39 protein-coding genes (1 of these 39 cut by a window edge) are annotated in these 57,671 nt (G+C 43.3%); 33 read left to right on the forward strand and 6 right to left on the reverse strand.

Features of this window, described 5'->3' with window-relative positions; all coding sequences use genetic code 11:
• Positions 1 to 9: 9 nt before the first annotated feature.
• From ACSX1A_RS09860 to ACSX1A_RS09950, 19 genes are all read left to right on the forward strand, one after another.
• A complete protein-coding gene (locus ACSX1A_RS09860) occupies positions 10 to 4,380 on the forward strand; it encodes a CusA/CzcA family heavy metal efflux RND transporter (RefSeq protein ID WP_439883462.1) in 4,371 nt (1,456 codons plus the stop codon).
• A 4-nt stretch (positions 4,381 to 4,384) separates the two neighbouring features.
• On the forward strand, positions 4,385 to 4,858 hold the full coding sequence (locus tag ACSX1A_RS09865; RefSeq protein WP_439883463.1) for a hypothetical protein: 474 nt from the start codon (positions 4,385 to 4,387) through the stop codon (positions 4,856 to 4,858).
• Between the two features lie 18 nt (positions 4,859 to 4,876).
• On the forward strand, positions 4,877 to 5,530 hold the full coding sequence (locus ACSX1A_RS09870) for an efflux RND transporter periplasmic adaptor subunit (RefSeq protein ID WP_439883464.1): 654 nt from the start codon (positions 4,877 to 4,879) through the stop codon (positions 5,528 to 5,530).
• Between the two features lie 18 nt (positions 5,531 to 5,548).
• Entirely contained in the window at positions 5,549 to 6,682 is a 1,134-nt protein-coding gene (locus ACSX1A_RS09875; protein ID WP_439883465.1) for a VIT1/CCC1 transporter family protein, read from the forward strand.
• A 126-nt stretch (positions 6,683 to 6,808) separates the two neighbouring features.
• Positions 6,809 to 7,516 carry a pseudouridine synthase gene (locus tag ACSX1A_RS09880; RefSeq protein ID WP_439883466.1) on the forward strand — a complete coding sequence of 236 codons (708 nt, stop codon included), beginning with the start codon at positions 6,809 to 6,811 and terminating at the stop codon, positions 7,514 to 7,516.
• Positions 7,517 to 7,759: 243 nt separating this feature from the next.
• The gene (locus ACSX1A_RS09885) at positions 7,760 to 8,980 is read left to right on the forward strand and encodes a serine hydrolase domain-containing protein (protein WP_439883467.1); all 1,221 of its coding nucleotides are present in this window, start codon (positions 7,760 to 7,762) and stop codon (positions 8,978 to 8,980) included.
• 296 nt (positions 8,981 to 9,276) lie between these two features.
• Positions 9,277 to 9,819 carry a serine acetyltransferase gene (locus ACSX1A_RS09890; protein ID WP_439883468.1) on the forward strand — a complete coding sequence of 181 codons (543 nt, stop codon included), beginning with the start codon at positions 9,277 to 9,279 and terminating at the stop codon, positions 9,817 to 9,819.
• A 318-nt stretch (positions 9,820 to 10,137) separates the two neighbouring features.
• Positions 10,138 to 11,328: a nicotinate phosphoribosyltransferase gene (pncB, locus tag ACSX1A_RS09895; protein ID WP_439883469.1), complete on the forward strand. Its 1,191-nt coding sequence runs from the start codon at positions 10,138 to 10,140 to the stop codon at positions 11,326 to 11,328.
• A gap of 4 nt (positions 11,329 to 11,332) precedes the next feature.
• The gene (pncA, locus tag ACSX1A_RS09900) at positions 11,333 to 11,938 is read left to right on the forward strand and encodes a bifunctional nicotinamidase/pyrazinamidase (RefSeq protein ID WP_439883470.1); all 606 of its coding nucleotides are present in this window, start codon (positions 11,333 to 11,335) and stop codon (positions 11,936 to 11,938) included.
• 397 nt (positions 11,939 to 12,335) lie between these two features.
• Positions 12,336 to 13,124: a polysaccharide biosynthesis/export family protein gene (locus ACSX1A_RS09905; protein WP_439883471.1), complete on the forward strand. Its 789-nt coding sequence runs from the start codon at positions 12,336 to 12,338 to the stop codon at positions 13,122 to 13,124.
• A 15-nt stretch (positions 13,125 to 13,139) separates the two neighbouring features.
• The gene (locus tag ACSX1A_RS09910) at positions 13,140 to 15,455 is read left to right on the forward strand and encodes a GumC family protein (RefSeq protein ID WP_439883472.1); all 2,316 of its coding nucleotides are present in this window, start codon (positions 13,140 to 13,142) and stop codon (positions 15,453 to 15,455) included.
• A 230-nt stretch (positions 15,456 to 15,685) separates the two neighbouring features.
• Positions 15,686 to 16,195, forward strand: a complete 510-nt coding sequence (locus tag ACSX1A_RS09915) for a UpxY family transcription antiterminator (RefSeq protein WP_439883473.1) — start codon at positions 15,686 to 15,688, stop codon at positions 16,193 to 16,195.
• A gap of 192 nt (positions 16,196 to 16,387) precedes the next feature.
• Positions 16,388 to 17,491, forward strand: coding sequence for a glycosyltransferase (locus ACSX1A_RS09920; RefSeq protein ID WP_439883474.1), 1,104 nt, complete (start codon positions 16,388 to 16,390; stop codon positions 17,489 to 17,491).
• A 47-nt stretch (positions 17,492 to 17,538) separates the two neighbouring features.
• Positions 17,539 to 18,861 (forward strand): hypothetical protein, encoded by a 1,323-nt coding sequence (locus ACSX1A_RS09925; RefSeq protein ID WP_439883475.1) that lies wholly within the window; start codon positions 17,539 to 17,541, stop codon positions 18,859 to 18,861.
• A 132-nt stretch (positions 18,862 to 18,993) separates the two neighbouring features.
• Positions 18,994 to 19,866 (forward strand): glycosyltransferase family 2 protein, encoded by an 873-nt coding sequence (locus tag ACSX1A_RS09930; protein WP_439883476.1) that lies wholly within the window; start codon positions 18,994 to 18,996, stop codon positions 19,864 to 19,866.
• A 118-nt stretch (positions 19,867 to 19,984) separates the two neighbouring features.
• Positions 19,985 to 21,025: a DUF354 domain-containing protein gene (locus ACSX1A_RS09935; protein WP_439883477.1), complete on the forward strand. Its 1,041-nt coding sequence runs from the start codon at positions 19,985 to 19,987 to the stop codon at positions 21,023 to 21,025.
• 65 nt (positions 21,026 to 21,090) lie between these two features.
• Positions 21,091 to 22,551, forward strand: a complete 1,461-nt coding sequence (locus ACSX1A_RS09940; RefSeq protein ID WP_439883478.1) for a lipopolysaccharide biosynthesis protein — start codon at positions 21,091 to 21,093, stop codon at positions 22,549 to 22,551.
• 78 nt (positions 22,552 to 22,629) lie between these two features.
• The gene (locus ACSX1A_RS09945) at positions 22,630 to 23,601 is read left to right on the forward strand and encodes a glycosyltransferase family 2 protein (RefSeq protein WP_439883479.1); all 972 of its coding nucleotides are present in this window, start codon (positions 22,630 to 22,632) and stop codon (positions 23,599 to 23,601) included.
• 609 nt (positions 23,602 to 24,210) lie between these two features.
• Positions 24,211 to 31,908, forward strand: coding sequence for a malectin domain-containing carbohydrate-binding protein (locus tag ACSX1A_RS09950; protein WP_439883480.1), 7,698 nt, complete (start codon positions 24,211 to 24,213; stop codon positions 31,906 to 31,908).
• A gap of 184 nt (positions 31,909 to 32,092) precedes the next feature.
• Here the strand turns inward: ACSX1A_RS09950 and ACSX1A_RS09955 are convergent, their stop codons facing one another.
• From ACSX1A_RS09955 to ACSX1A_RS09965, 3 genes are all read right to left on the reverse strand, one after another.
• Complete coding sequence (locus tag ACSX1A_RS09955) at positions 32,093 to 33,733, reverse strand: hypothetical protein (protein ID WP_439883481.1); 1,641 nt, start codon at positions 33,731 to 33,733, stop codon at positions 32,093 to 32,095.
• A gap of 21 nt (positions 33,734 to 33,754) precedes the next feature.
• Positions 33,755 to 35,122: an exopolysaccharide biosynthesis polyprenyl glycosylphosphotransferase gene (locus tag ACSX1A_RS09960; RefSeq protein ID WP_439883482.1), complete on the reverse strand. Its 1,368-nt coding sequence runs from the start codon at positions 35,120 to 35,122 to the stop codon at positions 33,755 to 33,757.
• Between the two features lie 1,067 nt (positions 35,123 to 36,189).
• A complete protein-coding gene (locus tag ACSX1A_RS09965) occupies positions 36,190 to 37,893 on the reverse strand; it encodes a heparin lyase I family protein (RefSeq protein WP_439883483.1) in 1,704 nt (567 codons plus the stop codon).
• 835 nt (positions 37,894 to 38,728) lie between these two features.
• Here ACSX1A_RS09965 and ACSX1A_RS09970 point away from each other — a divergent pair.
• The 9 genes from ACSX1A_RS09970 (at position 38,729) to ACSX1A_RS10010 (ending at position 49,012) form a co-directional block, all read left to right on the forward strand.
• Complete coding sequence (locus tag ACSX1A_RS09970; protein WP_439883484.1) at positions 38,729 to 39,580, forward strand: ABC transporter permease; 852 nt, start codon at positions 38,729 to 38,731, stop codon at positions 39,578 to 39,580.
• A gap of 33 nt (positions 39,581 to 39,613) precedes the next feature.
• Positions 39,614 to 40,894: an ABC transporter ATP-binding protein gene (locus ACSX1A_RS09975; RefSeq protein ID WP_439883485.1), complete on the forward strand. Its 1,281-nt coding sequence runs from the start codon at positions 39,614 to 39,616 to the stop codon at positions 40,892 to 40,894.
• 22 nt (positions 40,895 to 40,916) lie between these two features.
• Complete coding sequence (locus ACSX1A_RS09980) at positions 40,917 to 42,179, forward strand: glycosyltransferase family 2 protein (RefSeq protein WP_439883486.1); 1,263 nt, start codon at positions 40,917 to 40,919, stop codon at positions 42,177 to 42,179.
• A gap of 29 nt (positions 42,180 to 42,208) precedes the next feature.
• Complete coding sequence (locus tag ACSX1A_RS09985) at positions 42,209 to 43,822, forward strand: glycosyltransferase (RefSeq protein WP_439883487.1); 1,614 nt, start codon at positions 42,209 to 42,211, stop codon at positions 43,820 to 43,822.
• The gene (locus tag ACSX1A_RS09990; protein WP_439883488.1) at positions 43,819 to 44,841 is read left to right on the forward strand and encodes a polysaccharide deacetylase family protein; all 1,023 of its coding nucleotides are present in this window, start codon (positions 43,819 to 43,821) and stop codon (positions 44,839 to 44,841) included. The genes ACSX1A_RS09985 and ACSX1A_RS09990 overlap by 4 nt, the downstream gene beginning before the upstream one ends.
• A 4-nt stretch (positions 44,842 to 44,845) precedes the next feature.
• Positions 44,846 to 45,772: a glycosyltransferase family 2 protein gene (locus ACSX1A_RS09995; RefSeq protein WP_439883489.1), complete on the forward strand. Its 927-nt coding sequence runs from the start codon at positions 44,846 to 44,848 to the stop codon at positions 45,770 to 45,772.
• 2 nt (positions 45,773 to 45,774) lie between these two features.
• Positions 45,775 to 46,800: a glycosyltransferase family 2 protein gene (locus ACSX1A_RS10000; protein ID WP_439883490.1), complete on the forward strand. Its 1,026-nt coding sequence runs from the start codon at positions 45,775 to 45,777 to the stop codon at positions 46,798 to 46,800.
• Positions 46,801 to 47,018: 218 nt separating this feature from the next.
• A complete protein-coding gene (locus ACSX1A_RS10005; RefSeq protein WP_439883547.1) occupies positions 47,019 to 47,924 on the forward strand; it encodes a glycosyltransferase family 2 protein in 906 nt (301 codons plus the stop codon).
• Positions 47,921 to 49,012 (forward strand): glycosyltransferase, encoded by a 1,092-nt coding sequence (locus tag ACSX1A_RS10010; protein WP_439883491.1) that lies wholly within the window; start codon positions 47,921 to 47,923, stop codon positions 49,010 to 49,012. The genes ACSX1A_RS10005 and ACSX1A_RS10010 overlap by 4 nt, the downstream gene beginning before the upstream one ends.
• A 120-nt stretch (positions 49,013 to 49,132) precedes the next feature.
• On the opposite strand, the gene ACSX1A_RS10015 is transcribed toward ACSX1A_RS10010, so the two are convergent.
• Positions 49,133 to 50,269, reverse strand: a complete 1,137-nt coding sequence (locus ACSX1A_RS10015; protein ID WP_439883492.1) for a DmpA family aminopeptidase — start codon at positions 50,267 to 50,269, stop codon at positions 49,133 to 49,135.
• Positions 50,270 to 50,619: 350 nt separating this feature from the next.
• Here ACSX1A_RS10015 and ACSX1A_RS10020 point away from each other — a divergent pair, with 350 nt between their 5' ends.
• On the forward strand, positions 50,620 to 51,093 hold the full coding sequence (locus tag ACSX1A_RS10020; RefSeq protein ID WP_439883493.1) for a hypothetical protein: 474 nt from the start codon (positions 50,620 to 50,622) through the stop codon (positions 51,091 to 51,093).
• 230 nt (positions 51,094 to 51,323) lie between these two features.
• Here the strand turns inward: ACSX1A_RS10020 and ACSX1A_RS10025 are convergent, their stop codons facing one another.
• Positions 51,324 to 52,013, reverse strand: a complete 690-nt coding sequence (locus ACSX1A_RS10025; protein ID WP_439883494.1) for a hypothetical protein — start codon at positions 52,011 to 52,013, stop codon at positions 51,324 to 51,326.
• A 308-nt stretch (positions 52,014 to 52,321) separates the two neighbouring features.
• Between ACSX1A_RS10025 and ACSX1A_RS10030 the strand changes: the two genes are divergently transcribed.
• The 4 genes from ACSX1A_RS10030 (at position 52,322) to ACSX1A_RS10045 (ending at position 56,363) form a co-directional block, all read left to right on the forward strand.
• Positions 52,322 to 53,317 carry a hypothetical protein gene (locus ACSX1A_RS10030; RefSeq protein ID WP_439883495.1) on the forward strand — a complete coding sequence of 332 codons (996 nt, stop codon included), beginning with the start codon at positions 52,322 to 52,324 and terminating at the stop codon, positions 53,315 to 53,317.
• Between the two features lie 75 nt (positions 53,318 to 53,392).
• Positions 53,393 to 54,346, forward strand: coding sequence for a hypothetical protein (locus ACSX1A_RS10035; RefSeq protein ID WP_439883496.1), 954 nt, complete (start codon positions 53,393 to 53,395; stop codon positions 54,344 to 54,346).
• Positions 54,347 to 54,373: 27 nt separating this feature from the next.
• Positions 54,374 to 55,048 (forward strand): response regulator transcription factor, encoded by a 675-nt coding sequence (locus tag ACSX1A_RS10040; protein ID WP_439883497.1) that lies wholly within the window; start codon positions 54,374 to 54,376, stop codon positions 55,046 to 55,048.
• A 1-nt stretch (position 55,049) separates the two neighbouring features.
• A complete protein-coding gene (locus ACSX1A_RS10045; protein WP_439883498.1) occupies positions 55,050 to 56,363 on the forward strand; it encodes a sensor histidine kinase in 1,314 nt (437 codons plus the stop codon).
• Between the two features lie 28 nt (positions 56,364 to 56,391).
• Here ACSX1A_RS10045 and ACSX1A_RS10050 read toward each other — a convergent pair whose 3' ends face one another.
• A protein-coding gene (locus ACSX1A_RS10050) for an ATP-binding protein (protein WP_439883499.1) crosses the window boundary here: on the reverse strand, positions 56,392 to 57,671 show its 3' portion. 841 nt of this gene lie beyond the right edge of the window; only the last 1,280 of its 2,121 coding nucleotides appear in the window; the start codon falls outside the window, past its right edge; the stop codon is at positions 56,392 to 56,394.

The raw sequence follows: 57,671 nt of genomic DNA on the forward strand, positions 1-57,671 counted from the left end.
AGGATTGCCATGCTTGACAAGATCATTTCCTTTTCCATTCATAACAAACTCATCATCGGTATTCTGGTACTGGCACTCATAGCGGCAGGAGCTTACAACGTTACTCAACTACCTATAGATGCAGTTCCGGATATCACCAATAATCAGGTGCAGGTCATTACTGTGGCGCCATCGCTGGGTGCGCCGGATGTAGAGCGCCTGATAACGTTTCCGGTAGAGCAAGCCACACGCAACATTCCGGGAATGAAAGAAATTAGAAGCTTTTCCCGCTTTGGCCTTTCGCTGGTGACGATCGTGTTCGAAGATGGGGTGGATGTTTACTGGGCCCGGCAACAGGTAACGGAGCGGCTGCAAGGTGTACAATCCCAGATTCCACAGGGTGTGAGCACACCAGAGTTAGGCCCAGTTACTACCGGCCTGGGAGAAATTTACCAGTATGTGGTACGGCCAAAAAAAGGCTATGAATCCAAATACAACGCAATGGAGTTGCGCACCATTCAGGACTGGATTGTACAGCGGCAGTTGTTGGGTGTTCAAGGCGTAGCCGATGTGAGCAGCTTTGGAGGTTACCTGAAGCAGTATGAAATAGCGGTGGATCCCTCCAGGTTAAAGTCTTATGGCATCACCATTTCAGATGTCTTTACTGCGCTGGAAAACAACAACCAAAATACGGGGGGTGCCTATATTCACAAAGGACCGGCAGTACTTTTTATTCGTAGCGAGGGCCTGTTGGGTAGCCTCGACGACATCCGGGGAATTGCTATCAGAAATACAGAAAATGGCGCTCCTCTGTACCTGCGTGATGTAGCCGAGGTAGGCTTTGGAAATGCTACTCGCTATGGCGCCATGACCTATAATAACCAGGGGGAAGTGGCCGGTGCGGTGGTGATGATGTTGAAAGGAGCCAATAGCAACGAAGTTATTAAAAATGTAAAAGAGCGAATTGCCCAAATTCAGAAGACGCTGCCCGAAGGAGTCGTGATCGAACCGTTCCTTGACCGAACTAAAATGGTGAACAATGCCATTGATACTGTCAAGAAGAACCTGGCAGAAGGTGCACTGATCGTAGTGTTTGTACTGGTGTTGTTTCTCGGCAATTTACGTGCAGGGCTGTTGGTCGCCTCGGTTATCCCTTTGTCTATGCTCTTTGCCATTATCATGATGAACAGCTTTGGCGTGAGCGGTAACCTGATGAGTCTGGGAGCTCTGGATTTCGGTCTGATTGTAGATGGAGCAGTAATTATTGTTGAGTCAGTGCTCCATACTTTTCAAGTGAATAAACACTTTGGCAACACTGCCCGATTGCATCAATCCGAAATGGACAAGACTGTGAAGCACTCGGCGAGCCGCATGATGAACAGTGCCATTTTCGGACAGGTCATTATCCTCATTGTCTACCTGCCGATCTTGACGCTACAGGGCATCGAAGGTAAAATGTTTAAGCCAATGGCCATGACAGTATCTTTTGCCCTGCTCGGTGCCGTTATACTTTCGCTTACCTATGTGCCTATGATGAGCGCGCTGTTTTTAAGCAAGAAGGTTAGTCATAAAACAAACTTCTCTAATAAGTTGATGGCCCAACTGGAACGGTTTTATGAAAAACGCCTGCGTCGCGTCATAAAATACCCTAAAATGGCTGTGGCCAGTGCCGGGCTGCTGTTTGCGAGTGCTGTGCTTGTGCTGCTGTCACTTGGAGGAGAATTTATACCGGCGCTGGAAGAAGGTGACTTTGCCGTGGATACCCGCGTGCTGACGGGTAGCAACCTGAATACCAGCATCGAATCCACACAAAAGGCATCGGGAATACTTTTAAACAGGTTCCCGGAAGTTGAGAAGGTGGTAACAAAGATCGGTTCCGGCGAAATACCGACTGATCCGATGCCCATTGAAGCCAGTGACATGATGGTAATTCTGAAACCGAAGGCAGAATGGACCTCCGCTTCTACTTTTGATGAGTTAGCTGAGAAAATGGGCGAAGCCCTGCAGGATGTACCGGGAATTACGGCTGGTTTTCAGTACCCGGTGCAGATGCGATTCAATGAACTTATGACTGGTGCACGGCAGGATGTGGTTTGCAAAATATTTGGGGAAGATCTGGATACGCTGGCACATTATGCTACCCTTTTAGGCAATATAGTAAACACCGTGGAAGGTGCCACGGCCCTGTATGTGGAGACTGTGACGGGTATGCCGCAGATCGTTATCAAGTATAACCATGCCGCCATTGCTCAGCACGGCACCAATATTGCCGACATCAATCGTACGGTAAATGCAGCTTTTGCGGGTGTCAGCAGCGGATTGATATTTGAGGGTGAGCGACGTTTTGAACTAGTGGTACGCCTGCAGGGTGAGCTACGCCAGAACTTGGCTGACGTTCAGAATCTACTCATTCCTACCCCATCCGGACAGCAGGTGCCATTGTATTTGTTGGCTGATGTAAAACTGGAGGAAGGACCCTATCAGATACAACGTGAGGACGCCAAGCGCCGCATCATCGTAGGTTTTAATGTCCGGGGTCGTGATGTGCAGAGTATTGTGGATGAACTGCAGCAGAAGGTAGCAAATCAGATGCAGTTGCCCCCGGGCTACTACATTGTGTACGGCGGTGCTTTCGAAAACCTGGAGGCTGCCCGCAAGCGCCTTTCACTGGCGGTGCCGGTATCGCTGGCGCTCATTTTCCTGCTGCTTTACTTTGCCTTCCGGTCTATACGGTATGGCTTGCTCATTTATTCTGCTATTCCACTTTCTGCAATTGGTGGTGTATTTGCGCTGGCGTTGCGCGATATGCCTTTCAGTATATCGGCTGGTGTCGGTTTTATCGCCCTTTTTGGAGTTGCCGTGCTTAACGGCATTGTGATGATAGCTGAATTTAACCGCCTCCGGGCAGACGGCGGCAGAGACCTGCATGAGATTGTTCTGGAGGGCACTAAAACGCGTCTTCGGCCTATTCTGATGACAGCTTCAGTTGCTTCCATGGGATTTCTGCCAATGGCTTTAAGTACAGGAGCCGGTGCTGAGGTACAGCGTCCGTTGGCTACGGTAGTAATCGGCGGGTTACTGGTAGCAACGTTACTAACATTGTTTGTACTGCCTTCGCTCTACATTCTCTTTGAAAATAGCCCTCATCCTGAAAAACACACAAGAAAGTCAGCTACAACAGCTGTGGGTATACTTTGCCTCCTGCTATTACCACACCTGGGGCTGGCACAACAGCCTGTTTCTCTACAAAGAGCTCTAGCCACAGCGCTCGAACAAAACCCTCAGCTGCAGAACGACCGCTTGCAGGCAGCAGCCCTGCAAAAGCTGAGAGGTACAGCCTGGGACTTACCCCAAACCGTGGTGACAACGGAGTACGGACAGTTTAACAGTGCTTACAACGATACCCGCTTTTCGGTATCACAAGGCCTGAAGTTACCGATGGCCTATTCCAGACAGAAGCAACTACTGGAGCAGGAATGGAAGAAGGGTATACTACAGGCTGAACTGACCGCTTATGAGCTGCAACGGCAGGTGACGCAGGTATATTTTGAGATGCTCTATGCAAACGCCAAAAAACAGCTGCTGCTCCGCACCGATAGCCTTTACATTAACTTTGAGCGTAACGCAGAGCTTCGATTTGCAAAAGGAGCCAGCAACATACTGGAGAAAAACACGGCCCAGACTCAAAGGGGAAAGGTGCGCCAACAGCTGCAGCAGTTACAGCAGGAGATCATCCTTCTTCAGCAACAGTTTAAGCTTCTGCTGCACACCGACACCCTATATGTGCCGGCCACCCACCCGCTTAAAATGGAGCTTGAAACGTTGTATGATAGCTCCGTCATTGCCAGGCACCCTTACCTGCAGGTACTGCAGCAGCAACTGGAAGTAGATCAATCCCGGACAGCAGCAGAGAAAGCACGCCTCCTCCCCGACCTGCTCATAAGCTACTCCAACCAAAGCATACAAGGGGTGCAAAGCGTTGATGGCATCGAACGAACCTACACTACCGGAGATCGCTTCTCCGCTGTGCAGGTAGGCATTGGCGTGCCTCTTTTCTTTGGAGCGCAGAAAGCCCGCATTCAGGCAACCCAGCTGCAGGAACAGATTGCGGTTAATAGTTATGAAGCCGGTAAACTAGCGTTGCAAACCCAGCTGCAAAAGGCTGCAGAACAGTTCCGGATAGCACAAGACATGGTAAACTACTATGAACAAACCGCTTTGCCCAATGCCGACTCAATACTTGAAACAGCCGAACTGCAGTTCCGAAACGGCGAGATAGATTACCTTGAGTGGGTACTGCTCACGGGGCAGGCAATCTCCCTTAAAACAGAATACATCGAGGCTGTCCGAAACTATAACCAAAGTATTTTAGAGATCACCACCTTAACCGGAATTCGATAATACCATGAAAAAAACACTGTATATAATAAGCATTTTTGCTACGCTAATTCTCATAAGCTGTAGTACAGATCAACCTGTAGAGTCAGTGGTAGAGCAAACTACAGAGACAAACCTGGTAAAACTCACACCAGCACAGATGCAGAATGCAAACATAGAAACAGGAAAGCCGGAGCGCCGGAATATTTCCGCTACCCTGCAGGTAAACGGTGTGATGGAGGCGCCGCCGCAGAATATCGTTTCGGTAAGTGTGCCACTGGGGGGCTACCTTAAAAGAATCGAACTGATGCCGGGCATGCATCTGAAGAAAGGGCAGCTGATGGCTGAACTGGAAGATCAAGCCTTTATTGAACTGCAGCAGGATTACCTGACAGCTAAAGCGCGCTTAGCATACCTGGAGGATGAATTTGCTCGTCAACGCGACCTGAATCAGAGCAAAGCCACCAGCGATAAAGTATACCAACAAACTCTTTCAGAATAAAAAAGGCAGCGGGTACTGTTGCAGGCTCTAGCCGAAAAGCTGCGCCTGGTGAACGTGAATCCTAACAGCCTCACCGAAGACAAACTCACCCGCACCCTGCGCCTCTACTCCCCCATTGATGGCTACGTGACCAAAATAAACGTTAACGTCGGAAAATACGTGGTACCAACTGATGTGCTTTTTGAACTGGTGGACCCCGACGATCTGCACCTAATGTTAACTGTTTTTGAGAAGGACCTGGACAAGCTGGATATCGGCCAGAAAGTGGTTGCCTATCGTGCCAACCAGCCAGAGAAAAAGTATGTAGCAAAGGTAGTTTACATTGGCAAGGACGTAAACGATGACAGGGCTGTAGAAGTGCACAGTCACCTGCAGGGAGAGGCGCCAGCCCTGGTACCTGGTATGTTCATGAACGCTGAAGTGGAAGTACAAAGCAGGAATGCCTATACTTTACCCGAGGATGCTTTTGTGCATTTTGGTAACAAAGAGTATGTATTTGTGGTACAAAAAAACGGCATTTTTGAAATGATAGAAGCAGAAACAGGTAATTCGGAGCATGGATATACGGCACTGCTGCCAAGTTCCGGATTAGCACCCGAAAAACAGACTTTTGCCACCAAAGGTGCCTATACTTTGCTGATGAAGCTTAAAAATAAAACGCAGGAAGACTAAACCTTAACATATTTGATAATGGCTGCAACGCATTTGAACAAGGATACCAAGTATACTGATAGCTTACAAACAGAAGTTGACGCTGCTTTTTTATATAATCGCGTTGCAGATGCAGAAAGTGTTCCTGCCATTGCTGACATGTTCCGTGAACTTGGCGGCATAGAGCATGAACATGCTGCAAAAATGATCGAAAGGTTTAGCCGCGAGGGGAAAAAAGTAGAACTGCCTACTCCCTCATGGCGTGCCCGCGTGCTAGATAAGATCGGCAAAGTACTGGGTTATGGTTATGTGATTGGTGTCCTGATGGATACGGAGAAAAGTATAGGGGCTGCCCAGGTCAGGTTGAAGGAACAAGGGCAGATCCCTGTTTCAGGCGATGAGGCAAACCATGTAAAAATATTGCAGAACCTGATCAACAACAAGAGCAAAGTTGCCGGAGAACATATCTCCCGGATAGAGGGAAAACACAGGAGCATTGGCGGAAATGCTTTACGGGCCGCAGTGCTTGGTGCCAACGACGGGTTAGTATCAAACATGAGCCTGGTGATGGGTGTGGCCGGCGCTACTGATGGCCAAAGCGGGGTGCTGCTGGCGGGTATGGCAGGCTTATTAGCTGGAGCGCTGTCAATGGCGCTGGGCGAATGGATCTCGGTAAAAAGCTCACAGGAGCTGTACGAACGGCAAATGGCACTGGAAATGATTGAGATCGAGACTAACCCCGAAGGCGAAATGCGGGAACTTGCACTTATTTACATGGCCAAGGGCATACCTCAATCGCAGGCGCACGAAATGGCTGTATCTGCCATTGAGGATACAGATCGTGCCCATGATATTCTGGTGAAGGAAGAACTTGGCATTAACCCGGATGAACTGAAAGGATCACCCTGGGAAGCAGCAATTGCGTCTTTTCTGCTATTTGCTTTAGGAGCCATACTTCCGGTTATTCCATTTTTCTATACTTCCGGCTATGCAGCAATCATACAAAGCCTCGCATTTAGCACTGTCGGGCTTTTTGTAATTGGCGCAGCCATTACGCTCTTTACGGGTAAAAGTGTCTGGTACTCCGGTTTTAGACAGGTACTCTTCGGCCTTGCTGCAGCAGCTATCACGTACATTATTGGTAAGATAATTGGTGTATCTATTGCAGGATAGATTTTTTAATGAATCACTTTAACAGTGACAAGGATTGTATAAGTATAGCACCAATACAAGGAAGTGTTTGCTAACTTACACCTTCAAGAATTACGCCTTACCTCTTACCCTGCAGTTTAGTTAGTGATGAAAGCCTTTACTTCCTCTCTCAAATATTTTATTGTTCAGACACTAAACCTGTCAAACAAGGATGCTATTTGTTACATTCTGTCGCGTAGGGTATTGGTTAATGGTAAACAGGCAACATTGAGTCAGGAGCTTTTACCGGAAGATGAGGTACTGGTGGATAACATAGTGGTTAAGGAATCAATAAAGAATATATACATAGCTTATCATAAACCACAGGGCGTAGAATCTACTATGAACGCTCAAATAGAGAACAACCTGGTAGAAGCATTGGGCGTTTCAGATCGTGTTTTCCCTGTAGGAAGACTTGATAAAGCATCAGAAGGACTTATGCTGCTCACCAATGATGGAAAAGTATCCTTTGAGATACTACACGCAGAAAAGCACCAGGAAAAGGAATATAAGGTTACCGTGGATAAGCCATTAACACCGCAAGCAATCGAATGCCTTGCAGCAGGTGTTGTCATTATGGGTAAAAAAACGCGGCCCGCAAAAGTAAGCCAGGTAGATGAAACAACTTTTAACATTATCCTGACCCAGGGACTTAACCGACAAATCAGGAGAATGTGCTATAAACTGGGATACCAGGTGGAGAAACTTGTGCGTACCCGTATTATTACCCTTGACATCGGAAATTTAGCACTCGGCGAATGGCGTTTTCTAAGTCAGTCAGAAATCAATGACTTATTGCAAAAGATAGCTACCTAATTTATTGCCTGGTATGGGACTTGCTTCTCTTTATCTCACCAAAACCCGTTGCAATAGTAGTCACAAAAGTGTGGCTGCTACGGGAGGAGCGAGTTCAGAACAGACTTAACAAAGCATTTGTAAATTCAAGACCTAAGGAATTTTTTAAGATTTAAGCCGTTATACTGGAGATGTTAATTTATATTTAACCAGGTTTTTGTGTTGGCAGTTCGAAGTATGACCTTTTTTAGATTACAGTTTCTTTTGACCAGATGTTTCATCGCATTCCTGGTAGGCTTATCCCTCTTTTCTTGTCAGGAAACAAAAAAAGATAAGCCTCAGTTAGTTTCTCATCCCAAAAAACAAGAGACTACCCGGCAGAAGGTGGTAGTACCGGCATCATTTACCAAAAAGACTGCTACTAAACTGGGAACCCAACTTGATTCTATTTTCACTTACTTTAATAAGCGGAAAGGATTTAATGGCACCGTGCTGGTTACAAAGTATGACCGGGTGATATATAAAGGGGCCTTTGGATATGCTGATTTTCAGCACAAAGACACCTTAAATACGCAAACAGCTTTTCAGCTTGCCTCCGTATCCAAACAATTCACGGCTATGGCAATCATGATATTGAAAGAGCAGGGCAAGCTCAGCTATGATGATAGTGTGCAGCAATATATCCCTGACTTTCCTTACCAGGGCATCACCATACGTGCCTTGCTTACCCATAGGTCTGGTCTAGCTAATTATACTTATTTCAGCGATGAACTTTGGCCAGACAGAAGTGTCCCCATTACCAACGGAGATGTTCTGCAACTGATGGCAGTGCATCACCCCAGAGAATATTTTCCGCCTAATACCAGATTTGATTACAGCAACACGGGTTACATGTTGTTAGCTTCCATTGTAGAAAAAGCTTCAGGTGTTCCTTTTGCCACTTTTATGCAAAAGCAGATCTTTGAGCCCCTGCACATGAATAATACCTTTACTTATAACGACAGCTTAAATACGCAGCAAGAGAATGTAGCTATAGGGCATGTTGGCGGCAGAAGGAAGAAACTACCGGATTACCTGGATACTGTGCTTGGTGACAAAGGCGTCTACTCCACCGTGGAAGACCTATACAAGTGGGACCAGGCGCTTTACACAGAGAAGCTGGTTAAGCAGGAGACGCTTCAGGAAGCTTTCACCGGCTCCCGCTTACGTAAGCACAAAGACGAAGATTATGGATTTGGATGGCGTATCCGGCCGCTTGATAACGGTGACACAGTCGTATACCATGCTGGCTGGTGGCATGGCTATAACTCCTATTTGCTACGGAACCCCAAGGATCACAGCGCTCTAATTGTGCTGACAAACGTATCTAACGGAAGTCTGAGATATATGAAGGAGCTTCAACATTTTCTGTATCCCGCTCAACCCGTTCAGGATAACGGCAATTCAGATACTTCAAAAGTTACGCATACTGCATTAAATCAATAACCCAGGTTTAACGCCTTCCTTTATAGTTAAAAACCTGGTAAGTATAACTCATCCCCCTCCCTGGTGGGGCAAGGGTTGCGGTGCACACCTATACAACAGATGTGCACCGCAACCGACAAACTGGTTATTTAATCAAAAGCCTTTTGCCCTGAAAAGCTTGTTTCCTCAAGTGATGATGGCATAAAAGCATCAGGAGTGATCAATTGCACTTTTAAACTGATTTTCCGGGAGGTTTACCCGAAACGTAATGACCAAATTAGTCGTAAAGTCAGACTTAAGCTAACAACAAGTATAGTATGTCATATATATTTCAGGATTGGAATGCAAATAAGAACAACTTGAAAGGCAGAATTGTCATGGTGTTGTTCCGCCTTGCCCGTCCGGCCTCTATCAATAAGTTTTTCAGGATCATCTGGCTCCCTTACCTTGCATTTTATAAACTCTTAGTAGAATGGTTCATGGGCATAGAGTTGCCCCATTGGACGACAGTTGGCAAAGGATTCTACCTCGGCCACGGCCATGCCCTGGTAGTAAATGGGTGCACCATAATTGGCGAAAATTGCTTTTTCAGGCACTCCACCACGCTTGGTAATATCCGGTACGATGATGGTTCCTACTCGGGCTCACCTGTAATTGGCAATAATGTTGAACTAGGGTCAAATGTCTGTATCATCGGTGAAGTGAGGGTTGGCAATAATGTACGTATCGGAGCAGGCTCCGTAGTGGTGAAAGATATACCCGATAATGCTGTAGCTGTCGGCAATCCAGCGAGAGTGATAAGGATGATAACACCCGTGGAACAGGAGACATCCATAAAAAAGACTCCGGTTGAAGCTTAGACAAAAGTATAAAAGGGGATTCCTCCCCCGGCAGAATTAAAACTGAACCATCGCTCCAGACATGCAGCAACTACTTCATGCTCAGTAAGCTTGTATCATGTACTAATGGATTAGTGTATACAGTCCTCCTACTACCTGTAAACTAAAAAACTGGGTAACTCCTATAGCAGTATATTTAATCCGGTAATTATAAATACCTATGTTGGAAGCATTTTATGTTTCTAAAGGGTAAATTGCCTTACTTTTAAAGTAAATAGTTGATTTGTTGCCTCTCATAACATCCATTCTAGTCCCGGTAGTAGAATACCAGTGCCACTTATGTCCGTAGATCACACTATTCCACATTTACCATCCTTGCTGGATAATGACTTTTACAAGATCACGATGCAGCATGCTGTTGTAAAGCTGTTCCCGAGAACCAAGGCCAGGTACCAGTTCATAAACCGTGGCAAACACGCTTTCCCTGCTGGATTCGGAGTGGCATTACGACAAGCTGTTGACGCGATGACCAGTCTGCGTTTGACTAAAGAGGAAAAGAATTTCTTGTCTGTTACATGTCCTTACCTCGACCCAACTTACCTTGATTTCCTGCAGGGATACTGTTATGACCCTGATGAGGTAACTATTTCACAGAAAGGAGACCAACTGCACGTTTCAATAGAAGGTTACTGGTACCGTACTATACTTTGGGAAGTGCCGCTAATGGCCTTGATATCTGAACTATATTACCCGATGAGCCAGCTACAACGGATATCTGACGAAAAAGTAAGAAGTGTTGCCCGTAACAAGATCGGGAAATACAAAGAACTGGGAGTAGTTATAGCTGAATTTGGCACCCGCCGAAGGCATTCCCTGAAAGTACATGAGTTGATCGTGGATACGCTAAAGCAGTACGGGAGCGGTAGTTTTGCAGGAACAAGTAATGTTTACCTGGCGCATAAAAAACAGGTCAAGCCTATTGGTACGCATGCGCACGAATGGTTCATGTTTCATGCTGCCCGTTATGGTTTTAAAATGGCTAATACCTTAGGCTTACAGCATTGGGTACAGGTTTTCCGTGGCGATCTGGGGATAGCTTTATCAGACACGTATACCACAGAGGTTTTCATGAATCAGTTTGATAAGATGTTTACAAAGCTGTTTGATGGCGTAAGGCATGACAGTGGTGATCCTATTGTGTTTGCGCAAAATATTATACATCATTACGAACGAATGGGCGTAAATCCTCAGTCTAAAACCATTGTATTCTCTGATGCCCTCAATTATGAAAAAGTAGCCCGCATCGCTGCTTTCTGCAAAGGCAAAATCGGCGTTTCTTTTGGTATCGGCACTAATTTCACAAATGATGTAGGGCTCGAACCACTGAACATGGTAATTAAGATGACAGAGACACAGCCGGAAGGGTTAGAGTGGATGCCAGTGGTGAAATTATCAGACGAACCCGGAAAGCACACAGGTGATGAGGCCACGATACAGTTAGCTAAAACAATATTAAACATCCATAACTGATAGCATGAAGGCACTGCTGCTTATCGATATTCAAAATGACTTTTTACCGGGTGGTAAACTTGCTGTACCTGAAGGGGACCAGATCATTCCTATAGTAAATCAAATGCAGGATAAATTTGATCTTGTAGTAGCTACCCAGGACTGGCACCCGGCCAACCACCAAAGTTTTGCATCCAACCACATTGGCAAACAGGCTTTCGAGGTAACCGAGTTACTGGGTATGGAACAGGTGCTCTGGCCTGACCACTGCGTTCAGGGTACATCGGGCGCTGAGTTATCCGAAGATCTTAATAGGCACAGCATTGAGGCAATATTCAGGAAAGGAATGGATCCTGCTATCGACAGCTACAGCGGTTTTTTTGACAATGGGCGTTTACGCTCCACGGCTCTGGCTGACTTCCTGCTCGGCAAACAAGTGAAGGAGGTGTATCTGGCAGGGCTGGCAGGTGACTATTGCGTGTATTTCTCTGCTAAAGACGCCCTCCTGGAAGGGTTTCAGACATTTGTTATCGAAGATGCTACACGCTCAATAGACGTACTGGGCTTTGAAAGAGCAAAAAAGGATTTACAGCATATGGGGGGCGTTATTGTACACAGCAACATGTTGTAGATAGGGTTCATTATCTATCTGTAGGTCTTCTCTGAATTTATTAAAAACGCTACCTAACCTGAGGTGGCGTTTTTTGTTTCCGGTACAATTGCATGTGCCTGGTGAATTGTCACGTATTACCCAGCCATTTTTTTAAGCATCCCCTGTGCTGTAAACACTTTTCAAATTATTCATTTAGAGTCCTCGTCAGCAACTTTACCTTAAAAATCAGACTGGTTTCTTACGTAATTTTTCGCTTTACCCTTCAATTTACTATTGTAAAACTTACAAACAGCGCTAACGTAAGATGATATTGTAATTATCTGGTTTACAATAAAACTATTGTAATTAATTCTCACAATGGTTTCGGATGTCCAGGTACATATATAAGAAACAAAACGCCCTAACTTCTTATTTTATGAGATTAAATCTACTGCTTAAAATACCTTTCTTCATCTTTCTCACACTGTTCATCTCCTCCTGTACAAAGTCAACTGATGTGATTTACTTCGGTAAGACGAATAAAAGTGAATTTGGCAGTAGAACGGAAAGCCTGGAGCCGGTTATTCAGAAAAATGACCTGCTAAGTATTTCAGTTAGTAGTCTGAATCCGGAAGCATCGGAAATATTCAACGTAAACAGCACGAACACTATCCGGAGTGCCAACGCCTCAAATTCCGTATCACCGGTAACCGGTTATCTGGTAAGCCAGGAGGGATATATCCAATTCCCGATGCTTGGTAAGATTAAAGCTGTTGGCTTAACCAAAAAGACGCTCAAAGAAAGAATAGAAAACGAGTTGATAGCAAGAAAACTCTTAATAGAGCCGATTGTAGATATCCGTTATCTCAATTACAAGGTTTCGGTACTAGGTGAGGTTGCCCATCCTTCGGTACTTACTGTACCTAACGAAAAGCTGACCTTATTAGAAGCACTCGGTCTGGCAGGTGACTTAACTATTTATGCCAGCCGTAACAACGTACTTTTAATAAGAGAGGAAGAAGGCACAAAAAAACTAGTAAGAATAGATCTGACTACAGATGAACTGTTTACCTCCCCGTATTACTATTTGAAATCGAATGACATTATTTATGTGGAACCAAACAAAACAAAAATTGCCTCAACCGGACTTGTGCGGCAGTGGTTGCCACTTGTAATCAGTTCTTTAACATTGGTCGTAGTTAGTATAGATCGTTTGACCAGGTAGATTTAGAAAAAGTGTATGGCTAACTCTGAGGACAATTTATTTACTTCTTTAATTTACAGGTATTTCCCGTACTGGCCATTATTTGTTCTTTTGTTCGCTTTTTCGTGCGGTGCAGCCTGGGGTTACCTGCACTATTTTGCTGTACCATCTTACGATATTGCTGCTTCGCTTCTGATAAAAGATGAACAAAGAGGAGTAAATGACCCTAAGCTCACAGAGTCTATTGATGCTTTTACATCTAATAAAACCGTTGAGAACGAGATTAATATTATACACTCACACGCCTTGATGCAGGTCGTTGTAGATGAGCTTAATCTCTATGCACCCATTTATGAAGAAGACCGGTTTAAATCTATTCCCGCTTATACTTCTTCTCCTATTACAATTAAGCTTAAGTACCCGGAAAAGGCGCAGGAATTTGGTCAGGTTTACTTTTCTTATGACAGCACCCAAAATCAGGTTAAAATTGATAACCTGAAGTATGGGCTCAATAAGTGGGTGAAAACTCCTTACGGAATAATGTGGTTCTCTAAGAACGAAAAACAGCTTAAAACTACAGCTAACCCGCTTTACTTCTCCATCATACACCCTAAAACCGTTACCAATCAACTTCTTGACAAGATCGTTATCCAGGCCTCGAGTAAACTCTCTACTGTTGTAGACATCTTTTTATCTGACCCAATACCGCAGCGAGGAGAGGATATTTTAAATTCGCTGATAAAAACTTATACCAAAGTAGCAGTTGCTGAAAGAAACAAACTTGCCACCAACACCCTCGCTTTTGTAGAGAACAGGATCAAGCTTGTTGAGGATGAATTGAAAGAACTGGAAAACCAGGTTGTAGCATACAAGGCAAAAAATGGCGCCGTTAACCTGAGTGAGCAAGGCAAGCAGTTTCTACAAAATGTGGGAACAAATGACAGAGGCATATCCGAGATCAATACTCAGTTGGCTGTTCTGGATAAGATAGAGAGCTATGTTGTGTCCAAAAATAATTCTGCGGGCATTGTTCCTTCCACACTAGGTGTAAACGACCCTGTGCTATTGCAGCTGTTACAAAAGTTATATGATTCGGAAATACAATACCAGAAATTGAAGGATAATACTGCTGAGAACAACCCGATGCTGGTTTCCATTAAAAGTGAAATAGAAAGCATTAGACCTGGCATACTGGAGAACATCGCGAATCAGCGGGCCAACTTAATTGCTAGCCGAACAAACCTGATGGCAACAAGCAATCAATACAACGCAGCACTACAAGCTATTCCTCAAAAAGAAAGAGAACTGTTGGAAATAAGCAGGCAACAGTTGATCAAAAACAATGCTTACAGCTTTCTGCTTGAAAAAAGAGAAGAAACCGTTTTATCTTATGCCCCAAGTGCAGGCGATGTCAGGGTAGTAGACATGGCTGTCTCTTCTGTTCTGCCTACCAGTCCCAAACCTTTGTACATATACCTGGTAGCTTTAGTAGCATCTTGTGTTATAGGTTTTATTATAGTTGTAGGCAAAGAGCTGCTCAACAGCAAAATATTATTCAGATCAGAAATTGAAAGCCATACGCGTGCTCCTATTGTAGCAGAACTATCCTATGTAAAACAACCAAAAAAAGGTTCTGTTTTTAAAGTACCCACCGAGGCATCTGTTGTAGAGCAATTCAGGCAACTAAGAGCCACCATGGGTTTATACGGACGCACTTTTACTAAAAAGAAAATAATGGTTACGTCAAGCTTACCCGGCGAAGGGAAAAGCTATGTAAGTACCAACTTAGCGCTGAGCCTTGCATCTTCCGGCAAAAAGGTGGCATTGCTCGACTTTGACCTCAGAAACCCCAACACAACAGCTCAGTTTGAGCTGTTTAAAGAGGTTGGCATCATAGATTATTTAAGTTCAGACATCGGAGCGGATCAGATCATCAGGCCAACACAGTTTCCCAATCTATCCATAGCGCCAGCAGGCGTTGAGGTCGGGGATCATACCGAGCTTTTATTAAATGGCAAGCTCGAACAGTTCTTTGCCTACCTCGAAAAAGAGTTTGATTATGTAATTATCGATACACCTCCCTTGGAGCTTGTTTCAGATGGATATTTGCTAACCGAATATTGTGATATTACACTCCTGGTAATGAGGCATGCTTATACCCCAAAGAATTTACTCCAGAGGTTAACTCAAAGCAACAAATTAGACTCTTTAAATAATGTTGCCATTGTTTTTAATGGTATTAAACCACGAGGTTTTGTGAAGGGCCAGTATGGTTATGGGTATGGCTACGGCTATGAAAACAAGTATGGAAACAAAAGTTATAGAACCGGGAACGTAGCGTCGAAGGCCTGATGATTGTATTTGACTACGTAACCTGAATTATTAATTAAGCTGAAACCAAATCTGGCAGATCTGTAAATCGCCGCTTCTTCAGAGGTTAATACTTAAAATGAATCAGTTAAGGTAAATATCACCAAACTGATTTAAAATAAAATAAATTGTTATCCGGGTTATACAATGTGACTGAGGGAAGCGAAGCTTTAGGCCGGATACAAAATACCACAGCAAAGGTGAGCATAATTATGAATGAGAAATGGTACGCAATTTATACAAAACCTCGGTGGGAGAAAAAGGTCGCAGAAGCGCTTTCTACCATTCAGGTAACTAACTATTGTCCGTTAAATAAAGTAGTAAGGCAGTGGAGCGACAGGAAGAAAACGGTGTATGTCCCTTTATTTACCTCCTATGTATTTGTAAACATAACAGACCGGCAACTAGGTGATTTAAAAAAAGTGAATGGGGTTATCAGCTTTGTTAGTTGGTTAGGTAAACCAGCTGTTATCAAGGATGATGAGATCGACAAGATCAAGCGATTTCTGGGGAAGTATGAGCAGGTAAAGATCGAAAAGAATGAGGTGCAAATTGACGATAAGGTTAAAATAACGCAGGGAACCCTTTTAGATAAAGAAGGTACTGTGTTAGCTTTCAAAAATAATCTGATCAAGGTGGCGCTGCCATCGCTTGGCTATACCTTGATCGCAGAAGTAGACAGGTCTAGTTTAGAGAAAGTTCCCCAGAGAACCGGATCCTAGCCTTGAGCGTGGTAACACAGCATGTGCAAAAGCAAACTCCTGCATTTAGTGTTTGCTGGCTCCTGCATGCCACTTCCCTCTTACCTGATTTCCTGCAAACCTTTTCCAGAACAGCTATCCGGAGTATAACCGATTACCCCAGCAGCATGGTAAATGCTGGTTTTAACTTCATAATAAGCAGACCTATACACAATGAAAATAGCTTTCTTTTATAGAAGATTGAACCAGGGGGGGATTCAGCGCATGATCTTAAACTGTGCCGAGTACCTAGCCAGTTGTGGGCATCAGGTTAGTGTAATCTTAATCAAGAAGGAAGGAGAGTATTTAGATATACTTGATAAAAGGGTCAGGATCATACCTTTTAGAAGAACTGCTAAAAGAAGCCTTTACACTTCATTTAGCGAAATACTCAAAAAGGAGGAATTTGATGTTCTTTTTACTGCATCGCCTCCTCTAAATATCTTTTCTATACTTTGTAAGCTGCTTACAAACACAAAAACAAAGTTCGTAATTTCTGAAAGGAACAATACAGTCTCACTTTTCAGCAACAATAAATTAACCGTATCAAAGCTAACCTTCTTTGGCATACCCTTGGTTTATAGGTTCGCAGATTGCGTTGTGGCTGTTTCCGAGGGGCTGGCCGATAACCTGTCTTCTATCGCAATGATACCTAAGAAGAAGATAAAGACAATCTATAATCCTGCCTACACTGATCATTTAACCAAGCATATAGATGATGAGATTCACCATCCCTGGCTAAAAAATAAGGAGGTACCTGTGCTGATCAATGTAGCCCGCCTATCTACAGCAAAGAACCAAAAGCTGTTAATACGCGCTGTAGCCAAAGTACTGAAAACAAGGCAGGTAAAACTGATTATTGTTGGTGAAGGGCCGCTGCGTAATAGCTTACAGGATGAAATAAACAAACTGAACCTGCAGGAATCAATCGATATGGTAGGCTTTCAGATTCACCCTGTTTCCTGGATCGCAAAGTCTGATCTTTTCGTCTTATCCTCTGACTTTGAAGGCTTTGGGAATGTAGTAGTCGAGGCTTTAGCAACAGGAATAACCGTTGTAACAACAGCTTGTAATTACGGACCTCCTGAAATTGTCAAAAATGGCGAGTTCGGCTACTTAGCCTCTGTAGGAAATGAGGAAGACCTGGCTGATAAAATCATCTATGCACTGGACCATCCTTTGGAAAAGGAAAAACAAATAGCGCGCGCAAAGGAATTTCATGTCGATACTATCGTACAAAAGTATGATGAATTGTTCTCGAGCCTTGCTTTAGGCTAGTTAAAGTGCTTACTACCAATTGGTAAAAATTACATAGAATAACTCCCATGAAATTCTATAAGCAATACATAGTTCTGATACTGGTGCTGGCAGTAACATTAAACTGGGTAGTTGAGGGTAGCCATTACCTGGGAAAAGTGGATATGAACCTGGGCCTGTTCCCAAAAATGTCCATTACAATTATAGAGTTTCTACAGGTATTTATCCTGATCCGGATAATTTTATTATACCCCAATAATGATTTTATCATGGCTACAATAGTGGGTGTCGCCCTCTTTTGCTTGTTAGAACTCGCCGTGTTAAAAGCATTGAAAACCAATATCTCTATTTGGATTGCGGGCATACGGTATTATTTTTCATTTATTCCATTAGTGCTTATAGGGTACCTGTTAGCTACAGGCGGAGAGTCGATTAAACGAGAATTCAACTGGCTGCTTGGCCTCATACTTTTGCAGATACCGGTTTCGATCTACCAGTTCATGAACGTCTCTAAAATAACTGTTATAAACGACAGGCAGTTATTGTTCGACCTGATCTCTGGTACAATGGGAGGTATAGCCCCAAACCTGATGTCTTTGCTGATCGGGATCGGGCTTCTTTATTTTCTGATCCGGTACATGGAAGAAAAGAAATTCAAGTACCTGCTTGTGTCCATACTTCTGATCGTGCCGCCCTTGCTGGCAGAGGCAAAAGGAATGCTGCTCGTTATCTTGATTGTATTAGGCTATTTAGCATTCACATTTAAGTTCAGCTTGACCAGAATGCTGGCGCTAGGTGTTATTGCCATCTTCCTGATAGTTGGTTTTTCTTACATCTATACCCTGCTTGGTTATGGAGACTCTATAACCATTTCTTACCTGATCGAATATGCTAACAGTGAGTCAGGTACAGGTCGTTTATCCAGAATAGATTCTGTTTTTTACAGCTTTTCACTGTTACTCAAAAACGGGACACTACCCCTGGGCATGGGGATCGGAAATGCTAATAAGAATCCGTTAGGGCATGATGGTCATTTCTATGACTTCTTTACAATCAGGCACAGCCTTGACATTCTGATAACAGAAACAGGCCTGTTAGGATTGGCTTTCTTCTCAATTATTATCCTTAAGCTGTTCTACATAACCAACAGCCTGCTAAAGAACGAAGCAAACAGGCTGGACAAAGACGACCTGTTAATTGCAAGAGTGTTTCAGGGAACAATGTTTATTTTTCTTTATGGCCTGCTGTGGGTGGATGTTCTGTTCCGGGTACAATTCATGTATCCTTTCGGTTTACTGGCCGGCTTCGTAATTGGCCTTAAATACAGAATGGAAAATGAAGAGAAGCAACAATTTAAGGTAAGTACCAAGCTGCAAGAAAAGATGGTATAAAGTGAAAGCGTAGCTAACAAGTGTAAGTTATAACGATCCAAGCCAGCGCTTTATTTCACAGCAGGCACTTTCCAACATTTATGATTATTAGTATGAAATGATGTGGTTCTAAGTTATTCAAAAACAGCGTGTATGAAGCTTTTGATAATTACTCCTTTCAAAAATGAAGAAAGTTCTATTCGGCAGACTATCGAGTCCATAGCTAAACAAACTACCACACCGGAAGCCTGGATATTAGTAGATGATAACTCAACAGACACTTCCCCGGAAATAGTTAAAGAATACAGCCATAGGATAAACTTTATCCATTACTACACCAAAGAAAATGAAGGTGCCAGGGCAACTGGCAAAAACGTTATCGACGTTTTCAATTTCGGGCTCGCAAAAGCTGCAGAGATGGGCATTGGCTGGGATGTGGTGCTTAAACTAGATGCTGACCTAGTAATTGACAGAACCGATTACCTGGAGTTTATTTTAGATAAGTTCTACAGATACCCAGCTCTTGGCATTGCCAGTGGAGCTACTTATATCTTAAAGAACGGCAGAAAGGTTATCGAATCAAAACACAAATGGCACACACAAGGACCAAACAAGTTTTATAGAAAAGAGTGCTTTGAGGCAATAGGCGGCCTTAGACCATATAAAGGCTGGGATGGAATAGACGACATTCTTGCCAGGCATAAAGGGTATTTAACAGAGAAATTTTTTGAGCAACAGATCTGGCATTTATATCCTACACAAACACGCCATACTGAAGGAGGTATAAAAAGTGGTGTAAAACGAGAAGCGGCCAGCTACCAGAACAGGGATTATCCTGTTTATATGTTTATTCTGAAAGCGTTAAAACTGGCTAAAGAGCGGAAGGTATACGAGGGGTTCCTGTTTCTGTACTATGGTTTAAAACAGAAAGCGCTAACAAAACCCCTGGTAACGAATGAAGAGGGTAAGATCGTCAGGGATTTTCTTAAACAGAGGTTTCTTAAAAAAATAAAATACACCGCATAAGCCTTTTGAAGAAAAGTACAGCCTTATCCAACGCTTACAAAACGCTCCAAACCCGCCCTTATTAACAGCGTCAACCTTTACGTATACCATTCACCTGATTCAAAAATAATATTTACAAATGAGAATATTGGTTGATATAAATCACCCTGCCCATGTTCATTATTTCAGAAATTTTTCCACCATCATGATATCTAAAGGGCATGAGGTTGTCTTCGTGTCACGCAATAAAGACATAGCGCATCGATTGTTAAACCTGTACAATATACCTTTTATTGATCGCGGTAAAGGCCAGGACGGTAAAATAGGCAAGCTGCTCTACATGCTGTATGCAGATCTGAAATTACTACAGATATCATGGAAATATGAGCCTGATGTATACCTGAATTTTTTGCACCCTTATCCTTCGCAGGTAGCTAATTTATTGGGTAAGGTATCGTTGGTTTTTAGTGATACAGAGCATGCCAGCCTGCACCATAAGCTTACCTTGCCTTTCGCAACCAAGGTGTACACGCCTTCCTGTTTCAGGCTTGATCTAGGTAAAAAGCAGGTAAGGTTCAACAGCTTTATGGAACTGGCATACCTGCATCCTAATTTTTACACACCTAACCCTGATGTGTTGCAGCTACTTAGCTTACAACCAAATGAGAAGTATGTAATAATGCGCTTTGTGTCATGGGCAGCCGCACATGACTACGGACACACCGGCATGTCTTTAGAAAATAAAATAAAGGCGGTAAAGCAGATTTCTCAATATGCCAGGGTCCTGATCACCTCTGAAGGAAAGCTACCCAGGGACCTGGAACAGTACCGTATCAGTATACCTTTCCATAAAATGCACGATGCTATTTACTACAGTAGTTTATTATTCGGCGAAAGTGCAACGATGGCATCCGAGGCTGCCGTGCTGGGCACACCGTCCATATTTATAGACAACGATGGCAGAGGCTACACTGATGAGGAAGAAATAAAGTACGGTATCGTTTCAAATTTTACAGAAAGTGAGGCAGATCAACAGAGGGCGATAGAAAAAGCAGTAGAAATTCTAAGAAATGATGGCAGTACAAAAAAATACAAAAATGTACGGGATCGTATGATCTACGAATGTATTGATACCACGCAGTTTATGGTGGATGAGGTACTTGCTTATGATAAAGGATAGGTTGCCATCAGCTTAAATAGCAAAGGAAATATGGGAAAGATATACGGCTTTTTAGTAAGGATTTAATGAAAACGCAGAAACTTAAAGGACAAATATTAAGTGGATTGGTATGGAGTTCTATTCAACTGCTTATAAGCAGGTCCTTTGCCTTTGTTATTAAACTTATCCTGGCCAAGTTGCTTTTTCCGGAGCAATTCGGACTTGTAGGTATGGCCATCGTATTTACCAGCTTTATACAAATTTTTAATGATCTTGGGATTGGAGCGGCACTGGTACAAAGGAAAGAGGAAAAACTAAATGAACTTCACTTTCACACAGCGTTCTGGACAGGCGTATTATGGTCTTTCGGCATCTACCTGATAATACTGCTAGTTGTTGCCCCGTTGGCTGCTGTTTTCTACAAAGAGCCAATGCTAAAAACTATAATTCCAGTGCTCAGTATCGGGGTTCTGTGTAGCCCTATTAACCTGGTACACCGGGCACAACTAACCAGGCAATTAAGCTTTAAAAAGTTAGCATTCATAAATAATATTTCCTCTATAGTTTCAGGATTATTAGCAGTTGTGTTAGCTGTGATGGGTGCAGGCGTGTGGGCTTTGGTATTCAACACAGTTGCCACATTTATTGTAGCTGTGCCCCTATACTTTAAAGCAACCGGTTGGACCCCTAAACTACAATGGAGCAACCAGGCTTTTAAAGATGTCTTTAGCTTTGGTGTCTTTACTACTGTTACCGAGTTTTTCAATGTGCTGCTGCTAAACTTAGATTACCTACTCATTGGTAAACTATTAGGAGCCTCAGCACTTGGGGTGTACACCCTTGCATTTGTCCTGACAGACACATTCCGGAATCAACTCACTAAAATGATCAATAAAGTGATGTACCCGGTTTACGGGCAAAACCAGGAAGATCCTACTATACTGAGGCGGATATATTTTAAAGTGGTTAAGTATAACAGTCTTATCGTCTACCCAGTCATGACCTTCCTGATCGTGCTGGGAAAACCTTTTGTTCTTGATTTTTTTGGCACAAAGTGGATGGAGTCCATACTTCCTCTAAAAATACTGGCTGTATCTGTTATGATACACTTACTGGTAAACAGCCATGCCATGCTGATCAGGGGACTTGGTAAAACAAAAATAGAAATGCGCATGCAGTTTATAAAGGCTGCATTCTACGCACCCTCGATTGTTCTAGGCATCTACTTTTATGGAATTATAGGCGCAGCTTCAGCCTATGTATTTAATAAAGTGCTTGAAGTGGTAATTGCTCAGTATTTTTTAAAAAAATTCCTGAACATAAGCTTGTTAGATGTACTCTCTGCCATAAGTCCCCCGCTAATGGCAAGTATAGTTGCCTTTATTGTAACATTCTTACTATACACTTCCGGTGTTCATTACTATTTATGTACAGCAGCCCTCGCTGTTAGCTACTCCACAGTTATCTGGCTCACAATGAAAGCTGAATTACTAAAGAATCTGAAAAATGTTAAACAGCTAACTAAAAAGAAAGCAGTCAGCACATAATATCATTAGATATTAAAAATATACTTTTTAATTATTTATAAATCCCGGTAAATACGTATACAAATTTATTTAAGTACTATGAGTTCAAAGTTTACAGTCATTATTCCTGTTCATAATAAACTCCCTCACCTGGAGCGCTCTATTTCATCGGTTCTTAACCAAACTTACCCTGATTTCGAGCTCATTTTAATTGATGATGCCTCCTCTGATGGGTCTTCAGAGAAACTCCATGAATTTAAAGATAAAAGAATTAAGCTCCTAACACGGGATACACCTGGCCCTGGAGGCTATGCTGCACGCAATCTGGGTATCAAAAGTGCCACTAATGAATGGGTCTGCTTTTTAGATGCTGATGATGAATGGAAACTGGATGTGCTGGAAACTTTAAACGCCATAACCCAGGACCATGCTGATGTTGAGGTGCTGTGCTGGGGATGGTTGAAGGTGAAAAACGGATCAAGTAAAGTAGATCCTTACTCGCAGAAATATAGAAAAAGTAACCTGAAAGCCTTCACTATGACTGATTTCTTCAGAGGTCCACAACCAATGTGGACGGGAGGAATATCACTTAAAAGGTCATTGATTTTACAGGCAGGCTGTTTTCCGGAAGAAGGATTTAAGAGAGGTGGTGACATGGACACCTGGATCAGGTGCCTGGCTAAAAGCAAAAAGAACCTGAGAATCACGCGGCCAATGACATATTATTACCTGGATTCTGTAAACATGGTAACAAAATCAATTGAAAGAGATACCTCCTACTCTTTTTCTGAGTTTGTCTTACAAATTTTACAAAATACAGAAGACAAGCAACTGGCAAATGCTATCCGATACTTCCAGAACCGGCGCATTTACAAGATTTTAATAGAAAGAGTGAACGCCGGAAAAAGTATAGACTATAATTTAATGTTTAAAATGAACCACGGGCGCTCATTTTATTTTCTGATAGCAAAGCTTCATCTGAAGAAACTATTTCTTGAAACAAACATGATTAAGTCTCCTCAGAATGATATCCCATACAGTTACAACGCTTCAAAAAAGCTTACTAGCTAGTCTTGTTTAAGTATTTACTACCTTTATCATGCTTCCCAGTATTAGTTACTTCTTAATTTATTCCTTAAACCCTCTAAACAGTTACAACTACATATTCCTGCAATTCCAATAATACTGATTGTAGCCTACCTACGGTGTAACCTTTCTTGTTATAAGCTCTGCTCAAAACAATTCCCCACTTCCTATTTCTAATTCCCAAGCCCAATTGCCAATCTTATACTTCTTTTAATACTCCTTATCTATTGCACTAAAATACAATCCGAATACAACAGAAAACTGAACGCTTTGCATACTTTATTTAGAGACATCCATCTTTTAAAAATTAAGGATGATGTAAAAATAAGTAAACAGCTATGATAATTATGTAGATGAAAGATTGCATGCCGCCTTAAAACGTATAAATAGGTATGTAACTTTAATATATTTTTTTTGCACAATATCTACTGTGGAATGTATATAATATTTACTATAAATAGTCATGCATACCTCCTGCCCCCCCTGATGTTTAAAAGCATATCTCTGCCACTATGATGCGCAGCCATAATTGATTGTTGCCATTACTGTATTCAAAATTTAAGTCCAGGACCATTACACCCCAAAACCAATATTATGAAAACAACTTTTACCTCTCATTTCTTAGCTAAGATTAAAAAAGACTTTTTGTGGCTGACATTATTGGCTGTATGTACATATTTTAATGAGAATTTAGTTTTTGCAAAGGCTCCCTCAGCAAACCCTTTTGAAAGTAAAAGCACCGTACAAACCGCCCAGGAATTTACAACAATAGCATGGGCTACTGCTGCAAGCCAACCATATAGTGTCAGCGAAGCTCAAGGCGAAGTGGTAAATGGTAAGCTATACACTTTTGGCGGTTTCGACAGCCAAAAGCCATGCTGTACCCCTACCAGTCGTGCTTATATGTATGATCCGGTAACAAATAAATGGTCGGCTATAGCTTCTATGCCTCCAATGAATGGCACTAATTACGGTGGTGTAACCCACGCAGGATTTACAACAGATGGAAAAGACATTTACTTTGCCGGTGGCTATACCTCAAACACTGCAGGTACCGGACAGATATTCGGCACAAAAGAAGTTTGGAAATACATCGTTAGTGAAAACCGTTATACCCGACTGCCAGACCTGCCGATTACAATATCAGCGGGTCAGCTAGAGTATCTCAATGGCAAACTTTATCATATTGCCGGTACAAACTCATCCAGAACAGCAGACCTGGGAAATCAGTATGTACTGGATTTGAACAATTTAACTGCAGGATGGAAAACATTAGCACCTCTGCCAAACCCCAGGCAGCACGCGGGGTCAGCTGTTTATGATGGAAAGATCTATTTCATAGGGGGGCAGAGTGGGCATGATGATGCCTTGGTTGCGCAAAAGGATGTGCACCGCTATGACCCCGCAACTGATACCTGGACTAAAATGGCCGATTTACCAGTACCTTCTGGTGCCACCGGCCGGGGACACATTTCAAATTCTGCAGTAGTAATTGGAAGCAGAATATTGGTGCTGGGAGGTGAAACTGTGCATAAAACAGGCCATACAAATATGGTATCTGCATATTCTCCTGCCACTAATACCTGGGAAAACCTGACGCCACTGCCACAAAGCCGCTTTTCAGGAGTTGCAGGCATATTAGGCGGAAATATATACTATACGGGAGGGTCCAGCTCCAGCACTACTTATGAAGGTACCCCGGGAGGCTCAACTTCTAGCCAGCAGTCCGTCAGTTCCCTTACTTTGATCAATGCTGATACCGAGCAGGACATACAAACATTAACTACCGGGGCAGTGTTGGACTTCTCAACTTTACCAACTAAAAACTTAAATATCAGGGCTAATACAAGTCCGGGAACGGTAGGAAGTGTGGTGATGGAGCTGACAGGAGCAGAGAGTAAAACTGTAACTGAAAGTATACTTCCCTATGCTTTTTATGGAGATGACAGGAACGGAGACTATTATAGTTGGACGCCTACAGTAGGCAGCTATACTTTCAAAGCTACCCCATACACTGCCTCTCAAGGAACAGGAACTCCCGGTACTGCACTTACTATAAACTTTACTGTTCAAGACGGGACCAGTACACCTCCGCCTCCTCCACCGCCCTCAACTGCCTCCAAGCTCATCAACTCTGGTGGCGGGCAGTACACGGATGCCCAGTCCCGCACCTGGTCAGCCGACGCAGGCGCTACCGGCGGCATTGTCAAGACCAAGTCCTTTGAGGTGGCCGGCACGACAGACGATGACCTCTACCTGGCTTACCGCTACGCAGATGCCGGGGCGCCTTTCAGTTACAGCGTGCCCCTGGCAGCAGGCACTTATACCGTCCGCCTTCACTTTGTGGAACCCTGGTACGGAGCACCCGGCGGCAGGGACGGGGCGGCAGGCAAGCGCCTTTTCCATGTGGACATGGAGGGCCAGCGCGTGCTCTCCAACTACGACATCTTTGCCAAGTACGGGGCGGCCACAGCGGCCGTTGAGACCTTCACCGGCGTCAGCGTGACCGACGGAGCCCTCTCCCTCGACTTCACTTCCATAACTGACAATGCCATTATTTCAGCTATTGAAATACTAGGTGGAAACGCTACCTCAGAAAGCTATACACTGACAGTGAATACTACTGGCAGTGGCTCCGTGACAAGCTCACCCAATCAAACCAGTTATGCCGCTGGTACGGAGGTAATGCTTACTGCAGCGCCTGCTACCGGCTATTACTTCGCAGGTTGGAGCGGTGATGCCTCCGGTTCGGTAACTCCGCTGTCACTGACAATGGACGCCAATAAGACAATAACCGCTAATTTTGTACAAACCCAAACGCCGACTGCCTCCAAGCTCCTTAATGCGGGTGGCGGGCAGTACACGGATGCCCAGTCCCGCACCTGGTCAGCCGATGCAGGCGCTACCGGCGGCATTGTCAAGACCAAGTCCTTTGAGGTGGCCGGCACGACCGACGATGACCTCTACCTGGCCTACCGCTACGCAGATGCCGGGGCGCCTTTCAGTTACAGCGTGCCCCTGGCAGCAGGCACTTACACCGTCCGTCTTCACTTTGTAGAACCCTGGTACGGAGCACCCGGCGGCAGGGACGGGGCGGCAGGCAAGCGCCTTTTCCATGTGGACATGGAGGGCCAGCGCGTGCTCTCCAACTACGACATCTTTGCCAAGTACGGGGCGGCCACAGCGGCCGTTGAGACCTTCACCGGCGTCAGCGTGACAGACGGAGCCCTCTCCCTCGACTTCACTTCCATAACTGACAATGCTATTATTTCAGCTATTGAAATACTAGGTGGAACTATAACTGACCCTGGTACACAGACACTACTTTTCACACCTACTTCCCTAACTGCAAACGTACCAAGTGGGCAGCAAAAAGACTTAAAAGTAAACCTCAACAACTCAGACGAAGATCCTGTTAGCGTTCAACTGACTGCAACTGAGGCTGGAGGTACAAATGCTCCATCCTGGTTACTTTACGGCGGCAAGATACTTTCACCTGCTAATGGCGCTACTTATGCCTTAGGCTCTTCGGGCAACGAAGTTATGTTTACCATTAATGCAACTGCACTTCCAGTAGGTACTTATGTGGCCACGGTACGTGCAACAGCTGCAGGCTATACGACGGCCGAACTGCTCATTACGCTGGAGGTTGCCAGTTATGAAGAAGGGTTAAGACCTTATGTAACGGCTGTGCGCCCAGCAGATGGGCAGATAAGCGTGCCTTTAAGCCAATCTGTTTCAGTGGACGTGGCATATCCTAGCGGCAGGTCATTGGATGGTAACACCGTGAACACAAGTACTGTAAAACTTTACAAGGTATCCGGCACTCAAAAAACTGAGGTTACTGGTACAGCCGTAAATGCAACGGCAGCCGGTGATGCCATCACACTTACAGCCACCCTGGCACTAAACACAACTTATGAGTTTAATATCAGCGATAAGGTAAAAGATGGCAATGGCTATATGATGGTACCGTTTACCTCAAGTTTCACTACAGCTGCATCTAAAGAAGACACACCAACCGACCTGTCTGGGGTATCCTTTACTGAGCAGATCCTGGTAGATAACACCTTTGGCTCCGACGGCTTTACCACACTTGTGATCGGACCAGATAACCGCTTGTATGCTGCCACTTCCGGTGGTAAAATTGAAAGATGGGACATCAAATCAGATGGCACACTTTCAAATCACGTCACCATTTCTCCTTTCGGCTCCACCAGGCGCCTGCTGATCGGACTTCGTTTTGACCCTTCTGCAACGGCTACAAATTTAGTAGCCTGGATCAGCCACTCGGCACCAGAGTTTGTGGATGCCCCTGACTGGAGCGGCAAGGTGTCGCGTGTGGACCTCAGTTCTACATCTAACCCACAGGTAACAGATTACGTGGTTAACCTGCCACGATCTTACAAAGATCACGCTACCAATGGTATAGACTTTGGACCAGATGGAGCATTATACTTCCTGCAGGGTAGTAACACGGCCATGGGGGCACCAGATGCAGCCTGGGCTTACCGGCCAGAGCGCTTACTTAACGCATGTGTATTGCGGCTGGATATAGCAAAAGCACGGCAGCAGTCGCTGCCAATCAATGCCAAGACTGAGGAAGGAGGCTCCTATAACCCTTACTCATCAAGTGCGGCTTTAACAATCTATGCATCAGGTGTGCGCAATGCTTACGACCTGGTTTGGCACTCCAACGGGCAATTGTACGTGCCTACAAATGGATCTGCAGCCGGTGGTAATACTCCTGCTCTTAAATCAGGTACAGTATGGTCTAATGGCCAAACCTATACAGGCCCTGACATTCCGGCAATGACGGACGTACGGGATACGCAAAGTGATTACCTCTTCCGCATTATTAAGGGCGGTTACTACGGCCATCCTAACGTGCTGCGCCACGAATATATCATGAACGGTGGTAACCCAACCTCTGGTGCTGATCCTGGCGAAGTAACCTGGACCGCAGGCGGCAAGACCTACGGCTACCCAACAGGCACCAAAGTAGAGCCAAACTATAAAGGATGGGCCTTTGATTTCGGCTTAAATAAATCACCTAACGGCGTGATTGAGTATAAAAACAGCGCTTTTGGTGGTAAACTCCGTGGAAAACTGCTAGTGTGCCGCTTCAGCGGTGGAGATGACATCATTGTGTTGGAGCCTGGCACAAGCAATCCGGATATCATCCGGGCCACAGAAGGTTCAGCTGTTCCTGGCTTACGACGCCCTTTTGCAAACCCACTAGATGTAATTGAGGATGTGCGCAATGGTAACCTGTACATCTCAGAGTACTTTGACGGAAACGGGGACGGACAACCACGGATCACCCTGCTACGGGCTACAGACAGCGGCACTCCTCCATCTACAGAAACCACAGCCAAGCTTATCAACGCTGGCGGTCCTCAGTACAAAGACACCCAGTCCCGCACCTGGGCGGCTGATGCTGGTTTTGCCGGTGGAGTTACTTCGTCCAAATCATTTGACGTAGCCGGCACTTCTGACGATGCCCTTTACCTGACCTACCGTTATGCTTCTTCAGGAGCTCCGTTCAGTTATAATGTACAGCTCAGTGCTGGCACTTATACTATAAAGCTTCACTTTATGGAGCCCTACTTTGGTGCACCTGGTGGTGGCACAGGTTCTGCTGGCAGAAGGGTATTTAATGTGGATGTAGAAGGGCAGCGTGTGCTGAGTAACTTCGACATATTTGCCCAAAATGGTGCGGCAACGGCTGTGGTTAAGACCTTTGAAGGAGTAACCGTTTCAGATGGAACATTAAACATCGACTTTTCTTCTATAAAAGACAATGCCATTGTTTCTGCCATAGAGATAGTTGGAGGTACAACGCCTACTCCTGGCGAGGACACCACACCACCTGTTGTCGCTGTAAACCTTTCAGGTAGCTTACAGTCACCGGGTGTATACGCCAACGAAGTTACAGTTGCAGTTGACGCCTCAGACCAGGGAGGCTTAGCTTCTGTACAATACAGTCTGAACGGAGGTGCATATACAACTTACACTTCTCCAATAAGGCTTACGCAACTCGGCGATTACACTGTACGGGCTAAGGCTGTTGATAAGAGCAATAATGAGACAATCACGGCAGTCACCAGCTTTAAGATCGTTAAAGCAACCAAAAACGACACCTATATGGTGCTTCAGAACCCAGACGGCTTTTTTGCCAACGATCGTTTGTCTTTCTCTTTGATACAAATACCGTGGCGCCGAACTGATCCGGTAACGCCATATAATGAGAATCATAACAAGATCCATCTGAAAATCAGTAACCAGGGGAATAATACTTTAGTGATAAGCAGCCTATCGTTGTCTAACACAACAAACTGGAAAATTGACCAGCTTAATGGCTCAAACTACAGTGGCTCAGCTTTACCGTTAAGTATAAACCCGGGTTCTTCAGCCGATGCACTAATTGAGTTTACCGCACAGGACCTGGCTAGCAGAGTTAAAGTGGTAACTGACACCTTGTATATCCGGTCGAACGACGATAAGACACCTTATAAAAAGGTGGTTTTACACGGCTTGTGGCAACGAAAAGGCGAAGGTAATAACGAACCATATGCCTTTGAAATCATCAATGCATTTGGCATGAAGTCAAGGACAGGCTTCCAGCATGATGATGGTTCTATAAACGGGGAAAGCATCGTACCGAACTCAGATGAGATTGCTACTTCTTTCTTTGTAAAAGCAGATAATACCAGACCTGTAACAGTAGTACAAATGGCTGCCTATCACGGCTGCTGCTCTGCCACTGAAACAATACGATGGTATGACAAGGCCAGTAAAGCTGAGAAAACCATTGTTACTCATGACCCGCTTTACGGACAGTCTTTACTGCCTTATAAGCAAGGATCAACAACACAGGTTGCGGGCGGATCTTTCTCACCACCTACATCATCGTCAAACCCTGACGGAGCATTCGGTATAAGAGTACACAAGCAGTATACAGAAAGATCAAGGAACTCGGAGGGCAAAATAGGTTTGCGTATCTGGAAGGCTGTCGATTCAAACGGAAACGTGATACCGAATGCATATATCATTGGCCATGACTACATAGGCAGTGATGTCACGAACTATGACTACCAGGATAACTTGTATTTTATAAGTAATGTTAAGCCGGAGTCTGGTTCAGCTAACTATCCGATCTTTGCAGCTGTACCTTCAGCCGCCTCACTAGGGTCTGCCGTTATAGGTTCAAGCAAAACGATGACAGTTAAACTCATCAACTCAGGCGGCTCCGGTGACCCGATGGTGCAAATACAAAAAGCTACCATTTCCGGCCCTAATGCAGATGAATTTAGTGTTACAGGCATAGCTGCAACCACTTTAGCGACACAGAACTATATCAATGCTACTGTTAAGTTTCAGCCTAAGAGCCAGGGCCTGAAAAACGCCGCCTTACTTGTTTACTTCAACAGTGCAGAGTCTCCGTTACGTGTGCCACTGTACGGAATTGCTGATAATTCTACCTCTGTTATAAGTGCAGTTAAGAGGATAAAAGGCGGTTCTGATGGTTCTGTGAACATAGCGGGCAACACCTGGGAAGCGGATGCAGCTTACAGGCAGGGTTCGATTAAACTAGACAAACAGGTAGTTTCCGGACCAATTTCATGTACCGATGACGATGTACTGTATAAGACTTACTTGTCAGCCTCAACTGACCTGGCAGAAACCCGTTACTCCATTCCACTGCCTAACGGTAATTACATGGTTCGCATGCACTTCGTAGAGAACTATTTCTCGGCGGAAGCAGCCAGGGTATTCCACATCATTATGGAGAATCAACTTAAGCTAGCCGGGTTTGATATATTCAGTGAAGTTGGTTACCGGTCTGCTTTGGTTAAAGATTTTGAGATCAGTGTATCAGACGGAAACCTGAATATCAAGTTCACTCCTACGGTAAACAGGGTAGCAATTGCGGGGTTAGAGATTTATAAAGCCTCTTCGGGTAGCCAAACTACGGCTCTGAGCACTCTCAATATGCTTGAAGAAGGTATAACGATGGACGATGGACGCAGTCTGCGGGTTCATCCAAATCCAAGCAGATCAGGCGGTACATTCTTTGTAGAGCTAACAAACTTTAAAAAGGATGAGCAGGTTAAAATTGCCATGTATGATATGGCCGGGCGATTGATTACAACTACATCTGCTGAAACTGATAGCAACGGCGCCTGCAATAAGGAAGTGCTTGTTGAGAACCCACTGAACCGTGGCGTTTACCTGATCAGGGTGATAGCCCCATCCGGAGTTATGACAACAAAGCTGGTGGTAAACTAAGATCAGATTTATAAGTAAAGTAAAGAGAAAGCCAAACCATTCTATATGGTTTGGCTTTCTCTTTACTTTACTTATACTTAGACTTCGATATTTGAGTGAAGTATGAGGTTGGTTTTAACAATTCTGATCAGTAATACTAGTACATAGGCAGTCATTAGCTTAAACTGCAGCAGCTAATCGTTTTTTAGTGCTCTCCAGCCCAATCAACAAGTTCAGCATAGATTACTCCCTTTCGTTGAGAGGCAGTAGTTACATGTAAGAGAGCCGCATGCCCCAGGCGGTTTTGCAGCTGTGCCAGGTACAGGCTCCTTGGCATTACCTGCTTACCCAATAGCTCATGATACCCGTTCCCTGACAACTGCTTAGCTTCTCCTCCAATTACCCAGTTCATACATCCTTCCGGGCTCTCTACAGTCATTCCTTTTGGTGATGTGCTTATACAGTTCCATACCATCGTTTGAGCACCTGCCCAGCCATGCCCGCTCCCACTGCTTTTCCTGTTTCGCACGCGAATGTTCTGCCCCTGTACATTATCGAATAAAGTTCCGGTAGCCCAACGGTGATGCGGACCAATATCAGACTTTGCGTCTGCAGCATAGCAGTCTAAAAAAACATTTGGGCCTGTAACCCTTGGACCGGTCACAAAATCATGACGGCCGCCACGGGTATAGCACCGCTGAAATAAATTAAAACTGCCTGATTGGATGTTAAAGGAATATTTTCTGGCACCTTCTGTCTTCGCTTTGGGGTCAAGCATGGCACAATCCTCTACTGTATTATAAGCCGAATTTTTATCGATTGTTACAGCTGAAAATCCAAAATACAAGCAAGTAACATTTTTAACCCAGCAATTCTCTGACATCTCTAACTTGATTCCGAACCAGGCATGCTGTTCATCCTCGTTATGATCATAAACAGATTGGAGCCTGACATTTTCCACACCAGACTGTTTTGTGTTTCGGTTGGTAACAATTTTATAGATCAGCCCGCCTCCATCCTTCTTTTTAATAGGATCAACCAGCGGTATATTTACTGTGATCTGGTTACCTTTAATTGCTGAGATAATGCGTTCATGAGGAATCTGGTATGTTTCAGGAGTCCAGCCATACTGACCCATGTCGAGCTGCTTTACCCACTCTTCATTCGGGGTTTTTTGAATAACTATGGTATCTCCTATGTTGTAACCGGACACTGATCCTATGCTTAAAACAGTACTACCCGTGGGTACATAATCGGATGTAACCGGAGTCATGGTATAGTCAAGCTTACGAGGTTCTTCGGATCTACTTCCTACTTTGATAAAAATATGCTTAGACCTTTTAGTTGCAACTAACACAGTGCCGTTTTCATCCTGCCCTTCACCCGCTAACACCACCCCACTGGCCTTGATACTTATTGTACCATCTACATGGTAAACACCTGCTTTCAGGAGTATTTTACCTCTCAGGCCATCACTATCCGGAGGCAAACTGCTCACCTCATCAATGGCATCCTGAATTTGTTTATGATTGTCTCCGGGTATAGAAGTTAAAATTTTTTTCACGGCAACCTGAGGCAAAGAAACACCTCCACCCTTGTACCCAGCGTAAGAGAAATCCGGAATCCTATTAATCCTGTCGCTCTCCCCCTCATTGGCATACATTTCATAAACCAAATGGTCATCCCTCGTCAACTTAACCAGCCTGGGTGGCTGGTCAGTAACTTTTAATTGATATATAGTGGATGTACTCCGCTTGTCAACTCCTGTAGTGTACAACAAGGAGCTGCAGCAAGAGAAGACGATAAGTAACGATCCTGCTATCGATCTGTATCCGGTTAGCATCATCAAAAGGGTACAACTATACTGCTAGAACGCAGCCTTATGCGCTTTTCTGCTAAAAACTGTCATTAAAATTATTTTTATGTCTAGCGATAATGACCAGTTCTCCATATACCAGATATCGTGTAGCGTACGTTGCCTTTTTTGCTCTTTCGTTTCTGTCGGGCCTCTCCAACCATTTACCTGTGCCCAACCTGTAATGCCTGGCTTAAAGTAATGCCTGATCATGTACTTATCCTCGCTGGCTTGAAATTGCTGGTTAAGATAACTTCGATGGGGCCGTGGTCCAACAACACTCATACTTCCTAATAGTACATTCAAGAACTGCGGCATTTCATCCAGGCTATACTTCCTCATGAATTTACCTATTGCTGTTATTCTTGGATCATTTTTCTCTGTAGAGCGCAATCCTCCTGAAACTTCATCGTTTTCCCGCATACTTCTAAACTTAAACACTCTGAAAGGTTTTCCAGCTTTCCCGATCCTGATAGGGCAATAAAATACTGGACCCGGAGAGTCAAGCTTAATCAGGATAGCTAATACCAGGAAAACAGGCATAAAAAACAGCAGAACAAGTAATGAGAAAATCTTGTCAAAACTGTTTTTAATGAAAGATGAGTAAGTAGCGTCTAAAGGAAACTCCCGAACATTTACTGCTTCTATTTTACCGAGTCGTTTTGTACGGTAGTGCTTGCCAAAAACGCTTTGGTAGTCAGGAATATACTTCACTCTTATTCCGTGGTAATCAGCAGCTTGCAATACGTTTCTTATTTTTTTAGGTAATTTGATTGGGATGGCGATAACGATCTCATCTACAGAATTATTCTTTAAATATTCATGAATTGATTCGACTTCACCGATAACTCTGTCCTGCCTTACCAGGCACTCTTCATTTTTACATTTTATGAAACCTTTGATTTCGCATCCATCAAGTTGCTTCTCTACGTCTGCCGCAAGATTCCCTACGCCAGCCACCAGGGTGTACTTCTTCTCATGATCCAGGTGTTTAAACCGGTCAACTACGTTTAACAAGAGATAATTAACGGATACTCCAAGAAGAGGAACTCCCACTATGAAAAAGACGATAAGATTTCTATCAAAATTTAACTCAGGATATAAGTAAAGAATAAGAGAGGATATACATACTAATGCAGTTACGGAAAACATAAAACTAACAAACCTCGAACCTTTTTGTGAAAGCAGGTTTCTTCTAAAAATCTCCTTCCTGTTGCTAAAAATAAGCCAAAGCATTGCAACTGGCGGTAAAAGCAACCAATCAACATTTGCATTTACTCTATTATTAATAAGATACACCGAAAAGAAAGCTATGAGTAGTAGGGCTATAATATCACCACCTAGTAAAATATCAGGGAATTTGGGCTTTGACTTTATCATCACTTATATTCAAAATATAAATTATTAAATATTAAAGCAGCTATCAGCTATTGCCCTACTCCGACTTAAAAGGAACTTATGAGGCTTCCGTGTTGGAAGTATACTTGCTATAGAGCATCATACTTTTTGATGATCAGCAATAACATTTTCAGTCAAGGTGTAAGAACAAATACTGAATCTCAATTAAGACTCACTGTAGTTGCAGCGGGTGATGTATCTGTATAGGGTGCCCATAGTAGAACACAATAGGGATGGGTACAATAAGAAATTACAGGAATGTATGTTTGCTGTATAGCAACCTTGATTAGAATGCAAGAGTCAAGGAAAACCCAGTGCAACTTACTCCTCTATTCTTAAATTTATTGGAGTATTGCGTTAGTTGTGGTTGCCAGAAGTTAATAACTAACAGTTATAATTACAGAACATACAATTACAGTTTTATTTGTTCAGAAGTATTTATTTGCCATAGTTTTAAAGTTTAAAAAGTTGGTTACAAATCAAATTCATACGTATTTTAATCGTTGCTCTTGAAGTTAACGTGCTGGGGTGCTCTCTTCATGGGTGATCGTTTTTAATGAAATTGGTTATATTTATATCTTTGATCGACTATATCGTTTATTAATATGTTATAACTAAATTTACTTTACTTCGACTTATTAAGATGCCGTATTCTGATATTATTAGGCAATGGATATAAAATGAAGGTGAATGGAATATTTAACAGATTTAGTTATTATTTATTGATATTTTTAAGGCAGTACCAATATCAATAAATACGCTTTATAAGGCCTTTTTAACCTGTTGAACTCCTGTCAATATTCACCCTATGTTACGGGTTTCAGGCCAGCTATCTTTTTATTGGGAATCAAATAACTGAAAGTTTTCTTTATAATTAATACCAAAGTATACACCTCGTTTCAGAGCATGTTTTAAGAAGTAGTTTAGTAAGTAATTATAAAAAAAGGCGGCGCGGGAATTTCCCGCGCCGCCTTTTTTCAAGAACTGTTTGTTACTGTAAGCTACCTTTTAAAATAAGCTTTAGTAGCAGACTGTTTTACTTTGAAACCCTACTGCTTGATAATCTCAATTCCTGAAATGATCGCGTTGTTCTTTACAGAAGTGAAATCAATGTTTAGTTTTCCGTCAGTTACAGCAACATCTGTGATTGTTTTCACGACTGATGTACCAAAGCCAACAGCAGCATAGATATCATAGTTGCTGATCTTTTGCTGACCTTCCAGGCTTACATTGAAAACTCTTGACTGAGAGCTCTTGAAGTATGGCTCAACAAAGTGTAGTTTAACTGTGTAGTTACCAGACTGGCTAACAGGAACATCATAACTGAAAGTATTTCCGTTTGATGCATATCGGTAGTTAGCATAAAGTGCATCGTCAGAAGTATTTGAAACACTGATTGACTTTGAGCTAGTAACACCTCCCGAGAAATTTGCATCTGCAGACCATGTACGTGATTTGCTATCTACCAGCTTTGCACCACCAGCATTTGTAAGTATGCTATAGCTGGCACTTGTAGCTGTTTGGTTTGTAACTGTAAATGATACTGTAGAAGATCCAAGGGAAGTACCGCCACCATTTGATGAAGAGAATGCCGAAGCCTTGATGCTATAGCTACCTACAACTGGTGTCCAGGCATAGTAATCGCCTTTCATGTTATCACCTGCAAGAGCAAATGGTTGCCTGTTTTCGGTTACAGACTTACTCTGAGCGCCTGACAGGTTAAACACAACACTATTTACATCAGATGAACCTGAAGTTGCACGAATATTTAAGTTCTTTGTTGGCAAAGTAGCTAAGTTAATTGTTGCTCCGTTACCCAGCACCTGAATATCCTGATCTGTATCAGCATTTACCAAAGTCAATGTTACATCCTGCGTGTTAGTAGTAGCAGTTGATGTAGTTGGCGTAGTAGTTGAAGATGTAGTTGAAGATGTAGTTGAAGTTCTAGGTGTCATTTCTGCTAGAGAAGCGCGCTCATTACCCATTCTGATCTCATCATAGTAAAGAACTCTCTTCTTTGTATCAGTTGTTTCTTCGTAGTTCCAGTCAGACTTATAGATACCTAATTTCCATCTTGGAGATTCAAAGCTTGAATCATAACCGTTTCCTCCGGCATAATTAACTACTTTCTTTCCGTTATGCCAGATTTCAACAAGACCATCAGAGTTATGTGAATGCTTAACATGAACTACAAATGTTTGCCACTGGTCTTTTAGAACTGAACCTAAATCAAATCTCTTAGGGCTACTTGGTTCTGTTCTTACATCATATAAAAGCTTATCATTTATAATTCTGATAGATGAAGATGGGTTTTTACCACCACCCTGGTGCCACTGGCAAATCATATCCTGCTTTCTGTCTGACTGCCATTCAGAAGAAGGAAGGTAAAGCGAGAATGCATACCATCTGTCAGAATTATCCTGAGCTGGGAATAATACTTCCGATCTTGTACCACCACTTGTAATCGGGTCTGTATCACGCAGTTCGAAACGGCCAGACTTGCTTCCGCCATAGGTAGGCTTAGATGCTACGCCAAAAGCGTAACTAGTACCAAACTGCTCTCTGATACCTGAAAATATATCGCTACCCTCAAATGTTTCTTCGAACAATATGTTGGAAGATGTTGCCAGGCTGCTTACTTCAGAAGTTAATGATTGATTTGGAGTTACCTCCTCTAGTTCTTTTTTTTCACAAGAAACTGCAATTGCACCTACTAAAAGGGGCATTAATAAATTACGAAAATTGGATTTCATTTCTTTGGCTAAAAGGTGAAATTTGAATAAGGTTAATTTTCTTATTGCTTGCAATATTAGTTTTTTAATATTTAAAGCAATAGATGGGATTTTGGATTTAAGAATTGATTAAAATATAATTATGATTGTCTATTTCTCTACTTACACTATCTACTACACTCATCATAAAACACTAAATTTCAATACAATTAAACATTAATTTAAGTAGTGATCCGGTTAGCTTAAACTTGTACATTTCATCTAACAGGATGTCACAAATATAAAGGGGTTGAATTCAGAATTAAAAACTCTTCACAAGATTTTTCTTAAAATACTTCAAAATAAACCACAACCTCTTTTTAAATTACTATTTTCTACAAAGTGTGGAACTCCATAAGTAATATATCTACTTATTTAAATACAAAACCCTAATTGAACATTTCCTGCAATTATATTCACAACTCTATCTTTATCAGATGTTAAGGTGAAAAGCGATAATTACAACTTTTAACTCAAACCAAAGAAATAAGAAGGACTTCTCATTTAAGAAATGGAAATTGAATTATCCTCACCCTAAAAGCTGGTTGTATAAAAACGGCTGTTTGTACTTGTTAAGTATAGCGTGTACACAATTAATATTGCCAGGTCACCACTAGACTTGCCAATAATGTATAAACTGCCTTCTTGATAAAGTTAAAAGGAGCAACACTATCGTAACCAGCTGTAAGCAAGCATATTATTATTAACTGTCAACTAATAATACCCTTTAAAGATCAGCTATCTTATCAGCTAGTTAGGTAAACTTTTATGAGATGAGACTAGTAACAATATTTACTTTACCATAAAATTTTGAAGTATGCCAACAGCAAATAAATGGGATTGGGAAATTACGAACCGTACTAGTTTCTGGAGCCATGGCCTCAAAGAGTTGTGGTCGTACCGTTTCTTATTAGCTGGATTAGTGAGACGGCATTTTCTGCTTAACTACCAACAAACTGTGTTAGGGCCATTGTGGGTACTATTCCAGCCTATTTTAACCTTAGTAACATATGTTTTTGTCTTCAATAAGCTGGTTGGTATTTCTACTGGTTCCATCCCACCTGTTGTTTTTTATGCTTCCGGCATCGTGCTTTGGAATTTCTTCAGCGATAGCTTTACAGGTACTGCCACTACCTTTCGCGAAAATGCCCAGGTGTTCAGTAAAGTGTATTTCCCAAGAATAATAATGCCGCTCTCTGTCGTGAGTACTTATATGATGCGATTTTTGCTACAGTTGCTGTTATTCCTGCTGATCATTGCCTATTATTCTATTTTCACTGATTTCAGGCTGCAACTCACTCCCTGGCTCCTGGCTTTACCTCTATCCATATTGTTTATAGCTGCCATCGGACTAGGGATGGGTATGTTCTTCTCTGTTCTTACAGCCAAGTACCGAGACCTGGTTAATATGATATCGATTGGGGTCAGGCTGCTAATGTTTGTAACCCCTGTTTTGTACCCTATGATCGCCATTCCGGAAAACAGGCGGTGGATAGTACTGCTTAATCCCCTTACACCCCTCTTTGAACTATTCCGACTGGCTTTACTAGGGCAGGGTTATGTTACCCTGCTTCAGGTTGGATATAGCTTGCTGTTTACAATACTTATTTTAGTGGGTTCCGTATTGATTTTTAATAAACAAGGAGATCGGCTAATAGACATAGTATAGATAATAAATCGATAATGTTTAAATCACCCTGGCATGTCGGAAGTTGTAATAGAAGTTGAAAAGTTATACAAGATGTACCGCCTGGGGACCATCGGCACCGGCACCTTCCGCCGTGACCTGCAGCGCTGGTGGACCACCTCTGTTCTGAAAAAAACCGACCCTTACTTTCACCTGCAAGGCGATAATACCACCGCAGTTAACAAAGAATCAATTCTGGCCCTGCAAAATGTGAGCTTTAACGTTCACCATGGCGAAGCAATAGGCATAATAGGTAGTAACGGATCAGGGAAGTCGACACTTCTTAAGATAATTTCAAGGATCACACGCCCTACAGAAGGTGTTGTAAGAGGCAAAGGCAAAGTAAGTAGCTTACTGGAAGTAGGCACAGGCTTTCACCAGGAGCTGACAGGGCGTGAGAACATTTACATCAGCGGCTACATATTGGGGATGACCAAAACTGAGATCAACAGAAAGTTTGATGAGATAGTAGCATTTTCGGGTGTCGATAAGTTTATAGACACACCTGTTAAGCGATATTCCTCCGGAATGTATGTGAGGCTTGCTTTTGCCGTAGCAGCACACCTTGAGCCGGATATATTGATTGTAGATGAAGTGTTGGCAGTCGGAGATGCCGATTTCCAGAAAAAATGCCTTGGTAAGATGAGGGAAGTATCACAGACGGATGGAAGGACGATCTTGTTTGTAAGCCACAGCATGCAGGCTATAAAAAACTTATGCGATAAAGCCCTATGGCTGGATCATGGTAAAATGCAGGCTTTCGGCCCTGTTTCCGCTGTGATAAATAATTACCTGAACAGTTCCCTACACACCAACCTACGGCAAACATGGGCAAACCCCAAAGAAGCACCAGGTAATGACTGGATCCGAATGAAGCATGTTGAACTAATACCTATACTTTCAGACCCTGATGCCCCTATGGATATCAGAACGCCGCTTACAGTCAAATTCCAGTTCTGGTGCCTGAAAAGTGAAGTTCACCTGAGTGTAGGACTTCTACTTTTTAAAGCAACCGGGGAGTGTGTATTTGACCTTCCATCTACTCCTACTCTAACCAAGAAAGGGATCATAGAAGGCGAATGTACCATCCCGGGCAATTTCCTGAACGATGGCTCCTATTACATTTCGCTGGGATTTGTTAAAGACACTTCGGTGCCCCTTTTTGACTTTTCAGAATGCCTGTCGTTTGATCTCCAGGATTATAGAGGTGATATTAAGTGGTATGGCAAATGGTGGGGCGCAGTAAGACCCAAATTCCCGTTTGAATTAAAGCAGACCAATAAAGTACTCTATTAAACTTTACTTATGCTATCACTCCATGAAGCTGCACTCACCCTATCATATAACCCATGTATCACTGGACCAGGTGCAAACGCTACCGGTATTAAATACAGAAAGTCATGGCAATTACCTGGTGTTCTGGTGGCATGACATCGCTTTAGGAGACTTATACTTTAAGCCAGGATTTACTTTAACTGAGCAAAGTTATATTACCAAATTCATAGAGGCCATACTTCCGACTCTTGAACATTATTCCAACATACACAAGCTGGAAACTAGCTACTGGCATGAAGTAACCGGGGTGCCCTTCTCTGACAATTGGTTCAAAATCATTGATGGTATTCTAAAACCATTTGTCAGCAGTAAATCACTTCCAGCACACGTCCCGGTTTCTGTCATTATATGCACCCACAACAGACCTGCACAACTAAACAGGTGCCTGCAGATGCTGAAAGGATTAAAGTGCCTGCCACAGGAAATCATTGTAGTAGATAATGCTCCTGATGATGAAGCGTCGAAAGAAGTCGTGCAAAAGTATAAGGATGTCATTTATGTGCTTGAGCCCCGGAAAGGCCTCGACATAGCCAGAAACACCGGTGTAGTGGCAGCTAGCATGCCTATTGTTGCATTTGCTGATGATGATGTAAATGTTCACCCTTTATGGACCTACAAAGTATGGGAAACATTTCAGGACTCCGACACTGCAGCCATGACAGGCCTGGTTATTACCGCCGACCTGCAAACAAAAGCGCAATACCTGTTTGAGAAATACTGGAGTTTTAATCGTGGCTATAAGGACATATTTTATGATGCCCCATACTTTAAAAGTGTATTAGCAAAAGGGCCCCCTGTCTGGAAAATTGGTGCAGGAGCTAACATGGCCTTCCGTAAAAAAATCTTTGAAAGGGTTGGATACTTTGATGAGTTGCTGGACGTGGGTGCTGCAGGGTGTAGTGGTGACTCGGAAATGTGGTACCGGATATTGGCAGATGGTTTAACCATTCATTACAACCCAAGGGCCATTGTTTTCCATGAGCACCGTAAAGAAATGAAGGGCCTGAAAAAGCAGATCTACTATTACATGCGCGGACATGCTGCGGCAGCTTTGATACAACAGGAACAACATCGCCAGGCAGGGTACAAGCGCTACCTTTTCCGTAGGTTGCCACGGCAATATGCCCGGATGATAACGGCGGGTTTCCCTGGTTACCGTTCCCGTTATACTACCTTGGGGTCCGAACTGCTTGGAGTATTATCCGGGCTCATTTTTTATTTCAGAAACAGGTATATGCGTTCCTAATTTGTATCCGGATGATAGGCGATAATGCAATGTATACTCCTTTAGTGTCTGTTATAATACCTTGCTATAACCATGGGCGCTATCTTAAAGAATCGATTGAAAGCGTCAAAAGCCAGCATTACCCTTCCATCGAAATAATTGTTGTTGATGATGGGTCTATTGATGATACCAAAGAGGCAGCAGCATTTTTCCCCGACGTAACGTATATCTATCAACAAAATCAAGGTTTATCTGCTGCCAGAAATACTGGGATAGCAAATAGTAAGGGGGAATTCCTGGTATTTCTTGATGCAGATGACTGGCTCCTGCCCGATGCAATTGAAGTGAATGCAACATTTCTGATGCAGAACAGAAACCTGGCCTTTGTTTCGGGTGGGCATGATAAAGTATTTGTACAAAGTGGAGCTGTAAAAGAATGCATCACTAACGTAAATTCAGAACATTATTCCCACCTGCTGCAAGGAAACTACATTGGCATGCATGCAACGGTTATGTACCGCAGAAGTGTTTTCCAAAATGTCCTGTTTGATACGTCGCTCAAAAATTGCGAAGATTATGATATATACTTTAAGATTGCCCGAGAGCATGAAATCCATCATCATACGCATAAAATAGCTGCTTATAGGCTGCATACATCTAATATGTCTGATAACACACCTGCCATGCTTGCCGGAGTATTGCGTGTGCTCGAACGTCAAAAAGATAACCTGAAAAATGAGGCGGAGCTAAAGGCATATAAAACAGGAAAGGAGATTTGGAAAGACTACTACTGCAAAGAGATATATCAGAAACTGATGCGTAGACACGTAGTGCTTTCTAAAGAGCATTTTGAAACGCTCATAAAATACAGACCACTATTCTTTATAAAGTACATGCTTAACCCTAACAGCCCTATGCTGAAGACGAAAATAAAAGAGATAGCCCCTGATTTCGGATTAAAGTTTTTACACCGCATGGGACTGTATCACAAGTATGTTCCGCCTGTTAACAAAGTGAATTTTGGTGACCTTGATCGCAGGGTTAAGCCATTGAGTAAAGAATTTGGATATGACCGGGGAGGCCCGATAGACCGCTATTACATTGAAGGGTTTTTAAAGAAGGAGGCTGAAAGTATACAGGGCAGGGCACTGGAAATAGGCGACAACGAGTATACTTTAGCCTTTGGAGGAAAGAGCGTAAAGCAGAGCGATGTATTGCATGTTCATGAAAATAACCCAAAGGCTACATTCATCGGAGATATAAGTAACGCCCCTCACATTCCGGACAATTTATTTGACTGCATCATTCTCACCCAAACCCTCCACCTTATTTATGACTTCAAAAGTGCTCTCAGAACTTGCCACCGTATTTTAAAGCCAGGTGGTGTATTATTGCTGACAGTACCCGGCATAACTCCAATTGATCATGGTGAGTGGAAAGAAACCTGGTATTGGTCCTTTACAGATAAAGCAATGAACAGAATTATGGCTGAAACATTTCCAGGAGCAAAAGCAGAAGTGACAACCTTCGGAAATGTATTCGCAGCATCAGCTTTTCTGTATGGCTTGGGCATTTCCGAAGTATGTAAGTCTGAACTTGACTATCATGACCCTCATTACCAGGTAATTGTCAGTGTAAAAGCCACTAAAAATTCCAGTAAATGAGGTCCCAGATTCGCAAGTTATATACAAAATACATTCAGCCAAAGGCTATTGTATTAATGTACCATCGCATTGCAGAGCCAGAGGCTGATATCTGGGAGGTCGCAGTTAGTCCTCAGAATTTTGAGCAGCAACTACAAGTTTTAAATCAACACTATAAAGTAGTATCTATAAATGATTTGTATGATGCCATAAGGTCCGGGCATCTGAACAACAAGAACTGCGTAGCAATTACCTTCGATGATGGTTATGCAGACAATTATGAGAATGCTATGCCGCTACTTCAGAAGTATAACCTGCCTGCCACCTTCTTCATTTCCACTGCAAACACTGACAAGGACGAGGCTTTTTGGTGGGATGAACTGGAGCATATACTTCTATTTTCTGACACGCTACCACCATCATTCTCCATAACTTTAAATGGAACAAGCATTAACTTTGATCTGGGAAGCGAGGCAACATTAGACCAAAATCAGAAGCAAAAAAACAAGCACTGGAAAGCCTGTACTGACACCCCTCCAACACTACGTTGTGCCTTATACCTGGAATTATGGCGAAAACTAAAGCCCTTAGAAGTAGCAGAGCAAAACTTCCATTTACAAAAGATCAGAAATTGGGCTAACTCTTCCACTCTCACTAACTCTAAAAACAAAAGCATGTCATCGGGGCAGCTGCAGGATCTTGCCAAAAACAGCTTATTCACCATGGGAGCCCACACAGTATCACATCCGGCTTTAGGATTACATGATATTGCTTACCAGAGTTTGGAGTTAAAAGATAACAAGCGCCACCTGGAAACGCTGACAGGCAACAAAATCAGGTTCCTCGCTTATCCGTATGGCAACTATAACCACGATACCGTTATCGCCACCAAAAACGAAGGTTTTGAGGCCGCGTTTACAACTGAAGAGAAGGTGGTTACCAGCAGGTCTGACTTTTATAGGTTAGGAAGGTTCCAGGTTAAGAACGTTGGGGCACCAGCATTTAAGCGCGCTCTTGAGAAATGGAGATATAAAATTTAACATCATGCTACCACCGGTTCAGCCTCTCATCTCAGTTATTATCGCCTTTCTTAACGAGGAGAGGTTTTTGGCAGAAGCGATTGAGAGTGTGCTGCATCAGGATTACACCAACTGGGAAATAATCCTGGTTGATGACGGGTGTTCTGACAAAAGCGTGCAAATAGCGAAAGATTATGAAAAGCGATTTCAAGGAAAAATAATCTACATCGATCATGAAGGCCATCTTAACAAAGGACTTAGCGCGAGCAGGAATGCAGGTATAAAAAAGGCATCAGGAGAGTTGATAGCACTGCTGGATGCAGATGATGTATGGCTGCCTTCAAAACTATCTGCACAAGTCTCAATTTTTCAGCAATACCCAACGGTTGCCATGGTTGCTGAAGCCTCCTTGTATTGGTATTCCTGGAACAACCCTGTCAGCCAGGATATTATAATTCCGGTTGGAGCCTCACAAAACAGAGTGTACCAGGCAGCTGAGCTTTTACAATACCTTTACCCGTTAAGCACAGGAGCAGCTCCCTGCCCTTCGGGTTTAATTTTTACAAAACAGGCACTTGAACTGGTTGGGGGTTTTGAAGAACATTTCCGGAAGGAGTACCAGTTATACGAAGACCAGGCACTACTTCATAAAATATATCTGAAGGAGCAGGTTTATGTGTCTTCTGAATGTAATAACAAATACAGGCAAAGAGTAGGCTCCATCGTTGAAAAAGTACACGCTGATGGGCATTACTTAAGTGTGCGCAGATATTTTCTGGAATGGCTGAAAGGGTATCTGGAACAGGAGAGAATGTATGTGCAAAACAATAAGCGCCTCGTACTAAAGGCTTTATTCCCATACAGGCACCCCACAATGCATTATTTCACAACTATTCTTCCTGATAAAGTGAAGCAGAGAGTAAAAAAAGAGATCAAGAAACTTAAAAGATAGCGATGCCCAGCCTGTCTGTTTTGATGCCCGTTTTTAATAGCTCAGCTTTCCTGTCAGAAGCCATAGAAAGCATTTTGCAGCAAACATTTGATGATTTCGAGTTTCTGATCATTGATGATGCTTCCACGGACAATAGTGCAAAGATAATTCAGTCTTACAATGACCCCAGAATTAGGTTTTACCAGAATGATAAGAACCTTGGTATCTCTGAGACACTGAACAGAGGGATAGCCCTTGCAACTACTCCATACATTGCCCGCATGGACGCAGATGATATCAGCTATCCTGAGCGGCTACAGAAACAGGTAAGTTATCTGACAGCACACCCAGAATGTGCCATGGTTTCTTGTCGTACCAGGGTGATCACAGCAAATAAAGAAGTGGTTAGAATTGACAGGTTCAGGGCTGAACATTACTACTACAACCTAACCTTTATTTGCTGGATCTACCACCCCACAGTTATACTTCGAAAATCGGCTGTAAACGAAGTTGGAAACTATACCAAACCTTATTCAGAGGATTTTGAGCTGTTTTGGCAAATTTCGCGCAGGTATAAAATCCATAACCTGGATGAAGTACTTTTAGATTACCGCATAACCGGCCAAAGCCTGCACCAGGTACTGAAGAAGGAAGAATATGAACAGGAGCAGCAAAGGCAGGTGCTGCGTAATATCCGTTTTTTTACCGGTGACAATTATCATCTCCCGCTGAGTTATCTTGAATGCTTCCGTCACAATTTCCAGATGCTGCTAGCCGAAGGAAAAGTAAAGAATATCATAGCCTGTATCAGAGAGCTTGATTTTATAACGAGATGTATTCTAGCCAAGGACAACGTGAACCACAATACTACAGCTATCAAAAAAGCTGCAAAGTATAAACGGACCTATATCATCTCATTCTTCAAACAGCACCTTAATGGTATTCAGAAAGCCTATTTAACAATTGCTTTAATGAACTTACAGGATGCTGCCGGTGTGCTCAAAACCCCTTTAAGTCCCCTTTTGAAGTATTTCAAAAATAACAATTAATTTCCCCTCCTCACCTTTTACTTTCAAACCACGCTGTGTCAGTGTCAGACCTGCACAAAATTCAGCACTCTTAATTACTTAAATTATTTAGATATTAATTATTGCTTTTCCGTATATCATTAAATACCCTACTGTGATACTTAATGCTAAATAACCTATACTCACCCCCTATTATTCAATCATTACCCCGTGATCTTAACAGGCCTTTATGGTCTGTAATGGTACCGGTATACAACTGTGGTATTTACTTAAGAGAGACATTAGAGAGTGTTTTAATACAGGCTCCTCGAGAAGCTGACATGCAGATAGAAGTTGTAGACGATGCCAGCACCGATGTAGATGTGGAGGCGCTTGTTAAGGAAATCGGGCAAGGCAGGGTAAAGTATTACAGACAAAAGCAGAACGTAGGGAGCCTTAAAAATTTTGAAACCTGCCTTAACCGGTCCAAAGGGCAGTGGGTGCATCTGCTGCATGGTGACGATAAAGTAGAAAAAGGCTATTATAAAAAGATCGCTGAACTCTTTAAACAATTTCCTGAGGCTGGAGCTGCTTTCTCAGGTTTTAAATGTGTTGATGAAAAGGGAAAGACAGTTTATAAAAAGAAACCTGAAATGCAGCAAGATGGTATTCTTGAAAACTGGCTATCAAAGATAAGTGTTCACCAAAGAATTCAATACGCAGCTATTACGGTTAAAAGAGACGTTTACGAGAAGCTAGGGGCATTTTATAACATTACATATGCCGAAGATTGGGAAATGTGGGTTCGTATCGCCCGTAATTACTCCTTTGCTTACACTCCTGAAGTGCTTGCCGTCTATAGAAAACATATAAACTCTATATCTGCTTCTAAAATTTTAAAAGGCGATTATCTAAAGGATCTGCATCAGGCGATGCTGATGATTCAACAACATTTACCAGCGGACCAAAGGGAAATAATTCTTGCTAAATCAAAAAAGTATTATGCTAAATATGCCCTCAGATCTGCTAAAATGGTTTGGAACAAGTTACACAACAGAAAAGCAGTATACATACAGGTAAAACAAGCATTAAAGCTGCACCAAAGCCTTGAACTGTACCTTATGGTCTTAAAACTGTTCTTCTCTTTAAAGTCGGTCAGATCATGAGATTAGGAGTTACTGTAGTCATATGTACTTATAATGGAGCAGCATTATTACCTGAAACGCTTCACCACCTGGCAAAACAACGGGTACGACAGGGCATAAAATGGGAAATTGTTGTTATCAATAATGCATCTACCGATCATACTGCTCAGGTAGCACTTGAAGAATGGGAGAAACATCAGAATGATATTCAGCTGACCCTTTACCACCAACCAAAACAAGGACTCACTTTTGCACGAGAGCTAGGCTTCAAAAAAGCGTCTTATGAATTTGTACTATTTTGCGATGACGATAACTGGCTAAACCCTGACTATATAAACCTGGCGTACGATGTAATGCTGAAGCACCCTAACGTTGGCGTTCTGGGGGGGTATGGGGAGTTATTGTTTGAATCCCCACCTCCGTACTGGGCAAAACAATACAGGTTGTTTGCCAATGGCCCTCAAGCCAGTACCTCTGGTAAAGTACCTAATAATAAAGTATACGGAGCGGGCTTTGTCGTTCGGAAAACCGCGTATGAGCTTTTGATCAAGGCTGGTTTTAAACCTATGCTAACCGATAGAAAAGCAGGTTATCTCAGTTCTGGTGGAGACTATGAAATATGCTATGCAATTGCCCTGGCAGGCTACGACATTTGGTACGACGAAAACCTTGTATTTAAACATTTCATGCCTCAGGCACGAATAAATCCCGAATATTATATCCGGTTTATTAAAGAGGGGCCTGAAAGTTTTGAGGTATTGGTGCCGTACAGAGTTCGTGCCAACAGCCAAATTAACAGCAGCGCTGTTTTCTACCTAAAGTTGGTAAAAATCGTGCTTACCTATACCCTCAAACTAATACCTGAGCTGTTACGAAAGCAGCGTGTTAGCCCGGACTCAGAGGAAGCCAGCCTGCTTACCCTGAAAATCATGTCAATAAAGTCTAAAATCTTCATTTTCAGGAGTCATGCCACTATGAAAGAGAACTTCCTGAAAATAAAGCGCTTTGAACAGCATAATCTAAAAGCTTATAAGATGAATAGGTGTGTGTTAAGGAATCCAGAAAAAAAAACTTTAAAACCAACACCTTATAAAGTCTACAAAGTATAAACTTCCTGTACATCAGCTTATTACACTTTACACTTCAACCATAAATATTACACGCAAACTCTGATCCAGTTGCTTTCTGAGTCAAAAAGGAGCCTATCCTATAGCATGTGCAGCAGTCTTTTAGTTATTGACTACCGTGTGTCTTTTTAAAATTTTCAGTGTCTTATCGAGCGGAAGTGCTTCAACTTCATGCTCGTCTTTCCCCATCATTGTTTCAGCTTTAAACAGAGAATTGATAACAGCTTCCTCAGTGGCTTCTATTACCGCCATGAACAAAGAAGACATTTCATCATTACGTAGCAGCGTAACAGTTTCAGTTTTTTGTGACGATGCATAAGGTACCCGCAACTCCGGATCAGTTGAAAACGCGATCACATAGTCGCCGCTGCCGTTCGAGGCTATCCCACCAGTCTTTGCCAAGCCCATTATAGCACGTTTTGCCATACGCTCCAGGTTCCGGGCATCGACAGGTGCATCTGTCGCAACTACTATCATACAAGAACCATCGGCCTTATCCTTTAACTGGTCACTTAAGTAAAAATGATCCAGCTCTTTGCCAACAGGCGCTCCATTTACCTGCAAAACACCTCCGAAATTCGTCTGTACCAACACACCTACAGTATAACCGCCTAATTGGCTGGGCAATTGCCGTGACGAGGTACCGATACCTCCTTTATAACCAAAGCAAACTGTGCCAGTACCCGCACCAACATTGCCTTCTGCCACAGCCCCTGCGCTTGCATCTTGTATCGCTGCTAAAACATGTTGCTCCGTTATGTGCCTTCCACGAATATCATTCAGGTAACCATCGTTTGTCTCTCCCACTACAGCATTCACCGACTGCACATTTTCATTACCGGGCTGCTTTAACGTATATGCTATCACGGCATTCATAGCTGTACCCACACTCAAGGTGTTCGTTAAAACTACAGGAGTTTCCAGGTTACCTAGTTCCTGCACCTGTGTGCTGCCTGCAAGCTTACCAAATCCATTGCCTACAAAAATGGCGGCAGGCACTTTCTGCTGGAAAATATTGCCATCGTGCGGCAATATTGCTGTAACCCCTGTACGGATAGTACTTCCCTCGAAAACTGTTGTATGCCCCACCTTTACGCCCTTTACATCTGTAATGGCATTGTTTTTACCAGTTGGCAATACGCCTATCCGAACACCATACGCTCTTGCCCTTTTACGTTCCTGACCGTTGGCATATGTGGTTAAGAAAGTCATCAGAAAAAATAAAATTGCACATCTCATTTAGTATCTGTTTTACAGCTTCCAGGTATAAGCTAAAGGCTTCATTTGTATCAATATAGCAGCTATTTATCTAAACTCATATTACATAAACGTATTTATAATATCTAAAAGCAAGTGAGTAAAACTTAATAATCTGTAAAATAATTAACCCGACACAAACTTATTCGGTAGTATATTTATGTAAAATAAAGGCGGACTTGAACACGAACGTTCACTTCAAAAATGAAAATCAAGATACCGTGGATGCAGTTTAACGAATGTTTTACCCGGTCCGCGCTAATAGTTAAAACCCTTATTGCCCCGTTTTCACCAGTCCAAATGGTGGTTGCGGATAAACTAAAATAAAAAGTATGGAATCAGAAAACGAAGTAGAAAGCCTGGTCCGGGAGCAATTGATAGAACTGCTAAAAGGGGGCTTTGCGCCCAATATAATTCTGTTGCGGGAGTTTGATCATAGTAAGGCAGGTATAATTCTGGAAGGCCTGCACTTCTCAGCCTGGAACCTACTTGGCCACATTCGTGGCAGACAACTTACCCTGCTCAAATTCATGAAGGACCCTGAGAACAACCTGAATGTATGGCCGGATGCCCCTTGGCCCGAAAACAATTCAACAGTTAGTGAACAGGAGTGGAATGATGCGGTCTCAACGTTTGAAGATGAGCTAAATGAAATGATACACTTAGTAAATGACACCTCCACTGATCTGTTTACAATACAGAGTAACGGTAAAACTCTTTCCTGGGCGGCAATGACATCTTTACACCATACTGCTTACCACATGGGCCAGTTAAAGACAATAGGCCGGCAATTAGGTGTTTGGTAACTTAGAACCAGTTTCCGGGGCAGGCAAATATGTATTTTATACTTGCCTGGAGCACTACCTTTTTAAAAGGAAATAAAGTTTATCAATGGACAGCGATAATCTTCCGAACGACCCAAGCAGTAAGTTTAGATTATCTGGAGAAGATTGTAATGTTTCGATATATGTAACCCGCTTTATGTAAAAAGCCCGCCTTATTATAAGGCGGGCTTCTTTTAAGACCTCAGAAAAACTTAATAGTTTGGGTCCCTGTTTACATAGCCACCACGGTCCGAATCCCTGGCTTGCCAGTCCTTGTTACTCCTGCCCCTTACCATATCTTCACCATACCGCCCGGAGGTACGACCATATGCGCCACTGCTATACGTGTCTCCGCTACCAGCACCATAATCATCACCTATATTGCGGGTGCTATAATCTGGTACTCCCCTGTTAGAATAACCGGATGTTTGGCGGTTATCCCGGCCATAAGCCTCCCTTTCGCGGTCGGCATCGCGGTTATTATACCTTGTAGCGCCATAGCCTGTATTCTTATAACTTTTGAACCCGCGGTCATATCCGGTGTTTGAGGGGCCACGGTCCAGGCCGCTTCCGTAGCCATAGTTAAAGTTCATGAAATCACTGTAGTCATTTTCATCACCACTTGTACCATAACGTGTACCATAGCCACTTTTGATATTAGGTCTCTGGCGTGCCTGCTGCCTTGAATACCGGGTGTTTTCATTCTTGCTATTTACATGGTAATACGAGGATGCATCTCCGTATGTATTGCCTCCATCCCCATACCTGTAGTCTCTATACCTGCGGTCAGAAGAAGGATCCGGTTCACGGCTTCGATCAGTTGCGTTACGGAAGTTCCCGGTTTGGTCAAGGTCACCGTAATGTTTTTGCCGTGAGTTAAATATTCTTTCATTGTTGTTCATAGCTTAAGTCTTAAATAATACATATTTGTTAAACGCAGGCTACTTGCGCATGTTCACATCATGCAGGCAGGTATTAGATACATTACTTAGCACTAATGTGTCAAAAAGTATTGTGGCAGTTACTGATGGTAATTTCATTTTGGCTCAGGTTGGAGCTGTTTAGAAACTTTATGCATGATTTATTTTTCCTCTGATCTGGTTAATTCAGGCACTTTTTAAAAAAAATTCAAAAAAATCTGGTTCTTCATTTTATCTTCATCTTGACATTATAGTTTTGGATCATAAACTTTTAATAAACCTTAAGAGCAATGAAAAAACTAACATTCTTAGCCGCAGCTTTTTTAACAGCAGCAACGGCATTCGCCCAGAATAATTCAACAGAAATAAACGCAAAAGCTAAAACGTCATCTGAGGTAAAGGCAGAGCGCAAAGATAAATCAGTGAAGGCATCGTCTTCATCCTCTACTTCTGCTTCAGTAAAAGCAGAAAAAACAAAGAACAAGCCTGAGACTGCTCCTGAAGGAGAAGAGAAAGCACCAAAAGAGAATCATGGCCAGGCAGTAGCCGAAGTTGCGCAGCAACTGGAAACAACAGCTGCTGTAAAAGGTGAGGAAGCACAGAATCATGGTCAGGCAGTAGCAGCTGTGGCACAGAAAACTGCTGCAGACGTGGCAGCAAAAGGAACTGAAACAGCAGAAAGCTCTAGCCAGGCGGCTATCGGTGTACAGCACCAATCAGAAACCGCTGTAAAGGCACAAGGCAGAAGAACAGAAGAACATGGCAAAGCAAGCGTTAAAGTTGCGCAGCGCACCGAGGCTTCGGTGGCAGCTAATGCTGATGAAGCCAAAGAAAATAGCAACGAGGTAGCTCTCCAGGCAAAGCAACGCACAGAAGCAGCTGTGGAAGGACAGGTAAGAAAAACTGAAACCCATGGTGCTGCCGTAGCAGAAACAGCTCAAAACACACAGGAGCAGGGCCAGGGAAAAGGTGAGGCCGTGAAAGAGGTGGCTAAATCAAAGCGTAAAGCAAAACCAACAGAGGTAGAGGTTGAAGAGAATGCTAAAGCTTCTGCTAAAGTTAAAAGCAAAATACGTAGAGGTGGCGCATCGCGTGCTGCAGGTGCCGCTCGTGCCGCAGGTGCTGTGAATGCGAAAAGTACCGGAGCAGGTGCAGCCGCCACAGTAAATGGAGCAGTAAACGCAGCTGGTAAGCCAGTTAAAGCAGCTACAAAAGCTGCATCAGGCCGCCCGGTTCAGGTAGGTGGTGCTGTAAAAGTAGGTACCAAAATTAAAGTAGGTAACTAATTGCCTTTTTTTTCACCCTTACACAAGTTCAGCAGTCTGTGGCTCGCTACAGACTGCTGAATTATTTACTCATTTATGAAAAAGCTAAAAACATATAAGAGGTTGCTCGGGTTGTTGCTGGCACCAACCCTATTGTTTGCAGCTCCCGCTGCGTCAGCACAGACTGATGCGGCTTCAGATTCAGTTAAAGTAAAAGAAGGCTGGTGGACGATTGGCGCAGAAGTGTCTAATAACTCTTCGTTTTTTGGCCGCAATACCGCTACCCGCTATCCCTATGCTGCAGCGTCCCTGACATACTTGCACCGCACAGGCATTTGGGCATCGGTTACATCCTACCAGCTGTTTAATACCGAAACCTATATTGATGAAACCGATCTCTCTATGGGCTATAGTTTTAAGATCCGGGATCTGGTGGAGGCGAATGTAAGTTACTCCCGCTTCATTTTTGGTAAGAACACGCCACTGGTGAATGCCTTTACCTCCAATGCGCTTTCTGCGAAAGCTGCCCTGGACTGGGGTATACTTTACACTGGCCTTACTTCTAGCTATGTGTTCGGAGACAACAACGATATTTTCGCTGTACTGGAAAACTCCAGGTTCGTGCCGCTTAACCCGCTTTGGGATGGCAGGCATGTGGTAGGGCTGGACCCAAAAGTGACAATAACAGCAGGTACCCAGCGGTTTTATGAAACGCACACAACCACTTATCAGAATAAATCCGGCTTACCAACCAGTGGCGGCACTACAGGCAGTGATCCATTAGGTGGCGTACTTGACCCGTTAAAACCGGGAGGAGGCAAACCTAAAGATCCGAATAACAGCAATGGCGGAACGACCACGACCACCTCAACAACTTCTGTAAGCAGGTTCAACGTGTTAAACTATGAATTGAAGTTACCAGTAGTCATTTATTTGGGTAACTTTGAGCTGGAGCCCGCTTATAAGTATTCTATCCCTGTAAACAAGATTGAGGGGGATGAGTCGGAAGCCCAGTCTTTTTATTCTTTTAACATCAGCTACACGTTTTAACCTCTTTTTAAATTAACGCTTTCACCCATGCATGTACTAATTGTAGAGGACGAAAAGAGTTTAGCAACAGAGTTGGAGCACTTCCTTACAAAAGAGCATTACCGTTGCGACAAAGCTTACACAGGCCATGAAGCCTCTGAAAAAATTGCCGTAAACTTATATGATTTCATACTCCTGGACCTGGGTCTGCCAGATTACAACGGCCTTGACCTCTTGAAAGAAGCTAAGGAACTGGAGCATCAGCCTGCTATTATCATATTAACTGCCCGTGGCGCTGTAGAGGATAGAATTGAAGGACTTGCACTGGGCGCTGATGATTATCTTCCAAAGCCTTTCTCATTGCTTGAGCTGCAGGTACGGATGCAGGCGATCTTGCGTCGCAAGTTTAACATTAAAACCAATGTGATCCGATTTCATGGCCTGGAAATAGATGGCAGCTCCAGGCGCGTCAGTTTTAATGAGACCGAAGTTTCTCTCACTAAAAAAGAATTTGACCTGCTGCACTACCTCCTGCTGCACAAAAACCGCATCCTTACCAGGCTGCAACTTACAGAACATATCTGGGGCAATATCCTGGAAGATGACTACGACTCCAATTACATTGACGTACATATCAAAAACCTTCGCAAGAAACTGGCTGAATATGTCCCCAAGGATTGGCTGGAAACTGTGCGCGGCGTTGGCTACAGGTTAACGGCTTAACATGCGGCTCCAATCCAAGCTAACACTCTTCAGTGCTGCTTCCAAGATCGTCATTTTGCTCCTCCTGATCCTGGTGCTGCCTCCTCTCATCAACAGAGTAGCCTTGCACAATACAGACCTGCGCCTACTGGAGAAAAAGGAGGAGGTATTTGATATTATTGCAGAAAAAGGGATCGGTACTTTTGTAAGTACCGGTGAGGATGACATGTATGGTAGCTACAACCTGCTCAAAGAAGAATTTATCTCCATTGAGCCGATAGACACCTCACAGATTGACAACCGCATTGAGAACAGCTACCGCAAAGTAGAAGGAGACATTGTGGAGTATAGGGTGCTGAGCCTTGCCTTTGAAGTGGACGGCGGTACTTACCTGCTGGAGATAGGGCGAAGCCTGGACACCATTCGCGACACCAGCGATACGCTCCAGCGGTACGCGTTATACTTCCTGATAGCCATCGTACTGATCACCGTTTTCATTGACCTGGCCTTTGTAAAAATACTTTTGCGGCCGCTAACCCTCATCATCCGACGCTTACAACACGTTGCCCACCCTGAGTCATTTAAGCAAACCAAAATTCCATCCACAACCAGTGACTTCGTGTACCTCAACGAAACGATAAATGGCATGATGGGCCAGATTAAAGATGCGTTTCAGAAAGAGAAGGAATTTATTGGTAACGTATCGCATGAACTGCTCACCCCAGTCTCTATACTTCAGACCAGGATGGAGAACCTGCTTACCGACCCGGAATTGCCCGAGGATATGCTGGTGAAGGTAGTAGAAAACCAGAAAACGTTGCACCGCCTAAAAAGCATCATACAGGCACTGCTGCTCATTTCCCGGATCGAGAACGAACAGTACCTCAAAGATGAGCCTGTTAGCATGGAAGCCCTGGTGTTGGATGTAGCTGAAGAGATAGAGGAACGCATTGAGTCCAAAAGGCTGACTCTGGAAATAAACATGGATCAGGACCTGACATTTCAGGCAAATTACTCCCTGCTATTTACAATGCTATTTAATGTGGTGAACAATGCTGTTAAGTATAACAGGCCAGGAGGTGCAATCACTGTCAAAGGCGTGCTAACGGAAGCAGGATATCAACTAAGCGTTACGGATACAGGTGTGGGGATAGCACCTCAGCAACTCCCGCATATTTTTGACCGGTTTAAGCGATTACATGCGCCAGACAGGGAGAGCCACGGCTTAGGATTGCCTATCGTTGAAACAGTGGCAAACTTTCACCAGATCAAAATAACTGTAACCTCTGAACCAGGAACAGGTACCACGTTTACGTTTAAATTTCCGAAGCGTTAAACAGGTTTAACTTTAACCTTAAGCCTGTTTAACGCTTTAAATACACTTTGAACGAAGACCCCTGCCCTACACTACTCTCCACCTCAATTTTTCCGCCGGCATTATCTACGATCTTCTTCACGATATATAGCCCCACCCCTGTTCCTTCCACGTGATCATGAAGCCGTTTGAACATCGTAAAAATCTTGTTATCTCCTTTCAGATCCATGCCCAGGCCATTATCAGAAACAGAAAGCACCACAAATTCAGGAGTTTCCTCTGTTGTGATCTTTATGCGTGGCTTACGTTCAGAGGAGCTATACTTAAGGGCATTGCTGATCAGGTTGTAGATCACACTCCGGGCATTTTTGACTGAGAGCTGAATAGTGGATTCCGGTGAAATTTCTTTTATTACCTCTGCACCTATCGTAGTGATAGCACCATTAAAATCGAGCAGAATCTCATCCACCATATCGCTTAAACTAACATGCGTTATATCCTGTTCGGATTCCCGCTGAACCCTGGCTACCTGGGTAAGGTCTTTAACTGCACGTTTGAATCGCTCAATAGATCCCTGTATATAATTTATCAGCTTTGGTACTTCGCCAGAGGCCATTATATCGGCAGACAAATTCTCTACAAGTGCCTCCATTAACCCTTCTATGTTAGAAATAGGTGCTTTAAGATCATGCGAGGCCGAGTATACAAAGTTATCCAGATCAGCGTTGATGGCTATCAGTTCTTTATTCATCACCACAATTTCGCGGCGGGCTTCAACTTGTTCATTAATGTCTATCGCTATCGCAATCACTCCAATGATATCATTATTGGCATCCCGCATCGGTTGATAAACCAGATTCACATAAACTGTCTCCAGTTTGCCATTACGTTCCAGCTTTACTGGCAGCTCATTGTTTAAATACGGAATGCCAGAAGTATAAACATCATCCAGAATCTCCTTAATGCCTTGGTCCAGTACCTCCGGAAGCGCTTCAAAAACGGGCTTCCCAAGCACTTCTTCTGATGTTCTGCCCCAGATTTCGCAGATACCCTTATTGGCTAACCGAACAATAAAGTCAGAACCGCTCATCACGGTAATGCCTACTGGTGCTTGTTCAAACAGCTCGATCAGGTACTCCTGCTGCCGAGCCAGTTCTATACGGGACTGCGTACTTGCAATAAGAGTAGAGAACTGCCTGGCCAGTAGTTTATGAAAACTAATGTAGTCCTGGTCATAAGAGAGCTGCGGGCTTATACCTGATATAAAGAATCCGATAATCACTTCCTCGCCTGGCCTGAAAATAGGGTACACAACAGCTTTATCCGGAA

The sequence above is a fragment of the Pontibacter sp. MBLB2868 genome (assembly GCF_051904785.1).
Classification (GTDB): Bacteria; Bacteroidota; Bacteroidia; order Cytophagales; family Hymenobacteraceae; genus Pontibacter.

Excerpts from the sequence above, each read along its gene's own strand:
- ACSX1A_RS09860 (WP_439883462.1), top strand. The coding sequence starts at position 10 with ATGCTTGACAAGATCATTTCCTTTTCCATTCATAACAAACTCATCATC.
- ACSX1A_RS09865 (WP_439883463.1), top strand. The coding sequence starts at position 4,385 with ATGAAAAAAACACTGTATATAATAAGCATTTTTGCTACGCTAATTCTC.
- ACSX1A_RS09875 (WP_439883465.1), top strand. The coding sequence starts at position 5,549 with ATGGCTGCAACGCATTTGAACAAGGATACCAAGTATACTGATAGCTTA.
- ACSX1A_RS09880 (WP_439883466.1), top strand. The coding sequence starts at position 6,809 with ATGAAAGCCTTTACTTCCTCTCTCAAATATTTTATTGTTCAGACACTA.
- ACSX1A_RS09890 (WP_439883468.1), top strand. The coding sequence starts at position 9,277 with ATGTCATATATATTTCAGGATTGGAATGCAAATAAGAACAACTTGAAA.
- pncB (WP_439883469.1), top strand. The coding sequence starts at position 10,138 with ATGTCCGTAGATCACACTATTCCACATTTACCATCCTTGCTGGATAAT.
- pncA (WP_439883470.1), top strand. The coding sequence starts at position 11,333 with ATGAAGGCACTGCTGCTTATCGATATTCAAAATGACTTTTTACCGGGT.
- ACSX1A_RS09905 (WP_439883471.1), top strand. The coding sequence starts at position 12,336 with ATGAGATTAAATCTACTGCTTAAAATACCTTTCTTCATCTTTCTCACA.
- ACSX1A_RS09910 (WP_439883472.1), top strand. The coding sequence starts at position 13,140 with ATGGCTAACTCTGAGGACAATTTATTTACTTCTTTAATTTACAGGTAT.
- ACSX1A_RS09915 (WP_439883473.1), top strand. The coding sequence starts at position 15,686 with ATGAATGAGAAATGGTACGCAATTTATACAAAACCTCGGTGGGAGAAA.
- ACSX1A_RS09920 (WP_439883474.1), top strand. The coding sequence starts at position 16,388 with ATGAAAATAGCTTTCTTTTATAGAAGATTGAACCAGGGGGGGATTCAG.
- ACSX1A_RS09925 (WP_439883475.1), top strand. The coding sequence starts at position 17,539 with ATGAAATTCTATAAGCAATACATAGTTCTGATACTGGTGCTGGCAGTA.
- ACSX1A_RS09930 (WP_439883476.1), top strand. The coding sequence starts at position 18,994 with ATGAAGCTTTTGATAATTACTCCTTTCAAAAATGAAGAAAGTTCTATT.
- ACSX1A_RS09935 (WP_439883477.1), top strand. The coding sequence starts at position 19,985 with ATGAGAATATTGGTTGATATAAATCACCCTGCCCATGTTCATTATTTC.
- ACSX1A_RS09940 (WP_439883478.1), top strand. The coding sequence starts at position 21,091 with ATGAAAACGCAGAAACTTAAAGGACAAATATTAAGTGGATTGGTATGG.
- ACSX1A_RS09945 (WP_439883479.1), top strand. The coding sequence starts at position 22,630 with ATGAGTTCAAAGTTTACAGTCATTATTCCTGTTCATAATAAACTCCCT.
- ACSX1A_RS09950 (WP_439883480.1), top strand. The coding sequence starts at position 24,211 with ATGAAAACAACTTTTACCTCTCATTTCTTAGCTAAGATTAAAAAAGAC.
- ACSX1A_RS09955 (WP_439883481.1), bottom strand. The coding sequence starts at position 33,733 with ATGATGCTAACCGGATACAGATCGATAGCAGGATCGTTACTTATCGTC.
- ACSX1A_RS09960 (WP_439883482.1), bottom strand. The coding sequence starts at position 35,122 with ATGATAAAGTCAAAGCCCAAATTCCCTGATATTTTACTAGGTGGTGAT.
- ACSX1A_RS09965 (WP_439883483.1), bottom strand. The coding sequence starts at position 37,893 with ATGAAATCCAATTTTCGTAATTTATTAATGCCCCTTTTAGTAGGTGCA.
- ACSX1A_RS09970 (WP_439883484.1), top strand. The coding sequence starts at position 38,729 with ATGCCAACAGCAAATAAATGGGATTGGGAAATTACGAACCGTACTAGT.
- ACSX1A_RS09975 (WP_439883485.1), top strand. The coding sequence starts at position 39,614 with ATGTCGGAAGTTGTAATAGAAGTTGAAAAGTTATACAAGATGTACCGC.
- ACSX1A_RS09980 (WP_439883486.1), top strand. The coding sequence starts at position 40,917 with ATGAAGCTGCACTCACCCTATCATATAACCCATGTATCACTGGACCAG.
- ACSX1A_RS09985 (WP_439883487.1), top strand. The coding sequence starts at position 42,209 with ATGTATACTCCTTTAGTGTCTGTTATAATACCTTGCTATAACCATGGG.
- ACSX1A_RS09990 (WP_439883488.1), top strand. The coding sequence starts at position 43,819 with ATGAGGTCCCAGATTCGCAAGTTATATACAAAATACATTCAGCCAAAG.
- ACSX1A_RS09995 (WP_439883489.1), top strand. The coding sequence starts at position 44,846 with ATGCTACCACCGGTTCAGCCTCTCATCTCAGTTATTATCGCCTTTCTT.
- ACSX1A_RS10000 (WP_439883490.1), top strand. The coding sequence starts at position 45,775 with ATGCCCAGCCTGTCTGTTTTGATGCCCGTTTTTAATAGCTCAGCTTTC.
- ACSX1A_RS10005 (WP_439883547.1), top strand. The coding sequence starts at position 47,019 with ATGGTACCGGTATACAACTGTGGTATTTACTTAAGAGAGACATTAGAG.
- ACSX1A_RS10010 (WP_439883491.1), top strand. The coding sequence starts at position 47,921 with ATGAGATTAGGAGTTACTGTAGTCATATGTACTTATAATGGAGCAGCA.
- ACSX1A_RS10015 (WP_439883492.1), bottom strand. The coding sequence starts at position 50,269 with ATGAGATGTGCAATTTTATTTTTTCTGATGACTTTCTTAACCACATAT.
- ACSX1A_RS10020 (WP_439883493.1), top strand. The coding sequence starts at position 50,620 with ATGGAATCAGAAAACGAAGTAGAAAGCCTGGTCCGGGAGCAATTGATA.
- ACSX1A_RS10025 (WP_439883494.1), bottom strand. The coding sequence starts at position 52,013 with ATGAACAACAATGAAAGAATATTTAACTCACGGCAAAAACATTACGGT.
- ACSX1A_RS10030 (WP_439883495.1), top strand. The coding sequence starts at position 52,322 with ATGAAAAAACTAACATTCTTAGCCGCAGCTTTTTTAACAGCAGCAACG.
- ACSX1A_RS10035 (WP_439883496.1), top strand. The coding sequence starts at position 53,393 with ATGAAAAAGCTAAAAACATATAAGAGGTTGCTCGGGTTGTTGCTGGCA.
- ACSX1A_RS10040 (WP_439883497.1), top strand. The coding sequence starts at position 54,374 with ATGCATGTACTAATTGTAGAGGACGAAAAGAGTTTAGCAACAGAGTTG.
- ACSX1A_RS10045 (WP_439883498.1), top strand. The coding sequence starts at position 55,050 with ATGCGGCTCCAATCCAAGCTAACACTCTTCAGTGCTGCTTCCAAGATC.